Source organism: Tenacibaculum larymnensis (assembly GCF_028829235.1).
Lineage (GTDB): Bacteria > Bacteroidota > Bacteroidia > Flavobacteriales > Flavobacteriaceae > Polaribacter > Polaribacter larymnensis.
Genome location: NZ_JAIWJY010000016.1, coordinates 1 through 53451, shown reverse-complemented (window position 1 = coordinate 53451; position 53451 = coordinate 1). Strand labels below are relative to the sequence as shown.

Annotated in this window: 53 protein-coding genes and 1 tRNA gene; 24 read left to right on the top strand and 30 right to left on the bottom strand. The window is 31.1% G+C overall.

All coding sequences use genetic code 11. From position 1 onward, the window contains the following. Positions 1 to 46 precede the first annotated feature (46 nt). From LCI24_RS16600 to LCI24_RS16585, 4 genes are all read right to left on the bottom strand, one after another. Positions 47 to 4399, bottom strand: a complete 4353-nt coding sequence (locus tag LCI24_RS16600; protein ID WP_274641380.1) for a hypothetical protein — start codon at positions 4397 to 4399, stop codon at positions 47 to 49. A 693-nt stretch (positions 4400 to 5092) separates the two neighbouring features. After that, on the bottom strand, positions 5093 to 5680 hold the full coding sequence (locus tag LCI24_RS16595; RefSeq protein WP_120187476.1) for a 2OG-Fe(II) oxygenase: 588 nt from the start codon (positions 5678 to 5680) through the stop codon (positions 5093 to 5095). Positions 5681 to 6043: 363 nt separating this feature from the next. Continuing rightward, positions 6044 to 7564 carry a TlpA family protein disulfide reductase gene (locus LCI24_RS16590; RefSeq protein ID WP_274641379.1) on the bottom strand — a complete coding sequence of 507 codons (1521 nt, stop codon included), beginning with the start codon at positions 7562 to 7564 and terminating at the stop codon, positions 6044 to 6046. Between the two features lie 77 nt (positions 7565 to 7641). Continuing rightward, positions 7642 to 7869, bottom strand: coding sequence for a hypothetical protein (locus tag LCI24_RS16585; protein WP_047790487.1), 228 nt, complete (start codon positions 7867 to 7869; stop codon positions 7642 to 7644). Between the two features lie 641 nt (positions 7870 to 8510). Here LCI24_RS16585 and nadC point away from each other — a divergent pair. From nadC to folE, 6 genes are all read left to right on the top strand, one after another. Continuing rightward, on the top strand, positions 8511 to 9371 hold the full coding sequence (gene nadC / locus LCI24_RS16580) for a carboxylating nicotinate-nucleotide diphosphorylase (protein ID WP_274641378.1): 861 nt from the start codon (positions 8511 to 8513) through the stop codon (positions 9369 to 9371). Between the two features lie 16 nt (positions 9372 to 9387). After that, a complete protein-coding gene (locus LCI24_RS16575; protein WP_274641377.1) occupies positions 9388 to 11490 on the top strand; it encodes a M3 family metallopeptidase in 2103 nt (700 codons plus the stop codon). Beyond that, a complete protein-coding gene (locus LCI24_RS16570) occupies positions 11491 to 12060 on the top strand; it encodes a pentapeptide repeat-containing protein (protein ID WP_274641376.1) in 570 nt (189 codons plus the stop codon). It begins immediately after the preceding gene. A gap of 116 nt (positions 12061 to 12176) precedes the next feature. Continuing rightward, positions 12177 to 13112 carry a YihY/virulence factor BrkB family protein gene (locus LCI24_RS16565; protein WP_274641375.1) on the top strand — a complete coding sequence of 312 codons (936 nt, stop codon included), beginning with the start codon at positions 12177 to 12179 and terminating at the stop codon, positions 13110 to 13112. 179 nt (positions 13113 to 13291) lie between these two features. Beyond that, complete coding sequence (hisS, locus tag LCI24_RS16560) at positions 13292 to 14656, top strand: histidine--tRNA ligase (protein ID WP_121145747.1); 1365 nt, start codon at positions 13292 to 13294, stop codon at positions 14654 to 14656. A 71-nt stretch (positions 14657 to 14727) separates the two neighbouring features. Beyond that, positions 14728 to 15396: a GTP cyclohydrolase I FolE gene (folE, locus tag LCI24_RS16555; protein ID WP_394342531.1), complete on the top strand. Its 669-nt coding sequence runs from the start codon at positions 14728 to 14730 to the stop codon at positions 15394 to 15396. 268 nt (positions 15397 to 15664) lie between these two features. On the opposite strand, the gene LCI24_RS16550 is transcribed toward folE, so the two are convergent. Genes LCI24_RS16550 through mtaB form a run of 4 tightly spaced genes read right to left on the bottom strand, consistent with a single transcriptional unit; the run spans position 15665 to position 19385 of the window. Further along, positions 15665 to 16567, bottom strand: a complete 903-nt coding sequence (locus LCI24_RS16550; protein WP_274641374.1) for a lytic transglycosylase domain-containing protein — start codon at positions 16565 to 16567, stop codon at positions 15665 to 15667. 35 nt (positions 16568 to 16602) lie between these two features. Then, the gene (locus LCI24_RS16545; RefSeq protein ID WP_274641373.1) at positions 16603 to 17268 is read right to left on the bottom strand and encodes a lipase family protein; all 666 of its coding nucleotides are present in this window, start codon (positions 17266 to 17268) and stop codon (positions 16603 to 16605) included. After that, positions 17268 to 18014 carry a DUF6438 domain-containing protein gene (locus tag LCI24_RS16540; RefSeq protein ID WP_274641372.1) on the bottom strand — a complete coding sequence of 249 codons (747 nt, stop codon included), beginning with the start codon at positions 18012 to 18014 and terminating at the stop codon, positions 17268 to 17270. Before LCI24_RS16540 ends, LCI24_RS16545 begins: the two co-directional genes overlap by 1 nt. 36 nt (positions 18015 to 18050) lie before the next feature. Next, a complete protein-coding gene (gene mtaB, locus LCI24_RS16535; protein ID WP_274641371.1) occupies positions 18051 to 19385 on the bottom strand; it encodes a tRNA (N(6)-L-threonylcarbamoyladenosine(37)-C(2))-methylthiotransferase MtaB in 1335 nt (444 codons plus the stop codon). Positions 19386 to 19512: 127 nt separating this feature from the next. On the opposite strand from mtaB, the gene LCI24_RS16530 reads away from it, so the two are divergent. Genes LCI24_RS16530 through LCI24_RS16520 form a run of 3 tightly spaced genes read left to right on the top strand, consistent with a single transcriptional unit; the run spans position 19513 to position 21999 of the window. After that, positions 19513 to 20013, top strand: a complete 501-nt coding sequence (locus LCI24_RS16530; protein WP_274641370.1) for a GNAT family N-acetyltransferase — start codon at positions 19513 to 19515, stop codon at positions 20011 to 20013. Continuing rightward, positions 20010 to 20327, top strand: a complete 318-nt coding sequence (locus LCI24_RS16525; RefSeq protein ID WP_274641369.1) for an antibiotic biosynthesis monooxygenase family protein — start codon at positions 20010 to 20012, stop codon at positions 20325 to 20327. The genes LCI24_RS16530 and LCI24_RS16525 overlap by 4 nt, the downstream gene beginning before the upstream one ends. Further along, positions 20311 to 21999, top strand: coding sequence for an ABC transporter substrate-binding protein (locus LCI24_RS16520; RefSeq protein WP_274641368.1), 1689 nt, complete (start codon positions 20311 to 20313; stop codon positions 21997 to 21999). Before LCI24_RS16525 ends, LCI24_RS16520 begins: the two co-directional genes overlap by 17 nt. Here the strand turns inward: LCI24_RS16520 and LCI24_RS16515 are convergent. The 5 genes from LCI24_RS16515 to LCI24_RS16495 all read right to left on the bottom strand — a co-directional run bounded on the left by LCI24_RS16515 (position 21996) and on the right by LCI24_RS16495 (position 24706). Continuing rightward, positions 21996 to 22730, bottom strand: a complete 735-nt coding sequence (locus tag LCI24_RS16515) for a YggS family pyridoxal phosphate-dependent enzyme (RefSeq protein ID WP_274641367.1) — start codon at positions 22728 to 22730, stop codon at positions 21996 to 21998. The genes LCI24_RS16520 and LCI24_RS16515 overlap by 4 nt on opposite strands. Next, positions 22723 to 23448, bottom strand: coding sequence for an AAA family ATPase (locus LCI24_RS16510; RefSeq protein WP_274641366.1), 726 nt, complete (start codon positions 23446 to 23448; stop codon positions 22723 to 22725). Before LCI24_RS16510 ends, LCI24_RS16515 begins: the two co-directional genes overlap by 8 nt. A 91-nt stretch (positions 23449 to 23539) precedes the next feature. Beyond that, positions 23540 to 24142 (bottom strand): MarR family winged helix-turn-helix transcriptional regulator, encoded by a 603-nt coding sequence (locus LCI24_RS16505; protein WP_274641365.1) that lies wholly within the window; start codon positions 24140 to 24142, stop codon positions 23540 to 23542. 53 nt (positions 24143 to 24195) lie between these two features. Further along, positions 24196 to 24405, bottom strand: a complete 210-nt coding sequence (locus tag LCI24_RS16500) for a DUF2024 family protein (protein ID WP_274641364.1) — start codon at positions 24403 to 24405, stop codon at positions 24196 to 24198. Between the two features lie 67 nt (positions 24406 to 24472). Then, a complete protein-coding gene (locus LCI24_RS16495) occupies positions 24473 to 24706 on the bottom strand; it encodes a thioredoxin domain-containing protein (RefSeq protein WP_274641363.1) in 234 nt (77 codons plus the stop codon). Between the two features lie 307 nt (positions 24707 to 25013). Between LCI24_RS16495 and LCI24_RS16490 the strand changes: the two genes are divergently transcribed. The 5 genes from LCI24_RS16490 (at position 25014) to LCI24_RS16470 (ending at position 29068) form a co-directional block, all read left to right on the top strand. Next, positions 25014 to 26804 carry an ATP-binding protein gene (locus tag LCI24_RS16490; RefSeq protein ID WP_274641362.1) on the top strand — a complete coding sequence of 597 codons (1791 nt, stop codon included), beginning with the start codon at positions 25014 to 25016 and terminating at the stop codon, positions 26802 to 26804. 3 nt (positions 26805 to 26807) lie between these two features. Next, the gene (locus LCI24_RS16485; RefSeq protein ID WP_274641361.1) at positions 26808 to 27452 is read left to right on the top strand and encodes a response regulator; all 645 of its coding nucleotides are present in this window, start codon (positions 26808 to 26810) and stop codon (positions 27450 to 27452) included. A gap of 109 nt (positions 27453 to 27561) precedes the next feature. Then, positions 27562 to 27903 (top strand): zinc ribbon domain-containing protein, encoded by a 342-nt coding sequence (locus tag LCI24_RS16480; RefSeq protein ID WP_274641360.1) that lies wholly within the window; start codon positions 27562 to 27564, stop codon positions 27901 to 27903. A 36-nt stretch (positions 27904 to 27939) separates the two neighbouring features. Further along, a complete protein-coding gene (locus LCI24_RS16475; protein ID WP_125068289.1) occupies positions 27940 to 28359 on the top strand; it encodes a hypothetical protein in 420 nt (139 codons plus the stop codon). 166 nt (positions 28360 to 28525) lie between these two features. After that, on the top strand, positions 28526 to 29068 hold the full coding sequence (locus LCI24_RS16470) for a hypothetical protein (RefSeq protein WP_274641359.1): 543 nt from the start codon (positions 28526 to 28528) through the stop codon (positions 29066 to 29068). Here the strand turns inward: LCI24_RS16470 and LCI24_RS16465 are convergent. The 10 genes from LCI24_RS16465 to LCI24_RS16420 form a co-directional block, all read right to left on the bottom strand. Then, positions 29065 to 30063: an SAM-dependent methyltransferase gene (locus LCI24_RS16465; protein ID WP_274641358.1), complete on the bottom strand. Its 999-nt coding sequence runs from the start codon at positions 30061 to 30063 to the stop codon at positions 29065 to 29067. The genes LCI24_RS16470 and LCI24_RS16465 overlap by 4 nt on opposite strands. 6 nt (positions 30064 to 30069) lie before the next feature. Next, a complete protein-coding gene (locus LCI24_RS16460) occupies positions 30070 to 30795 on the bottom strand; it encodes an aspartyl/asparaginyl beta-hydroxylase domain-containing protein (RefSeq protein WP_274641357.1) in 726 nt (241 codons plus the stop codon). Between the two features lie 155 nt (positions 30796 to 30950). Beyond that, positions 30951 to 32093, bottom strand: coding sequence for a geranylgeranyl reductase family protein (locus LCI24_RS16455; protein WP_274641356.1), 1143 nt, complete (start codon positions 32091 to 32093; stop codon positions 30951 to 30953). Between the two features lie 55 nt (positions 32094 to 32148). Next, positions 32149 to 33162, bottom strand: coding sequence for an endonuclease/exonuclease/phosphatase family protein (locus LCI24_RS16450; protein WP_274641355.1), 1014 nt, complete (start codon positions 33160 to 33162; stop codon positions 32149 to 32151). Further along, positions 33163 to 34023 carry a rhomboid family intramembrane serine protease gene (locus LCI24_RS16445; protein WP_274641354.1) on the bottom strand — a complete coding sequence of 287 codons (861 nt, stop codon included), beginning with the start codon at positions 34021 to 34023 and terminating at the stop codon, positions 33163 to 33165. It abuts the gene before it with no gap. A gap of 41 nt (positions 34024 to 34064) precedes the next feature. Continuing rightward, positions 34065 to 34790: a rhomboid family intramembrane serine protease gene (locus LCI24_RS16440; RefSeq protein ID WP_124591219.1), complete on the bottom strand. Its 726-nt coding sequence runs from the start codon at positions 34788 to 34790 to the stop codon at positions 34065 to 34067. 8 nt (positions 34791 to 34798) lie between these two features. Continuing rightward, the gene (mutL, locus tag LCI24_RS16435) at positions 34799 to 36652 is read right to left on the bottom strand and encodes a DNA mismatch repair endonuclease MutL (protein ID WP_274641353.1); all 1854 of its coding nucleotides are present in this window, start codon (positions 36650 to 36652) and stop codon (positions 34799 to 34801) included. 4 nt (positions 36653 to 36656) lie between these two features. Continuing rightward, positions 36657 to 36935 carry a riboflavin synthase subunit beta gene (locus LCI24_RS16430; RefSeq protein ID WP_274641352.1) on the bottom strand — a complete coding sequence of 93 codons (279 nt, stop codon included), beginning with the start codon at positions 36933 to 36935 and terminating at the stop codon, positions 36657 to 36659. A gap of 177 nt (positions 36936 to 37112) precedes the next feature. Then, the gene (gene ribH / locus LCI24_RS16425) at positions 37113 to 37619 is read right to left on the bottom strand and encodes a 6,7-dimethyl-8-ribityllumazine synthase (protein WP_274641351.1); all 507 of its coding nucleotides are present in this window, start codon (positions 37617 to 37619) and stop codon (positions 37113 to 37115) included. Next, a complete protein-coding gene (locus LCI24_RS16420) occupies positions 37619 to 38401 on the bottom strand; it encodes a tetratricopeptide repeat protein (RefSeq protein ID WP_274641350.1) in 783 nt (260 codons plus the stop codon). Before LCI24_RS16420 ends, ribH begins: the two co-directional genes overlap by 1 nt. A 113-nt stretch (positions 38402 to 38514) precedes the next feature. Between LCI24_RS16420 and recF the strand changes: the two genes are divergently transcribed. Then, positions 38515 to 39594 (top strand): DNA replication/repair protein RecF, encoded by a 1080-nt coding sequence (gene recF, locus LCI24_RS16415; protein ID WP_274641349.1) that lies wholly within the window; start codon positions 38515 to 38517, stop codon positions 39592 to 39594. Positions 39595 to 39628: 34 nt separating this feature from the next. Next, positions 39629 to 39928, top strand: coding sequence for a DciA family protein (locus LCI24_RS16410; protein ID WP_099215390.1), 300 nt, complete (start codon positions 39629 to 39631; stop codon positions 39926 to 39928). Between the two features lie 47 nt (positions 39929 to 39975). On the opposite strand, the gene LCI24_RS16405 is transcribed toward LCI24_RS16410, so the two are convergent. The 4 genes from LCI24_RS16405 to LCI24_RS16390 form a co-directional block, all read right to left on the bottom strand. Continuing rightward, positions 39976 to 40395 (bottom strand): hypothetical protein, encoded by a 420-nt coding sequence (locus LCI24_RS16405; RefSeq protein ID WP_274641348.1) that lies wholly within the window; start codon positions 40393 to 40395, stop codon positions 39976 to 39978. Between the two features lie 168 nt (positions 40396 to 40563). Next, entirely contained in the window at positions 40564 to 40971 is a 408-nt protein-coding gene (locus tag LCI24_RS16400; protein ID WP_274641347.1) for a hypothetical protein, read from the bottom strand. Between the two features lie 260 nt (positions 40972 to 41231). After that, positions 41232 to 41651: a nucleoside-diphosphate kinase gene (locus LCI24_RS16395; RefSeq protein WP_028892988.1), complete on the bottom strand. Its 420-nt coding sequence runs from the start codon at positions 41649 to 41651 to the stop codon at positions 41232 to 41234. A 109-nt stretch (positions 41652 to 41760) separates the two neighbouring features. Then, positions 41761 to 42768, bottom strand: a complete 1008-nt coding sequence (locus tag LCI24_RS16390; RefSeq protein WP_274641346.1) for an alkaline phosphatase D family protein — start codon at positions 42766 to 42768, stop codon at positions 41761 to 41763. Positions 42769 to 42849: 81 nt separating this feature from the next. Here LCI24_RS16390 and LCI24_RS16385 point away from each other — a divergent pair, with 81 nt between their 5' ends. From LCI24_RS16385 to LCI24_RS16365, 5 genes are all read left to right on the top strand, one after another. Further along, positions 42850 to 43878, top strand: coding sequence for a DHH family phosphoesterase (locus LCI24_RS16385; RefSeq protein ID WP_274641345.1), 1029 nt, complete (start codon positions 42850 to 42852; stop codon positions 43876 to 43878). After that, entirely contained in the window at positions 43868 to 44407 is a 540-nt protein-coding gene (gene gldI / locus LCI24_RS16380; protein WP_274641344.1) for a gliding motility-associated peptidyl-prolyl isomerase GldI, read from the top strand. Before LCI24_RS16385 ends, gldI begins: the two co-directional genes overlap by 11 nt. Further along, complete coding sequence (locus LCI24_RS16375; protein WP_274641343.1) at positions 44404 to 45129, top strand: BamJ family beta-barrel-assembly machinery protein; 726 nt, start codon at positions 44404 to 44406, stop codon at positions 45127 to 45129. The genes gldI and LCI24_RS16375 overlap by 4 nt, the downstream gene beginning before the upstream one ends. 87 nt (positions 45130 to 45216) lie before the next feature. Continuing rightward, positions 45217 to 46266 (top strand): peptidylprolyl isomerase, encoded by a 1050-nt coding sequence (locus LCI24_RS16370; protein WP_274641342.1) that lies wholly within the window; start codon positions 45217 to 45219, stop codon positions 46264 to 46266. Positions 46267 to 46268: 2 nt separating this feature from the next. Beyond that, complete coding sequence (locus LCI24_RS16365; protein WP_274641341.1) at positions 46269 to 46841, top strand: phosphatase PAP2 family protein; 573 nt, start codon at positions 46269 to 46271, stop codon at positions 46839 to 46841. A gap of 115 nt (positions 46842 to 46956) precedes the next feature. Here the strand turns inward: LCI24_RS16365 and LCI24_RS16360 are convergent. Then, a tRNA-Ser gene (locus tag LCI24_RS16360) sits at positions 46957 to 47041 on the bottom strand. A 294-nt stretch (positions 47042 to 47335) separates the two neighbouring features. Between LCI24_RS16360 and aroC the strand changes: the two genes are divergently transcribed. Next, positions 47336 to 48397: a chorismate synthase gene (gene aroC, locus LCI24_RS16355; protein WP_274641340.1), complete on the top strand. Its 1062-nt coding sequence runs from the start codon at positions 47336 to 47338 to the stop codon at positions 48395 to 48397. A gap of 63 nt (positions 48398 to 48460) precedes the next feature. Here the strand turns inward: aroC and LCI24_RS16350 are convergent, their stop codons facing one another. Beyond that, positions 48461 to 49042 (bottom strand): M57 family metalloprotease, encoded by a 582-nt coding sequence (locus LCI24_RS16350; protein WP_274641381.1) that lies wholly within the window; start codon positions 49040 to 49042, stop codon positions 48461 to 48463. 9 nt (positions 49043 to 49051) lie between these two features. Then, positions 49052 to 49300, bottom strand: coding sequence for a hypothetical protein (locus LCI24_RS16345; protein ID WP_274641339.1), 249 nt, complete (start codon positions 49298 to 49300; stop codon positions 49052 to 49054). A gap of 147 nt (positions 49301 to 49447) precedes the next feature. Here LCI24_RS16345 and LCI24_RS16340 point away from each other — a divergent pair, with 147 nt between their 5' ends. Then, a complete protein-coding gene (locus LCI24_RS16340) occupies positions 49448 to 52192 on the top strand; it encodes a S8 family peptidase (RefSeq protein ID WP_274641338.1) in 2745 nt (914 codons plus the stop codon). Between the two features lie 176 nt (positions 52193 to 52368). After that, a complete protein-coding gene (locus LCI24_RS16335) occupies positions 52369 to 53433 on the top strand; it encodes a PA0069 family radical SAM protein (protein WP_274641337.1) in 1065 nt (354 codons plus the stop codon). Positions 53434 to 53451 lie beyond the last annotated feature (18 nt).

The window sequence follows — 53451 nt, the reverse complement described above, 5'->3', positions numbered from 1 at the left end:
GTATGCTCGTGCTTTTTTTAAATCAGAGTTTAGTAAGTAGCCTTTACTATTCATTTTCATATTTTTTAATTTTTTGAAATACTTGACGATCTTTGAAAGGATGAGTTTTAAAAAACTTTTCCCTTCTTTCATTAGTCTTAAATCTTACGTCTCTTTCTCCCCAAACTATCCAAACAAATTTCATTTTTTTTTCTTTTAAAAATCTATTCAGTAAGTCCTTTCTAATATATACCAATTGTTGACTGTTATTATAATTATCGTAATAGTTTACGTTAAATGAAGCTTTTTCACCATTAGACTCATATAAGTCAAAAGTCTGGGGTTGGTCTAGAAGTTCTAGATGATTAACTATTTCTTTAGCTATCACAGTAGAATGTCCAGCATCATTAAGATGACTATGATGGCCTTCCCAGTTATATTCCATTACAGGTAATAATACCTCAAATTCTTTTTTTTCAGATATTTCCTTCTCAATTTCATCAGGAAATTCTTTTTTTAAACTTATTCCATTATTATAATTATCCCAAAGAATCGTTGGAAAGTATCCTGGTTCACCTTTTTTAATTTTAACTTTCTTTTTAGCCGTTATGAATTCTAAACTTGTAAAGTTCTCATAAGTTGAATCTGAGCAATAGAATAATTCACCTGAATAAGTGTAATAATTTGTATGTTTCTCTGGAAACCATCTTCCTCCCATATTTTGTTTCTCTAATAATTTAAAGACCTCGTCATAATCGTCTTCTTTTATTAGTACACTTCTCATGAATGTAAAACGGTGTCTCTCAGCAGTAACATCATCTTGACTAATATAACCATCTAAACAAATCCAGTCTCCATTATTGTTTGGTAAGTTTTTAATAGATAGATAATCTTCAATAAAAGGCATTCCTCCCTTTTCATACCAATCAATAAGAGGCTTGTTTCTATCGCCTAATAAATCTTCTTTGATAAACAATTTACTTATGGGTTTAGATGGAAAACTAGGATCAATATCAGCATCAGAAATTCTAAATCTTTCCCATTCATTATCTAATAAATCTAAGTCGTCTCTTAGACCAGCATTTTCGAAATAGGCAATCCATGAATACTTTTTTCCGTAACGTTCAATCTTCGCTCTTTCTGTTCTACCTCTGTTATAATAATTTGCATTACTTAGACTCTTTTCAGCTTTTTTGAAATATTCAGAATCCCAACCTAAATCATGAATTCTCCAATAGATTTGTTTTCGAACTTTAATTTTTTCTGGTGGATTAGAATATGAACCTCCATCTTTGACTATTCTTCCTATAGTGTAATTACTGAAATCCATTTGTATGGGGTCAGAATAGTCATGATCCTTCGCATCATAATTAATTTCTCCCAATTTTCTAATACCACCATACTCATAAGGAGGTCTTATGTTTTTAATTTCAGAGCTTGTTAATATTGAAGGATGGTGAATAAGACCGATTTCCAATATTCTCCTGGCATAATCTCTTGCTAAAATATGTGTGGTAGAAAAAGTTGAATCCTCTTTAAACATATTATTATAGATGTTTTTACATATTTCAGGGAGTAATGTTGTTCTAAATTTATCTGAAATAATTGAGTTATGTTCAGCCATTGCAACTCCATACAGAGCAGCTAATGTTCTCTCCCATACATATGGGTCATTAATTTTTAATGAGTCAAATACCATTGAAGAAAACTCTTTAGGAAATTTTCTACCATAGTAGTAAAGTGCTCTAGTTGTATCGTCCCGTAATGCTCTGTTGGTACTAGTTAAAAACCATAAAAAAAAACTCGCAATAATATGTTGTTTCTTAATTACTGATGTTGATTCTTCCTTAGTATTCTTACATTGAACTAGAAACTCGGCGATATAACTTTCAAGGTCATAGGATTTCTTTCTAATATATTCCGTCCAATTAACATCTCTTTGATTCATTGGCATTAGCAATAAAAGTTTAGATAAGAATAATGCATTTAGAGGGTGTTGTAAATCACTTAATGTTTTAAAAGAAAGGTCAAAGAAATGCTTCATGTTTTGACTAGAACTAAAAAATAACTTAGTTATAAGTTTTTTGTCTTCATCCTTTACATATTCAGCAGGCAAGCTAAACAGAGAAGTTATTGATTTACTAAATACTGATTTTGAAAATGATATTCGTCTTGAAAATTTATTTGTAAAATATTTTGGCAAATATTTAAATGCTTTACTCTTTGTGAAATTTAGTTTTTTGTCGCTCTCTATTATACTATGAAATGAAGTGCTTTTTAACTGTGGTAACAACAAACATAGAGCTGAAATTACATCTTCAAACAAAGGGTGTTGGCCATTTTCATTAATTATTTTATTGATGAATTCTGAACTAACAAAATACTTCAGATTTTGTTTATTGTTGATTAGGTTTTCGCTAATCATGTATCCAGCAAGTATATCGTATGTAAAACTAACATATTCCTGTTTTACTCTCATGTCACGAGTCACCACCAAACCTTCATTTATTAAAATCTCTGCTCTTGATTTATCCTTTTCATATTGCTCGGTTCCATCAAATAGATTATAAAATTCTTTTATAGGGATTTCTCTCAAATCGTTCTCCCATAAATAGGTTGAAAGCTTAGCCAAACTTTCAGAAATAAATAATTCGTTCTTTTTAAGAATAGGATTATTTAAGGTAACCCTTTTATTTACCTGATTTAGGTACTCATTAAATATGTCATAAGTGGATTCTTCTTCAATATTAACATGGATTTCTTTACTTGTTCTCCAGTTTGGATTTTTTATTTCACAAAATATTTTAAGAAATATTGGATCTCTGAATTTTTCTATAGGTGCGAAGAATGATTCAGCATTTAGCTTGTACTTTTTGAAATATTTATTGACAGCTTCTAGAATAGTTTCATGGTCTTCAAATCCATCTAAAAAATGAAATCTATTATGCTGAGTATTATTCCAAATCCTTTCAATGTAAGAAGTACGACAAGTTGTTACTAAGATGATATTTTTAGTCTTGGATATTTTAGAAGCTAAAGCTTCGATATGATTTTTCCATATTGGTGAAAAGAAGCGATTAAATATTGTTTCATTTAATCCATCAATAACAATTGGTATTTTACTTTTTACGATTGAAGCATATATATCAAGTGCTTGAATAAATTGATCAAAGGAGAACTGCTGATTAATATCAAGAATTCGTTTTATTGCTTCTAATAAATTGGTTTCACTTGTGAATTTATCTCCTGTAATGAATATAACAGGCATTTCTTCTTTAACTTTTTTAAATGCTATATCACATGAAATATGAGTTTTTCCTTTTGCGGCATCAGCGATAAAATGAAGTTCATTTTGCTTTTCATGAAAGTAGTTTCTGAAAAATCGATTATAAATTTCAGTAAATTCAGATATTAGATCATAGATATTTGAAGCATCTTTGTATGCTCTACTTTTTTCTTCAAAAACAGTGAAATCAATTTTTAAAAAGAAGCTTATAAAATTAGTTTCTAATTCTTGCAAAATGGATTTAGGTAATAAGTCTTCAGAAAAGTTAATAAAACACTTTTTAATTAGTTCAATTTTGTCAAGTGTAAACGATAGATGGTTTTTAAATTCATCACAATACACTACAAAATTTGCTCTTTGGACTTCTTCTTTTTTACTTACCATTGTTTCACCTCTGAAACTTTTAATTGCAGACAATATCTGGTTTGATTTTTTAAGTAAGTCTTTTTCCAAAGTAACTAAATGTTCATTATAGTGTGAACTAAATAGTATGAAATCTATTTTTGACTGAGTGTATTTATCAATACTATGTAAGTAAAAATCATATTTATCTTTAACTTTCTCAAAGTTTTCTGTAAACTTTTCTTTAAACCATTCTTGACTGAATTCTAGGTCACCAAAGAAGAAACTTCTTGTGCCAATGTTTTTTGGACTATTTAATAAATTTAATATTTGGGATTCACCCCAATGAATGAGAGTTACTTGTTTGCCTGTCGGAATTTTACTAGGTAATGAATTATCAAACCAATCTTGTTCACCTTTTTGCTGTTTTCCTGTTTTGTTAATACTATTTGCAGTAAAGTCAGTTTTAAGACAAAGTGTCCATTTTGTTAGATTGGAATGATTTCTACAAGCGGTTTCTAAAGAATCTTCAATTTGTTTTTTTCTATTGCTTAAATTGAGTCGGCCAGAATTTCCGAAGAATTTACATTGCCAACCCCATACTTCTCCATTGTCATGTTTCAGGTAAAATTCAACTCCACCATCACCTCCACTACCATCAATTGGTGTAAAACTACCAAGATGTCCATATTCTTTAATTGCCAATTGATAACATAGTTGTTCAAAACATTTTGTTACTTTTCCATCATATGGTTTCAGTTTTGAAAAATCTATTTGTCCAATTCCTGTCATTTATTAAGTTCTCATTATATCAGAAAAAATCCAATTGTGTTATTTGCTTGCTTGCTCTATTTTCGCATGGCATACAACCATTTTGGTAGGTTTATGATTGTATTTTATGTTTGTTTATATTCCTACGAACTTAATAATAATAATTTAATTTTCTTACGGAATCCCATAAGTCCAACTATTTAAGTAATAAAAGTAGTTTTAGGTGTCATTAACGATTTCAGATGTAGTAGTCAAGGTCGCTAATATCACGGCATGCTCCGTTGATACCACGGCACGGGTCGCTGATATCACGGCATGCTCCGAAGACACCACGGCACGGGTCGCTAATATCACGGCATGCTCCGAAGACACTACGGCACGGGTCGCTGATATCACGGCATGCTCCGCAGACACTACGGCACGGGTCGCTGATATCACGGCGTGCTCCGTTGACACTGCGGCACGGGTCGCTGATATCACGGCGTGCTCCGTTGACACTGCGGCACGGGTCGCTGATATCACGGCATGCTCCGCAGACACCACGGCATGCTCCGCAGACACCACGGCATGCTCCGTTAACACTACGGCACAGACCTTTTTATCAAAGGCAACTGCCGTAACATCATAAGAACTTTACATAGAAATAAACCGCTAACTCCCAAGAACTAACAACTAAGCACTAATAACTAAAAACTAAAAACTAGCGATTAACCACTACCTATACGGAGGTCCCGCAACCCAACCAACAATAGACTTACGAACCCCTTTGGTAATAGGAGTAACACGATGCATCATAAAAGAAGGAAAAACAATGATGGTACCTTTCTCTCTAGGAGCACTTACAATTTTCTGATTAAACATAAACTGTAAATCACCACCTTCATACTCATCGGGGTCAGATAACTGCATGGAAATACTCAACTTTCTATCAGAAATTTCACCAGCACCAAAATCCAAATGCCAATCAAAAAAATCGCCCTCAGTATAGCTAGCCAATTGCAAATTGTTATGAAACCCCAATAAATCAAACCAATATCGTTCGTTGTTACACTTAATAGCCAAACCAGCCAATCGGTTGTAAATCCATTCGTTTTCAGGAGTATTATCAATAAACATCACATCACTTTTTCGAAGCTCATCATCATAAGTGTCTGCTCCGCTCAGCGTAGCTTTAATTTTTTCATTATCATCCCATAAATTAAGAATTCGTTCCGTTTCATGCGGAAGAAATAACCCATTATAATGCACAAATTCAGCAAAATTATGTTTCAAAGGAAGACCAAAAGGATAGTTTATTGCCATAGTATTTAAGTAGTTAAAAGCGAAGAAAAAGTAAGTTTCTCTTTATAAAAATTAGATTTTTAACAGCAAAGTAAAAAAAAACAACCAATAACCATAAAAAGCATACCGTAAAAGCAAGTATTTTAACCAAGAGTGTTAAACCTGTTGATGCCTTTAGAGACAAAAATATAGGAAACTGTCAGTTCGAGTGATTTTGAGGTACGAAAATTGTACATCGACTTCGCTCAGTAGAACTATCGAGAACTAATTTAAAAGCTATAGTTCTTTTCCTCAAGAATAATGCATGCAAGGTTTTGATATTTAGTTATTAAAAAAACCGAACTAAAATGTTCGGTTTTTACTTTTATATGTTTAGGTTTAATATTACTTACTTAAGTATTTATTCAAAAAAATAGTTAATTCATCACCTTTAGGACCAGGAGCATTTTCATGAAGGATTTTTCCTTGTTTATCAAGAAGTATATATCTTGGAATATTAATCAATTTAATTGATTTTAAAAACTCTGCACTCTCTTGATTTAGTACCATATAACTATGCTGATAACTTTCCATATTTTCAGTTTTTACAGCGCTCAACCAGCTGTCTTTATTTTTGTCAATAGAAAGGTAAAGGAAAGTGATTTTTTCTTTTGAAAATTTATTTATCACCTTTTGATAGTCCGGCATAGATTCTCTACATGGGAAACACCAACTAGCCCAAAAATCGATAAATATGTAATTACCATTGTTGTTTTTTATTAAATCATTCAAAGAGCTTATTTCTTGATTATGATTTATAAGCTTTACATCATTCTTAATATTGTCAAAAATATCAATATCAAGTAAATACTTGTCTTCCAGAATAGTATTTAATCTGTCATCTTGGTATTGGTTTTTAAATTCATTAAATTTTGATCTAGTAACATTAAAAGATTCTCCAAAATTAATCATAGCTTCAATACTTAAAAACCGAGCATACTTTGTAAGTGAGTCATTAAAATATAAAGGAGCATTATCAAAAGCCTCTACATAGTTAATGTATTGTCTTGAGCGAGTATAGGTAGGTTTAGATTTAATTACATTCTTTCTTAAGAAAGAAAGCATTAATGTTTTGGAATAGGGGTTTAAAAGAAGGCTGTCGTTTATAAAAATGGTTGAATTGAGTTTGTCTTTAGCAGCTTTTGATTTGAAATAACGATAGAATAATTTTAATTTATTGTTATATTCTATTAAAGACTTATATCTTAAATGCTCTTTTAAATCATTAGGTAGCTCTTCTTTTTTAAAAAAATCAATTTTGTATACGTAAAGTTTGTTCAATAGTTTAAAAAGAATTTTTTCTTCTTCATGTTTAGAAGGGTACACATCTCTGTTTACTTTTACAGGATAGCTAACAAATTTTTGATAATCATTATTACCTATCATCGGCTTTTTATTGTGGTTTATAGAATAAAAGATATCAGTTAAGGAGTCTATTTGTTTTTTGAAGCTTTGATAGGTTTTGTCTTTTCTCAGCTTTTGAGTTACTTCTCTAAATTGCTTGTTATTTTGGTTGTAGGAGTTAAGAGTGTATTCTATTCTGTCTTCATAAGCTTTAATCTTTATGCTATCACCTTTACCTAAAAAAAGAGTATCTGGAACAATTTTTTTATGACTTAAATAAATAAATTCACCGCTATCTAATTTTATATTAATAGTGTCTATCTTCTTTTTTGATGTATAGAGACTTTTATCAATGTTTTGATAACTAGCTTCTTTTCTTAAAGCAATTTGATTATCAGAATAGTTTTCTATACAAACTATTAATTCATTTTTAAGCTTAGGAACTTCATTGTCTTTTTTACTGGTACAAGAAAAGAGCAAAAGTGTAAACAGTATAAGTGAAATAGATTTTCTCAACGTCATTTTTAATTTTATTTATTAAAGGAATAAAGGAAAGGTTTTTAAACCTTTCCTTTAAGTTAGTTTAAACTGTGTTCTTTTTAACAAGAGGCACAACAATATCCAGAAGCATAGCTACCATCGTTATACTCTTGCTGAAGTTGATAAGCAGATTGGGCTTCTTCTACCGAATAAACTTTTGCAGACCAATGCCTAAAAGAACCATCTTCATTTCTTACTGCAATTCTACAAGTTGATCCAGCAATACTGTGAAGTTCTTTCCTGTTAAGGATTGTAACTCCATTTAGATTAACAATTTTGTTTAACATAATAAAATTTTATAAATTATTTTTTTGGTGAACTATTAAAGACACTCACCATTTGTGTCTATCCTTCGCGAATGATTTTATATTTAAAAGTTTAAAATCAGTAATGTTTTTTAAGAGTAGGGTTTACAAGGAGCAATTTTTTCTTTTTTTTCAAAGATACCTTTTAATAATAACTTTTTTGCTGAAAAAACCGTAAAAAAAGTAAGGTTTTTCCTTGTGTTTTTTGTTTTTAGTAGTTGATTGTTAGTGTTTTAGTGTTTTGTTAGGAGAAGAAATTCAATTTACAGACGTTACTGTATGTTTTAAAATTATAAAAAAATAAAAATAATATCGAGAACTAATCTAAACACTATAACTCTTTTTCTTAGGAATTTTTCAGTGAAAACTGAAAAATTCCTAAGAAAAAGTGTCTTTTCTTTTGATTCTTTTCTTTGGACAAGCAAAGAAAACGAATAAACCATGGTAAGAGAAAATAAACCAAACACATACCATACACACAAAGTAGTAGAAAATGAAAAAAAACCTGTAACAGGTTTAGAATTTTGTTAGTAAAGAAACCGTAAAAATTATCAAACAATAAACTAATAACTCAAAACGGAGAACTAAAAATAATTGTATTTTTACCTCAACAATTCAATACTATGATTTCACAAGAACAATTTAATAAAGAGTTAGATTTAATTATAGCAAATGCTATTAGAGAAGATATAGGAGATGGAGACCATACATCATTATCATGCATTCCTGCCGATGCAACAGGAAAAGCAAAATTATTAGTAAAAGACGAAGGAATAATAGCTGGAGTAGAGTTTGCTAAAATGGTGTTTAACTATGTAGATGCCGATTTAAAAGTTGAAACGTTGATTAATGATGGTTCACCCGTAAAGTACGGAGATATTGTTTTTTATGTATCAGGAAAATCACAGTCTATTTTAATGGCAGAGCGTTTGGTGCTAAACGCAATGCAACGTATGAGTGCTATTGCAACCAAAACTAAGTTTTTTGCTAATTTGTTAGAAGGAACCAAAACCAAGGTGTTAGATACTCGTAAAACCACACCAGGAATTCGTGCTTTAGAAAAATGGGCGGTAAAAATAGGAGGCGGTGAAAACCACCGATTTGCTTTATATGATATGATAATGATTAAAGACAATCACATTGATTTTGCTGGCGGAATTACACAAGCTATTACCAAAACCAAAAAGTACCTAGCAGAAAAAGGATTGGATATTAAAATAATTGTGGAAGCACGTAGCCTAGAAGAAATTGAAGAGATTTTACAAAACGAAGGTGTGTACAGAATTTTGATAGACAACTTTAACTATGAAGATACCCGTAAGGCGGTAGCTATGATAGGAGAGCAATGTTTAACAGAATCTTCTGGAGGAATCAACGAAAAAACCATTAGAGAATATGCAGAATGTGGGGTTGATTTTATTTCGTCTGGAGCCTTAACACATTCAGTATACAATATGGATTTAAGCTTAAAAGCGGTCGATTAATATAACCTAATACATCATGAAAAAACAACTATTACTCATAGCAACGCTAGTAGTAGCTATGTCGTGTAAAACAGAGCAAACTAAAAAAGAAACCACTTCAAACATGGTAGAAAATCCATTATTAGTAAAAAGTTCTTTAGACTTTGGAGCACCAGATTTTACTAAAATAAAGAACGAACACTTTATGCCTGCAATTTTAAAAGGTATGGAAGTTCAAAATGAAGAAATAGCTAAAATTATAGCAAATACAGAAGCGCCAACATTTGAAAATACCATTGTTGCACTTGAAGAAAGTAGCAAAACGTTAGATAATGCTACGGCTGTTTTTTATGCTTTAGCAGGAGCACATACAAACGATACAATTAAAGACAATCAAAAAGAATTAGCACCTAAGTTTTCTAAACACAACGATGAAATTTTATTAAACACTAAGTTGTTTGAAAAAATAAAAGCGGTACACGATAATTTAGAGAATCTAGAATTGGATGCTGAATCTAAACACTTGGTTAAAGAACAGTATAAAAAGTTTGTAAAAGCAGGAGCTAACTTATCTGAAGAAAAGAAAAACGAGTTAAAAGAAATCAATGCAGAATTAGCAAGTTTATCTAACGACTTCGGAAAAAAGTTACTAGACGCGAGTAAAAAAGGAGGTTTAACGGTTACCGATAAAGAACAGTTAAAAGGACTTTCAGAAGAAACAATTAAAGGTTTAGAGAAAGATGGTAAATACGAAATCCAACTGATTAATACCACACAACAACCTTTATTACAAACTTTAGAAAATAGAGAAGTTCGTAAAGAATTGTTTGAAAAATCAATTCACAGAACTGATGCAGGTGAGTATAACACAAGCGATTTAGTAAAGAAAATGGCTTCGTTACGTGCTAAAAAAGCACAAATCTTAGGTTTTGACAACTTTGCAAGCTGGAGTTTACAAGGAACAATGGCATCTACACCAGATAAAGTATTTGAAATGTTCAACGGATTAATTCCGGGGTCGTTATCAAAAGTAGCTGCTGAAACGAAAGAAATTCAAGCAGAAATCAACAAAGAAGGAAACGATTTTACCTTAGCACCATACGATTGGAATCATTTTGCAGAAAAAGTACGTAAGTCTAAATACAACTTAAATGAAGACGAGGTAAAACCATACTTTGAGTTAACCAACGTATTAGAAAAAGGTGTGTTTTATGCGGCTACAAAATTATACGGAATCACCTTTAAAAAACGTACCGACATTCCTACCTATCATCCAGATGTGGTAGTGTATGAAATCTTTGAAGAAGACGGAAGCAAGTTAGGATTATTCTACGGAGACTTCTTTGCAAGAGATAGTAAGCGCGGTGGTGCGTGGATGGGAGCTTTTGTAAAGCAATCGAAATTAAGAGGACAAAAACCAGTAATTTACAATGTTTGTAACTACCCTAAACCAGCAGAAGGAGAACCAGCATTAATCAGTTTTGATAATGTAGAAACTACGTTCCATGAGTTCGGACATGCATTACACGGTTTATTCGGAAATCAAAAATATGCATCAATTTCAGGAACAAGTACGGCAAGAGACTTTGTAGAATTTCCATCGCAGTTCAATGAAAACTGGGCAACTCATCCAGAGGTATTAAATAACTATGCTTTACATTATAAAACAGGAGAAGTGATACCAGATGCGTTATTACAAAAAATTAAGAATGCAGGAACGTTCAATCAAGGATATTCAATTATTGAAAACTTAGCATCTTCTAATTTAGATATGCAATGGCACACCATATCAGCAGATACAAACATTGAAGATGTAGCTAAATTTGAAGAAGAAGCATTAGCTAAAATGAAATTGAAGATTGATGAGGTGCCACCAAGATACCGTTCAACATATTTCGCACACATTTTTAGCGGAGGATATGGTGCAGGATACTACTCGTATTTATGGACAGAAATGTTAAGTCACGATGCCTACGATTGGTTTAAAAACAACGGATTGTTAACCAGAGAAAACGGTCAGAAGTTTAGAGAACAAATCTTATCGAAAGGAAACACGATGGATTATGCAGAAATGTATAAAGTTTTTGCAGGAAGAGATCCACAAGCTGAACCAATGTTAAAAGCGAGAGGATTACAATAAATGAATGATTTCTTTGACAACGAAACGTTCACAAAAGTTGATTTTACACTAACAAAAATCAACAAAGGAGAATATGACAGCTGTACGTTCGAGAATTGCAATTTCGAGAACGTACATGCTTCAAATATTGAATTTTTAGAGTGTGAGTTTATCAACTGTAACTTTAGTAATACAGTGGTAAACCACACTTTTTTTAAAGATTGCACTTTTGAAAATTGTAAAATGGTTGGGGTAAAGTTTAATGAATGCAACAACTTTTTGCTAGAAATGAGCTTTCATAACTGCCAGCTAAACTTATCTTCTTTTTACCAATTAAAAATTCCCACTACAAAATTTATAAGTTGTAATTTGCAAGAAGTAGATTTTGTTGAAGCTGACTTAAGTAGAGGTCTCTTTAAAGATTGTGATTTAAAAGGAGCAATTTTTGATCGGACGAATTTAGAAAAAGCAGATTTTACAACTGCCACTAATTTTACAATCGATCCTGAAAACAATAGGGTTAAAAAAGCAAAGTTTTCTAATGAAAATATTGCAGGACTATTGTATAAATATGATATTGTGGTGGAGTAATGTGGTTGGGGTTATTGGAGTAACAAAGTGACAAAGAAGCTGAGAAGTGAAGTTAAAAAGTTGCTAAATTAAATGCTAGAAGCCAAGAGCAAAAAGCTAACTACGAACAAAAGAAAATGACTAAACAGATAGAAGAAAACCTTGAGAAAATTCCAGTAATTAACTGGCTCGTGGCCTTTGGAAAGAAAATTAAAATTCCAGGGTTAGAAGGAATGTCTTTGTACGATGTACTTGAAATGTATGTTATTGGTATTGTAAAAGGAGCATTAACTACAAGGGCAGGAGGTATTGCTTTTAGTTTCTTTATGGCTATTTTTCCTTTTTTACTATTCATTTTAACATTGATTCCTTACATCCCGATTGATGGATTTCAAGACGGGTTACTTTCATTAATGCAAGAAGCATTACCACCAAAAACTTTTGAAGCGGTAGATTTTGTTATAAAAGATATTATTAACAATCAATACGGTGGATTATTGTCATTCGGTTTCTTAGCCTCTATTTTTTTAATGACCAATGGTGTAAATGCAATATTTGGTGGGTTTGAATATTCTTATCATGTAACCGAAGTAAGAAATGTTTTAAGAGCCTATTTTATTTCGTTAGCAGTATCATTGCTAATGTCATTTTTCTTAATCGTAACGGTAACACTCATTATCTTTTATCAAATAGCCTTAACAAGAATTCACAAAATTGGATGGTTAAACACAGGAGATTTAGACTTGTTTTACTACGGAAGAGGTTTCTTGTTTTTAGTAATGATTTTTACCATTGTATCTTTACTCTTTAGGTACGGAACCAAACAAGGTAAAGATGTGAAATTCTTTTCTCCAGGTGCTATTTTAACTACAGTAGTATCTATGTTTACCTTTTACTTATTTGGAATTTATGTAGTTAAGTTTGCTCAATACAATCAGCTATACGGCTCAATTGGTACCTTGTTAATTTTAATGTTGTTTGTGTGGTTAAATGCTATTATTTTACTCTTAGGTTTTGAGTTAAACGCTACAATTTATCGTTTAAAACGTAAAAATAAAGCGAGAGCTAAATAACATTATTCTTCATATTTTTTTCGGATATTTGCAGGCTAAAACGCAAAACAAATTACGAATTATCAATTAACTCCTAATTGAAAAAATCATAATTATACGTTAATGCTTAGTACAACTTAGGGCTAACAGCAAACAACTAAAAACTAACAGCTAAGGACTAACGACTAAAAACTAATAAAATGAAACCAGGAATCCCAAAAGGAACAAGAGATTTTTCATCAACAGAAGTAGCAAAAAGAAACTATATTTTCAATACAATTAAACATTCGTTTGAAAATTTCGGATTTCAACCTATTGAAACACCAAGTTTTGAAAACTCTTCTACATTGATGGGAAAATATGGTGAAGAAGGGGATAGATTGATTTTTAAAATCTTGAATTCTGGTGATTATTTAAAGAAAGTAGATGAAAACTTATTGGCAGATAAAGACAGTCAAAAAGTTACTTCAAAAATTTCTGAAAAAGCATTGCGTTACGATTTAACAGTTCCGTTTGCACGTTACGTAGTACAACACCAAAACGAAATTACATTTCCATTTAAACGTTACCAAATTCAACCAGTTTGGAGAGCAGATAGACCACAAAAAGGACGTTTCCGCGAGTTTTATCAATGTGATGCCGATGTGGTAGGAAGTACTTCATTATGGCAAGAAGTTGAGTTTGTACAATTATATGATACTGTTTTTAGTAAGTTAGGATTAAAAGGTACGACTATCAAAATCAACAACCGAAAAATCTTATCAGGAATTGCTGAGGTAATTGGTGCATCAGACAAACTGATTGATTTTACAGTGGCTTTAGATAAGTTAGATAAAATAGGAAAAGACGGTGTAGTTAAGGAGATGTTGGAGAAAGGAATTTCTGCTGAAGCGATAGAAAAAGTTGATCCGTTATTTAATTTTTCTGGAAGTAATCAAGATAAGTTAGCTTCTTTAGAGGCTATGTTACAAGGTTCGGAAGAAGGATTACAGGGTGTAGCTGATTTGAGAACCGTAGTTAATAACGTAGAAAGTTTAGGACTAGATTCAGCAAGCTTAGAATTAGATGTAACCTTAGCTAGAGGATTGAACTATTACACAGGGGCTATTTATGAAGTAGCAGCTCCAGAAGGTGTAAAAATGGGTTCTATTGGTGGTGGAGGTCGTTATGACGACTTGACAGGTATTTTTGGTTTAAAAGATGTTTCTGGAGTAGGAATTTCTTTTGGATTGGATAGAATTTACTTGGTAATGGAAGAATTAGGATTGTTTGAAGCAGTAGAATTACCAAAGCCTAAAGTATTGTTTTTAAATTTTGAAGAAAGCGAGAGTTTAGATAAAGTAAAAGCCATAAAAACATTAAGACAAAACAACATAAAGTCAGAAATGTATCCAGATGTGGCAAGCAGTAACAACCAGCAAAAAAAGCAGTGGAAATATGCTACAAATAGAGAAATTGAGTTTGTAGTGACAACTGTTGAAAATGGTACGCTTGTTGTTAAAAATATGTCGACGGGAGAGCAAACTACTTGTTCTTTAGACGAATTGATAAATAAAGTGCAGTAAATTACCAACAATGTTGTAAATTTGCGCCCTACTAATTTTAGATAGAAATGTTTGAAGTGAACAACAACAAAATGAATGACGATAGCATAGATGAAATAGGAGAGAACCACATTGGTACGTCGGCTAAAACGCCTTTACGTGCGGATGCTTTCGATATTTCTGACAAGGAAAAAATTGAAAAAATTCAAGAGAACGTTAAAGAAATTCTTGAAACGTTAGGAATGGATTTAACTGACGATAGCATGCAAGGTACTCCTAAAAGGGTAGCAAAAGCTTTCGTAAATGAGTTGTTTATGGGGTTAAACCCACAAAATAAACCAGAAGCGTCAACATTTGACAATACATATAAGTATGGTGAAATGTTAGTTGAAAAAAACATTATTGTATATTCAACATGTGAGCATCACTTATTACCAATTATTGGTAGAGCTCACGTTGCGTATATTTCTAATGGTAAAGTAATAGGTTTGTCTAAGATGAATCGTATTGTTGAGTATTATGCTAAACGCCCACAAGTACAAGAGCGTTTAACGATGCAGGTAGTACAAGCAATGCAAGAAGCTTTAGGAACTCAAGATGTTGCATGTGTTATAGATGCAAAACACTTATGTGTTAACTCAAGAGGTATTAAAGATATTGAAAGTAGTACAGTTACTGCTGAGTTTGGTGGAGCATTTAAAAATAAAGAAACCAAGCGTGAATTCTTAGATTACATAAAATTAAATACTGATTTTCAATAGAAAATAAAGTTTAAATAAATAAAAAAGCTCATTCGAAAGAATGAGCTTTTTTATTATGATTCGGTTTTATTTTGTTTCAATTTTTTAACGCCATCAACTATAAACCAAGAAGCAAACAAAACTCTAACGAGTAAGAAAACATATTGATTTTCGGTTGTGAAGTTGAATAGGAGTCGATACACTTCTCTTTTTTGAGAAAAGGCAGAAAACGTATTAATTAAAATAAATATACCTATAAATAGATATATATAAGGAAGTGCTTTTTTCACTATTTAACTGGAATTTTAATTTCGTATAGTTTTCTACTACGGTTGTTTAATTTGTTTTCTCGTAACCAAGAGTTATGTAGTTTAAGCTCTTTGTAGGTAATTCCGAATTTTTTAGCAAATAAGGCGATATTACTAATAGCAGTATCTACTTTAACAGTATAGGTTTCAGGAAGGGTATATAAATCTTCTTTATCGAAAACAAAACCATACTCTTTTGGATTAGATATAATTTCTTTTAAAGCTAAAATTCTAAAAACGTAGCGCTCGGTTTCATCAGGTAACAATGCATCGTAATAGCTAGTTACACCTTGAGCATCTAATCTTTTAGAAACACCATAGTTTCCTGCATTATAAGCCGCAGCTGCAAGCGTCCAAGAACCAAAACGTTCTTTCGATTTTTTTAAATACTCAGCAGCTACTTTAGTAGATTTTTCTATATGATAACGTTCATCAACATTACTATTAATTTCTAAACCATATTCTCTACCTGTTTGCTTCATAAAGTGCCACATACCAGCAGCTCCTACATGTGATGTTTCATCAATAAAACCACTTTCAGCTAAGGCTAAGAATTTGAAATCGTCAGGTAAACCATATTTTTCTAATAAAGGCTCTAAAATAGGAAAGTATTTATTTGCACGTTTTATAAGTAACAATCCATTAGACTGCCAATAGGTGTTTACTAATAACTCGCGATCCATTCGTTCTCTAATGTCAGGTTTTTCAATAGGAACTCGCTCTCCTGCTAAATTTAGATCGTTAGGTAATTTTAGAGCTTTAACCTCGTAACTTTCCGCTACATTTTTAATGGTTGGTTCGTTTGATTTGCTTATAGTATTGGTAAATAAAATTCCAACAAATACTATAGTTAAGATAGATAAGAAGCGGATTGATTTGTTCATTTCTCTTTTAGTTTTTGTCAAGTTGTGTAATGATGTTAATCCATCAAAAAACATTCCTTTTTTAGTATTTCAGAAATTGTTTTTGCTTTGTTTAAAATCATTACATGTGTTCCATTTTCAATTTCAATTGAATTTTTAATATATTTTATAGGAAAAACTTCATCTTTTTTTCCGTGAATATGAATTATACCGGGAATAGATTCTTTTTGTTTCCAGTGTAATACGTTATATATAGCCCATTGCAAATATTCTTTGTTTCTAACTGATAGGTATATTTTATATAACTCAGCACGTTTTTTTAAATAATCATTAAAAAAGTAACGTTCATAACTTTCAATATTTGAAATAACTTTTGAAGGGAAAAGTTTATAGGCTTTTGTTACTTGTACTAGTTTAAAACGCTTAGGAAACTCTTTATTGCTTTTAACACTTGATATTATGATTATTTTTTTGCAATCAATAATTTTACTCATTTCCTGTACCATAATACCTCCAAAAGAAACTCCAATTAATACAGGGTTTTTGTGTTGAATTTTAGCACACATTCGCTGAGCATATTCTTCAATGCTTTCGTTAATAGAGGTTGGTAGCATCCAATCTAAAAAGTGCAGTTCAAAATGTTCTTCAGGTAAAGAAATACGCTCAAATATTTTGGTGTTGGCAGCTAAACCAGGGACAAAATACAGGTGAGTTTTAGGCATTATTCAATAAACTTTTTGTCTAATAAAATACCGTCAATATATTCGTGTACGTCAATAAGCTCATCAGGAATATCTTTCCATAAACGAATTAAGATTTGTTTTCCATCATGAACTATATAAGTACTAGATAAATCTGGAATTTTAGGATTATTATAAGCGTCCTTAAAGCTTTTAAAATCTTTTTTAGTAAGCTTTTCGTTTAACTCTTGTAGTTGTTTTTCTGAAAGAGTGAATTTTTGAATACCCTCTACAAGTACATATTCTACCCCATTATAAACTACATTCCCTTTTTTATCAATAGAAACTGTATATACAGGGCAATCACCAAAGCATTTCGTTTTGATAATTCTTAAAAGGTTATTTTTTTCTTCGGAAATGATGTTAGTTAATTTTTCTTCTGAGTTGGCATCAACTAATCTAAACTCTCCGCTTTCCTGTAGTTTACCAATCCAAAAATCACGCTTGCCTTCAGGAACTTCAACAATGCCTATTTTTGAAGCATCAGTTTCATAAGCCATTTTACTCCAAGTTAAGCCGCTATTTTTTATTAGTGATTTTACATCATCAATACTTTTAGCGTTTTTAAGAACAATAATTAACTCATTTTGAGAAGCTATAGGTTTTGTAACTTCTTCTTCAATAATTGTTTCTTTTTCTATTGGCTCTGTTAATTTGGTTTCAGAACTTTTTTTAGGAATACCACAAGAGATTCCTAAGGCTAAAAAAGAGTATAATAGGTACTTCATAAATGAGTTTTTTGATTGTGTGAACTAGTTGACAAGTTAAGCAATAACTCCAGTATCCACAAAATCAAAACGAACTAAACCATCTTCATCAATTTTTGTTAACGTAACTGTGTGTAATGTATTTACCAATTCAGGATTCCAAGGAGCCTTAACTTTTACATAGTTTTCTGTAAAACCGTGGATATATCCTTCTTTATTTTCACTTTCAAATAAAACTGTTAAGGTGTTACCTAACTGACTTTCATAAAAAGCTCTACGTTTTTTAACAGATAACCCGCGTAGCATTTTACTACGTTTTGCACGTGTTTTCTTAGGTACCACACCGTCCATTTCAACAGCTTCTGTGTTTGGTCTTTCAGAATAAGTGAAAACGTGTAAGTATGAAATGTCTAATTCACTTAAATAGTTGTAGGTTTCTAAAAATAATTCATCTGTTTCACCAGGAAAACCAACAATAACATCTACACCAATACAAGCGTTAGGCATTACTTCTTTAATCTTAGCAACTCTATCAGTATATACTTTACGTAAATAACGACGCTTCATTTTCTTTAACAGTTCATCACTACCAGATTGTAGTGGAATATGAAAATGCGGAACAAATGTGTTTGAGTTTGAAACAAAATCAATCGTTTCATCTTTTAATAAATTAGGCTCAATTGAAGAGATTCGTAAACGATTAATTCCCTCAACTTTATCAAGTGCTTGTACCAATTCTAAAAAAGTATGTTCGTGTTTTTTATTACCGAATTCACCTTTTCCGTAGTCGCCAATGTTTACTCCTGTTAAAACAATTTCTTTAATTCCTTTTTCAGAAATTTCTTTAGCATTTTTTAATACGTTTTCTAACGTATCACTTCGTGAAATTCCACGTGCTAACGGGATGGTACAATAAGTACACTTATAATCACATCCATCTTGTACTTTTAAGAAAGCACGAGTACGATCTCCAATAGAATAAGAACCTACATAAAAATCAGCATCTTCAATCTCACAAGAATGTACTTCACCAATATCATTTTTGGTTAAGTCGTTAATATAGCTAGTTACATTAAACTTTTCAGTAGCACCTAATACTAAGTCTACACCATCAACAGCAGCTAATTCTTCAGGTTTTAATTGCGCATAACATCCTACACCAATAACAAAAGCCTCTTCATTTTTCTTTAAGGCAGACTTTACAATACTTTTAAAACGTTTATCAGCATTGTCTGTTACCGAGCAGGTGTTAATTACATATATATCTGCTTTTTCTTCAAACTCAACACGCTCAAACCCTTCATTAACAAAGTTTCTGGCAATGGTTGAGGTTTCCGAAAAATTTAATTTACAACCTAATGTGTAAAAAGCTACTTTCTTATCTACATTCATCTTTTCTCTGTCCTAAATAAAAAACAAAAGCCTTGTACAAGTCTTTAATTTTTTAGAAGTTCGTATAGTTTATTTAATCTACTACTGCTTAAAGCAGTTTTGGGTTTGCAAAAGTACGATAATATTCATGATTTTTGAAACGAAAAGATTACTTATTCGAAAGCTTCAAGTTGTTGATATAGAACCTTTTTATGAGTTAGAAAGTAACCCTAAAGTATTGCAATATGCAACAGGGGAACCTAAAAATTTAGAAGAAAGTAAAGAGGATTTAAAACAGCTTATAGCACGATACACTAATAAGGAAAATGATTTTTGGATATATGCCATAGAGCGTAAGTTAGACAATGAATTTGTAGGTACGGTTGCTTTGGTAAAAGATGAAGAAGGAAATGATGAAATAGGCTATCGATTTATAGAACGATACTGGGGTAATGGCTTTGCAACAGAGCTTTGTGAAGGATTAATACAGTACTGTAAATCGGTAGGAATGAAAAAACTTATTGGGTGTGTGGTGGATGAAAATGTAGCTTCCGCTAAAATATTAGAACGATTTAACTTTGTTGCAATAGAGAAATTTATAAGTGATGATATTGGCTTACCAGAAACAAAATATGAACTAATTTTATGATAGTAGATAATTTAAAACCTCCATATTACGCAGTAATTTTTAGCACAACTCTTTCAGATGATACAGAAGGATATTATGAAATGGCTGAAAAAATGGACAATTTAGCCAAAGAGCAGGAAGGATATTTAGGAGTAGAATCAGCGAGAAGTGATGTAGGGATTACGGTTTCTTATTGGGAAAGTTTGGATGCTATTTTAAAATGGAAAAACAACATAGAACATACTGAAGCTAGAAACATAGGAAGAGAGAGATGGTATAAAAAATATCAACTTCGAATAAGCAAAGTAGAACGAGAGTATGGGTTTGAAAAATAGAGAAGAGAAAATAGAGGAAAGAAAAGAGAGAAGAGAGAAGAGAGGCTCTAGAAAGCGTCAGTTTGAATGTAGTCGAGAGCTTTTACCTTTTGTTCTTTACTTTTTATTTTTTATTACTTCTTGCGGAAAAAAAACATCAACTTTTAACGATTCACAAGTTTTTCGCTATAACGAGCATTCAAATATTACCTCATTAGATCCTGCTTTTGCAAAAGATCAACGAAATATTTGGGCTGTAAATCAGCTGTACAATGGTTTAGTAGAGCTGGATGATAGTTTACAAGTGCAACCTTCGATAGCTAAGAATTGGACAATTTCTGAGGATGGAAAAACTTACCAGTTTCATTTAAGAAATGATGTATTATTTCACAAACACGAACTGTTTGGAAAAGACTCTACAAGAAATGTAATAGCCAAAGATTTTGAATATTCTTTTAATCGATTACTTGATAAGAATGTGGCGTCTCCAGGAGGTTGGGTGTTACAAAATGTTGCGAACTTTAAAGCGAAGAGTGATTCTGTTTTTACAATCAATTTAAAGCAACCTTTTCCACCTTTTTTAGGATTATTAGCCATGAAGTATTGCTCTGTAGTACCAAAAGAAGCAGTTGATTATTTTGGAAATGAGTTTAGAGCAAACCCCATAGGAACTGGTCCTTTTCATTTTAAACTTTGGGTAGAAAACACCAAGTTGGTATTGAGAAAAAACCCATTATTTTTTGAAAAGGATGAGAATGGAAATCAACTTCCATATTTAGAAGCAGTAGCTGTAACTTTTTTACCAGATAAGCAAAGTGAGTTTTTACAGTTTATTCAAGGAAATATCGATTTTATGAAAAGTTTAGATGCTTCGTATAAAGATGATATTCTAAATACTGATGGAACCTTAAAAGAGAAGTATGTTTCTAAAATCAATATGAAAACAGGGGCGTATTTAAACACAGAATATTTAGGAATTTATTTAGATGGAGAAGAAGAGCACCCAACAAAATCGAAATTGATACGACAAGCTATAAATTTTGGGTTTGATAGGGAGAAGATGATTAAGTTTTTGAGAAACGGAATCGGTAGCCCTGCTACAAGTGGGTTCATTCCGAAAGGATTGCCTTCATTCAATAATCAACAAGGATATTCATACAAGCCTGAAGAAGCAAAGAAGTTAGTAGCACAATACAAAGAAGAGACAGGAGATGAGAATCCGCAAATAGCAATTACAACGAACAGTAACTATTTAGATTTGTGTGAGTTTATTCAACGTGAATTACAAAAAATAGGAATAGTAACTAAAGTAGATGTAATTCCACCTTCAACATTACGCCAAGGAAAAGCTAATGGTAAGTTGCCTATTTTTAGAGCAAGTTGGATAGCTGATTATCCTGATGCAGAAAATTATGTGTCGTTATTTTATAGCAAAAATTTTACACCTAACGGCCCTAATTATACACACTTTAAAAATGAATTTTTTGATAGGTTGTATGAGCAATCCATCAAAGAAATAAATGTAAAAAAGCGTTATAAGTTATACCAAAAAATGGATAGTATTATTATTGCTGAGGCTCCAATTGTACCATTATATTATGATGAGGTAATCCGCTTTACACAAAAGAATGTTTCAGGTTTAGGAATTAACCCTATTGATTTATTGAATTTAAAAAGAGTACAGAAAAATTAAGTACTACTTTTCGCTTCGTTCCAATAATAGCTATCAGGGTAGATACGTTCTCCAAAAATAGCTGTTCCAACTCGTACAATAGTAGCGCCTTCTTCAATAGCGATTTCTAAATCACCACTCATTCCCATAGAAAGATCTTCCATAGCTACATTAGGAATTTGTAATGCTTTGATTTCTTCTTGAAGCTGTTTTAAAAGGCGAAAACATTTTCGAACTTCATTAGATTCTGAGCTTAGTAAACCAATAGTCATTAACCCTTTTATATGAATGTTTTTAAACTTAGATATTTCTTTTACAAGCTCAATAGTTTCCTCTGGATTGGCTCCGAATTTACTTTCTTCAAAAGAGGTGTTTACTTGTATGTATACATCAATTTCTTTTTCTTCAAAAATCAACCGTTGATGTAATTTTTCAGCAACTGATAAACGATCGATAGACTCAATACAAGTAGCCCATTTTATAACTTCTTTAATCTTGTTACTTTGTAAATGACCAATAAAATGTACTTCAGGTTGTAAGTGCTTTATTGCATTACACTTTTGCTTTAATTCTTGTACTTTATTTTCACCCACAAGAGTTTCACCTTGTTCTAAAGCAAAATTTATTTTATCAGTATTTACTGTTTTTGTGGCTAGTAACAATCGAACATCTTCTGGTAATCTGTTAGCTTTCTTACAAGCAAATTGTATTCTTTGATGAATAATGCTAAGGTTGTTTTGAATATTATCCATTTACGAATTGATTGTTTAGTTCTTCTTTTTCAATAATTTTATTTTTTACAGCTCGAAGAGTAATGTCTTTTGCTTCCGCATACGATATATCGTACACACGATTTACTTTTCTAAACTCTTCTGGGAATTGTTGCAGTAACGTTTCGTAATAGCTGTCTAAGTCTGATTCACTAGGCGCTTCGAATTTAAGTTTTAACTGAAAACGTCTTAAAAGTGCAGTATCTATAACACTAGAGTGATTGGTAGCAGCAATTAATAAAACATCGTTAGGTAATTGATCTATTAATTGAATTACAGTATTTACCAATCGTTTCATCTCGCTAGAGTCTTTGCTGTCGTAATCACGAGCTTTACCGATGTAATCAAATTCATCTAAAAATAACACAGCACTTTCTCTTGTAGCTTTTTTAAAAACTTCGGAAATATTTTTAGCTGTTTCTCCTAGTTTTGAAGAAACAATGCTACCCAAATTAAGTATGATAATTTTTTTATCAAGCTTTTTGGCAATAGCTCTAGCGGTGGTAGTTTTACCACAACCAGTATGTCCGAATAATAAGATTTTATTATCAACGGGGAGTTTGTATTGATTCAAAACAGCTACGTGTTTAAATTCTTTTAGTAGTTGCTGTAGCGTATTTTTGTTTTCATTACTAAGATGAACTTTATCTAGTTCTATAGTTGTTTCTTTCGTTTGAAGAATCAAGTTATGTATAGCCATTTTGTTATTTTTTGTCAAAAATAAAAGGTTATAGGTAATAAAGTAAACCTTTTAACATACAGTTAAGAAGTAGGATTGATGCTTTAAAACACTAACCTTTAAACTCATGTTCTGGACAATCAATTCTTAACTCTTTCGAAGATAATTTAGATTGTAAAAGTTTACAAAAATGCTCATTGTTTTCATTTTGATAATAAGAACAAGTAAAGCACATTCTCTGAATAGTTATAACTCCTGCCTGATTTAGTTGGTATATTACTTTTAAGAGTCCTGTTAGTATATCTTTCTTTTGATCTTCAGGTAATGAACTTAAAGGTTTCTCTATATTAAGTGTAAAATTAGCTGATTTCTCTGCTATTTGTTTTCCTTGATTGGTTAAACCAATAATATAACTTCTAGTATCGCTAGGGTTATTAAACTTTTGAACCAGTTCTTTTTTTAATAAAACTCTAATACTGTCACTAATGGTAGCTTTAGTCATATTAAATTCTTCAGCTAAATAACTTACTTTGCACTTTTCTTCAGAGTGAAATAGTAAAAAAATTAGAATTTGAATTTGGATAGGACTTAAAGAGTTCTCTTTACTTTCGCTCCAAAGAAGTACTCTGAAAGCTTCAGAAATTCGCTCCAAAGCCACCACTATTTTACTTTCAATTTTAGTGTTTTGCTGATTTAAGTCAAAAGGAGATTTCATTAATTACAGTTTTCCATTTCGTATATAAAATACCCTTTTTTATGTATAGCATCTTACCATTCAGGTTTGAGTATTTCAATATGGCAAAATACGCATTCTTTTGAAGATATTTCTAGGTTTTCTAGACCTTTAGTTCTTAAATATTCTTTTCCATAATTAAAAATTATGTTAGTGTCTTTATTGTTAGAAGGTGCAATAATGTCAAAATGCATTATTGTATTATCTTTCTTAGTTACATAAGTATCCCAAACAGCTACTTCCATTTTATATAATTTAAAACATTAAAAAGCTCTACAAAATTAGGAATCCTAACTTTGTAGAGCAAAAAAATTATCCTTTTACTTCTTCCATTGATGCTCCAAAATTAATATGGAGTACATTACCAGTAGGAGTAACCAAAGCAGGGACAGATTTTACACCAGCATTTTCTGCTTCTAAAATTCGATTTTTGTCATTACCGAAGTGAACTACTTCAACATTGTCTAAACCAATTAGATTTATAATGTCTTGTTCTGCACTAACACAAACAGGGCAACCTGCGTGATAAAAAATAGATTTACTCATAATTATATTGATTTTAAATTTCATTACAAATATAGTTAGGTTTCCTAACTAATAAAAGTTATCAGGAATAAATTTTTAAAAATAAATACTGATAAAAGAGTTTTATTTCTTTAGAAAGGAGTAGAAAGAATAAAATCATTAATAGTTAATTAAGAAATAAAAATGTTATGTAATTTTAGCGGTTCTAATTGTTTAGAGAAAAGATTTAATAATTGAGATGAGAATAGGTTACTTAAAAAGAGGTATGAGATTGTTATTTGTAAAACAAGTTACAATCGCAGTCCTTTTGTTTTTTACTTTTAAAGCAATGTCACAGTCGGAAGGAGTGCAAGGGTTTAAAGCTTTTGGAGTAAACCCTACAATACCTAATGATTCTCTTTTTTTTAAAATTAATACTGCAGAAAATTTTAAAGCTAAATATGATGCTACATTTGATCTTATAGAATTTCATAGAGAAAAAGGAAACTTAGACTCTATAATATACTATGGGAATAAACTGTATACAGAAACCACTAAGAATAAATTAATAGACAAAGAAAATCATTTATCAAAGGTTTCAAGTATAGTTGCTGAAGGAAAGTTAGAAAAAGGACTTTTTGACGAGGCTTTGAAGTGGTTTTTTAAAGGAATAGAACATTCAAATAGTGAGTCGAATGATGAGTTGTTTGTCAAAAATAGAATAGGACTAGGAATAGTAAAATATGTTAGAGGAAAAGAAGAGGAAGGAAAAGCAATTTTAGAAGAATGTATTGAAAATGCTCCAAACGAAAAGCTAAAGCACGATGCTATTTTTGAACTAGGTTTTATTTATTACACAAGAAAAGAGTTTGAAAAAGCAAAGGAAAACTATGAGAAAGCAAGATTGTTTTATGTAGCAGAAGACTTTGTAAAAGAAGCATTGAAAACTGACTTATGGCTTGGTAGAATATTACAAAAAGAAGGTAAAATAGATGAGGCATTAGATCTTTGTTATAATGTTTTTAATGAATCGTTATCCAGAGGCTTCTATACCTTATATGCTAAAGCAGGGAATGTAGTAGGTAATTTTTATTTAAAAGAGAAAGACTATGAAAATGCCAAAACTATATTATCTACAGTATATATAAACTCTATTCAGTGGAGGAATTTAGAAATAGAAAGAAGAGCTATTTTAGGTCTTCAAAATGCTTATGCAGAAACAGGAGATTATAAAAATGCGCATGCTTTAATGACACAATTAAATCGTGTAAACAATGAAATTTTAGTAAGTCAAAATAAACAGCAAGTCAATGAGCTAGAAGTACAGTATAAAACACTGGAGCAAAAACAAGAAATAGAACGACAAAAAACAATGAAAGCTTATATTTTAATAGTCTTTCTTATTGTATTAATACCTGTACTTGCTCTATTATATGTTTACTATCAAAAGCTTCAAACACAAAGTAAACTTAATAAGACTTTAGAAGAAGTAAATCAACAAAAAATAACCACGTTACTTAAAGACCAAGAGTTAAAGTTGGTAAAAGCTTCACTCGAAGGACAGAATAATGAAAGAAAGCGTATTGCAAGAGAGTTACATGATAGTATTGGCGGCAACTTAGCAACTATAAAATTGCAATTATCTAATAAGAGTAAATTAGAAGAAGAAAGTCTCATTAAACAAGTAGATGAAACGTATAATCAGGTAAGAGAGTTGTCTCATAACTTAATGCCTAAAAAGTTTAAAGATTCTGCTTTTACAACAATTATAACAGAGTATATAAACAATGTTAAAGCACTATCTAAAGAACAAATAACGCTACAAATTCATCCGGCAGATGAGGTGGATCAAATAGATGAGAACCTGAAAGTAGAACTCTATAAAATAATTCAAGAGTTATTGACTAATGCATTAAAACATGCCAAGGCAACACAAATAGACATTCAACTTTCCGTATTCAATAATACAATACAACTACTTTTTGAAGATGATGGTGTTGGGTTTGATCAAGAAAAAGTAAGGTACGGACTTGGTTTTCAAAATTTAAAAGATAGATTAAAAACAATTAAGGGAAATATTTTAATTAACTCTTTTCCAACTAGAGGAACAGTGATAGATATTGATGTACCTTTAAATTAATACATGATGACTTATAATATTATTTTAGTTGATGACCATAAAATGTTTTTAGACGGATTGTTGAACATTTTTAATAATGAAGATGTTTACAATATCTTACTTACAGCAAATAGTGGTGAAAATGTAATAAAGTACATAAAAACAAATCCAGATCAACATATAGATATTGTTATTAGTGATATTTCTATGCCAGATATAGATGGTATTACATTGAACGATTATATAAAAAAAGAACGTTCAGACATCAAAACATTAATTGTTAGTATGCATACAGATACAGGGATGATAGATGCATTGATAAAGAATAATGTTGACGGATACCTGTCTAAAAATGCAACACAATCTGAATTATTACAAGCTGTGCAAACTATTCTTAATGGTGAAAAATACTTTTCACAATCTGTACGGGAAGCATACATGGAAAATGTTTTTAATAAAAGAAAAGAAACTTCTGTAATGTTAACGGCAAGAGAAAAAGACGTACTTAAATTAATTGCTGAAGAATATACTACACAAGAAATAGCAGATAAACTCTTTTTAAGTAAGCATACCATTGAAAGTTACAGGAAGAATTTAATATCAAAACTCAACGTAAAAAACCTAGCTGGATTAACAAAATACGCAATAAAACTAGGGCTTGTAGAGTAATAATTTAGCGTACCCCCTGAAAACAGGGTAATAACTTTCACTAGTTTCAGTCTATTTAAACAATAGATACTCTCGCATCTTTGTACCGTAATTAATAAGTAATAAAGTTATGGTAATTTTTGGATGGCGAGAAGCCAAAATAAGCATACAACCAGTAAACAATCATAGTTGCAATTATTGTAATACGCCAGAGCGATTGTTTATACAAGTAAATAGATTGTATGCACATATATTTTGGATTCCTGTTTTTCCATTATTCAAAAAAACATACAGTATTTGTGGGCATTGTAAATTAGAAATGAGCAAAAGTCAAATGCCACCAGATTTACAACGAAAAGCAAAAGAGCATAAGCAAACAAGTAAAACTCCTTGGTGGATGTTTTCAGGACTTATCATCGCAACTTTTTTAATGCTGTTTATGTTTTCTTCAGCACTTTTAATTCATAAATAATAAAATCAATATAAACCATTTAAATTTTAATTAAACATGATTTACGGAATCTCATTAGTATTTTTAAGTATTGTGGCAGTGCCATCTTTAATTTTATCAAAAAAACCAAACGCCAAAGAATTATTAGAAAAAATAGAGCCTTACCAAGGATGGATTGGTCTTATCTTCTGTATTTGGGGAATTTGGGGAATCATTTCAGCTGTTTTAAATATAGGTTGGTTAACTACGGCACCAATATGGTGGGGAACTTTCTTAGCAGGTAGTATTGTTGAAGCAGGGTTAGGTTTTATGTTAGGATACGGAATGATAAACAAGTTATTATTATCAAAAAATCCTGAAGCTAGAGAAAAAGCAGAAATATTGAGAGGGAAGATTGCACCGAAACAAGGAAAGTTAGGATTATTAGGAATAGCTGTAGGAGTGTGGATGATTGTTGCTTCATTCATCTTTATATAAGCTAACTAAATAAAGAAAGAGAAAAAAAATATAACATTGTAAACTAAGGCTTAAATAAGGTAGGGGTGTGGGGTTTCTATCAAAAAATCAAAAAAAAGCCTTGTTTGCAATGTTTTTTACATAAACGTTAAGAATTTATTTTATAACCTGATAAAAGATATTAGAAATGAAAAGGGTAAATAATATTTTAGGGGTAATTGTAGTATTTATAATGTTTGCAAGTTGTCAGAAAGAAACTCCGCAAAAAGTTGTTGAAAAAACAGTACTTAAAGCCAATCTATTGATGGCTAACTATGGTATAGGGTATTTTGAGCAACTTAAAGAATTACAAAAAAATGAATATCTAAAGTACTATGATAATGACGGAGAAGAATATGCTGCAACATATTCTCAATACCTTCATAGAGTCACCATACCAAATCTTGAAAGAAGTTTAAAAGATATTCAGAAATTAGAAGTAAATGAAGATTCAAAAGAGTTAATAAATGCTTCTGTTGAATTATTTGAGTTTTGTATCGACTTTTATAAAAAGGACTATGCAGAAATAGCATATATGTATGATGAGGGAAAAACTCAACAAGAAATTAATCAGTTAATCAAAGAGTTTAAAGCAAAAAGCCTAGAAGAGTTTAAAGCAAAAAACTTAGAACTAGACGAGGCAGCAAAGAAATATGCTGAGAAAAAAGGAGTAAACTTGAAGTTTGTTTAAACAATTTTTAAATCAAGCTTAGGTTCAGCACCAATTACATATTTAGATTTAATAGTTAAGGATTCTTTTTTGTTGTTGGAAACATCCTTAATGTATTTAGGAACAGTTAAGCCGCTTTCATTTATAATAAGTTTCTCATTTTTATAAATTGTAATTTCTGTCATCACCACAATTTCACTAGCTGTAGAAAGTTCTTCTTCTTTTAAAATCGTATGCTTTTTAGTAAAACTTAATTTGTTTGAAGTTTTTTCAAACAACCAATCACTCGAGTTCATGGCTTCTTTACTAACTTCAAAAACCTTGTCATGTTCGCGATAATATTTTTGTTGAATGTCGGTTTTAATATTTTCAGAAGAGCCTGTACCAATAGTTAACGTAATTTTCTCAGGAATAAAAACAGTATCTGAATTAGATTGTTTCATTAAGTTATAAAAAACAGAAACTTGTTGCTCACTATCCAATGCACGTTGCATAGTTTCACTTACAATAATATCAGGAGAAAAGTTTTTTGGGAATTGATATTTTGTAGCGTCTTGATTTATAAAGTTGATATTATTGGTTTCTAAACCTAACTTTTTAATTGTACTTTTTAAAGCCTCAAAACTTAGAAGATTTACCTCTAAAAGTGTGTATGTTATATTCAAATCAGTATACTTCAATATAAAAGGAAGTATGAGCGAAGCAAAAGGACCAGTACCAGCATAAAGAATATGTAGTGAGTCTTTTTGATGGATTTTCTCTTGAATAGCAACCTCAATCCCTCTAATAAACTTATAGGTTCTTACCAAATCATCAAGACAATTAGCTGCCCATAAAGTGCCTATTGCTACACCATTTTCAAGTTGAACATTATTTCGATGCTCTTCATTATTTATAGTTTCATTTGAAATTCTAAAAAGTAATTGTTTATACTCTTTTAAAGCTGAAGAATAATCAGGTTTTTCTTCAAAGAATTGAGAAGTAATATGCAGTAACTCTTTTTTTAAATTCATCATAAGTTATTATTTAGATGTAAGTTTTAATAACTTTTGTTCCATTTCATGAATAAGTTTTTCTGAAGCAGGCTCATTGTTACGCTTTAGTTCGTTTAAGATAAGACGTATTGTTTCTGGTGAGTCAATTTCTTCTTGTATAGTTTGAAAGCTATCTTTTGGAGCAAGTGAAAAGAACAAAGAATCTGACCACTCGTTTCTCTCTGCGTCAATAACTAAGTGTATGCGATCCTTATTTCCTTTGTTGGCAACAGAATGTACATAATTTACATTCGTATACCAACATTCTCCAGGCAACATATTCAATGGTTTATCATTTAAAATAAATTCAACCTTGTTATTTGTAATAATCGGAATATGTAAGCGAAAATTGCCATCTTCATAACCAAGTTTGTAATCACGATGAGGTTTTATTTCTGCACCAACATTCAAACGAAGCAAGCGAGCAGATAAAATAGGGCATTGAAAAGAGTTAATGACCTCTCTAAAATAATTACAATCACTCATTATGGGAGTTTTCTGAATAGTACCATTATCATTTTGAAAAGCAAAAATGTTAGAAGTATCACCATTGCTAGTATATAAAGGAATTGCTTTCCACTCACCTTCATATCCTGATGTGTTAAAATGAGGAATCCAATGTTGATTTACAACTAAAGAATAATCATGTAAAAGCTTATCTGTATCAAACAGAAAAGGAAGCTTTAAAGATGTGGTAGTTTTAATTTCTTTCACTAGAATGTAAAATTTAGAGATGGAATAGTTTTACAGCAAGTTAAAAGAAAAAAAGCAGACAAAATATCTTTTGAGAATAAGTGCTAACTTTTTAAGTATAAATGAAAGAATATTAAAAATAAAAAAAGCAACCTTTTTGGGGCTGCTCTTTATTTTTAAGAAACTAAATCTTTAATTCGATTCGTAATTGTTTTTTTAATGTCTTTAGGATAACTTCTATCCCCGTGAAAAACATCGGCCATAGCTTCGCTAAACTGTTGACCGTATTTTTTCAATACAATATTTCGAATATTTTTTTGTTCGTAAAACCACTTAGAAAGCCATAAACCAGTTTTTATTTCAGGAAGTAAGCTTTCCGATATTTTTTCTAGGTATAATTTTTCAGCTAATTCAGGTTCTTTTTCACTCTCAATTATAGCTTCAGCAGCCAATTTACCACTGTAAATAGCGTTAGAAATTCCTTCTGCAGTTATGGGGTCAGCAAAGCCAGCAGCATCACCAATTAAAAACACATTGTTTTTAACAAATCCGTCTGTACGAGGAGAAACAGGAATTTGAAATCCATGCTGAGATTCGCTAACAATATTTGTAATATTTAAAGTTTTTAAATATTGTTGATAGTGTTCTTTCAAGTTAATTTTAGTTCTTCTAGCGGAAGCAACTCCAATAGATAAATGCTTCTTTTTAGGAAAATTCCAGGCATAACCATAAGGAATAGCATCAATATCAAAACGAACTTCTTTAGATAAACGTTCAAAGTCTTCATCAGAAACTTCTACTTCATATTCTAAAGCAGGAATTAATTTACGAGTATCTTCTTTCCATCCAGCCATTTTTGCGGTTGGACTCAAAGCTCCGTCTGCAGCAATAACAAAATTAGCAGTAAAATTTCCCTGAGAAGTTTCTAGAGTAATAATATCATCAGAAAAAGATAATCCTTTTAATTTATGATTTTCTAATAACGTAGCTCCAAATTCTTTTGCCTTTTGGGTAATTAGATTGTCAAAAGAATCACGCATAATCATAGAAATAGTTGGTTTTTCTCTATGCGTTTTAAAATGAAGTTTTTCTCCTAGATAAATATCAACAGTATGGAACTCTTTTTCAACTACCTCCTTAATATCAAAAGGTAAGTTTTTACGCCCTCTAAAAACAAAACCACCTCCGCATGTTTTATAGCGAGGTAAAGTTTCTTTTTCAATAATAACAGTTGAAATACCTTTTTGTGCTAAATAAAAAGCTGTTGAAGCTCCTGATGGTCCGCTGCCAATAACAGCAACATCGTAATGTTGTTTCATAGGTTAGTTTTTAAATCGGTTAAAAATACACTTTTATACCGAAATAAAAATAAAATTACCAATGTAAGCGAGCCATAACAGGGTAGTGATCAGAAAGTTTTATGTCTCCGTAAGTTTTAAACTGGTTAATGATAGCTTTTTTATCTGTTAAAACAAAGTCGATACGCATAGGGTAGATGTATCGGAAAGATTTACCTAGGCCAATTCCACATTCAATAAAAGCATCTTTTTTATCAGTAGCCAATTGTTTATACGCCCAAGAATAAGCTGTGTTATTAAAGTCGCCACAAACAATTTTTTTGCCTTTCCAAGAATACTCATGTTGTTGGATTAATTCAACCTGACTTACTTGTTTAACAAAACCATTTTCTAAACGCTTAAATAAACGCTCTGAACTTTTTTCTCCAAAATTTTCTTTTTTCGGGTTCAGTTTTAACGATTCCAAATGTACATTGTATACACGAATAGTGTCATTTTTAACAAGAATATCAGCAAAAATGGTATTGTTAGCACTTTGTTTAAAATCAAGAGAACCAGAATTTATAATTGGGTGCTTAGAGTAAATAGCTAGCCCAAATTTATTCGTTTTCGTTTTCGTTTTTATGTATTTGTAAGGAAGTTTAATGTCTAACATTTTTGAGTTATAAAACTCCTGTATGGCAATAACATCTGGATTTTCATTGTTGATGAATTCGTAAATTTTCTGCTCAGTAGTTATATCTTCTTCATGTTTATAATGATTAAATAAATGAACATTATAACTTATTATTTTTAAATCATCATTTAAGATTACTTCCTTGTTTGAAAATTTAACTAAGGGAGTAGAGATAAACCATCCTATAGCTAAAACGAGTAATGATAAAAATGCATTTTTATGCATTTTAATAAGCCAATACACAAAGAAACCAATGTTTACGATAACTAAAAACGGGACAAACAAGCCAAAAACAGAAAGGAAAGGAATTGTTTGCGGAGATACGTACGGAAGTGCGTACGATAGCAATAAAACAGCTGCAAAAACTGAATTGATAAAGAATAAAAATTTATTAGCTATCGAAAACTTTCTCATTTAATTTTTTCCTTGTTTAAATAAAAACTCTTTTTCACTTTTACTTAAAGTATCGTATCCAGATTTACTAATTTTATCTAAAATAGCATCTACTTCTTCTTGATTTCTTGTTTTATCAACGTTTGATTTTTGGGTTTTATTACCAGACTTATAAACTGTTTTTAGCTTTTTATCTCTTTTAGAAAAAAGTTTGTTTATTGATTTAAAAATATCCAATTCCTTGTTACTAGCGCTACGAACATAGAAAAAACCAAATAAAGCACCACCAAGGTGTGCTAAATGCCCACCAGTATTATTTCCTGGAATTTGTATTATGTCTATTAAAATCAAAAAAACTGCTATATACCATAATTTAACATAGCCAATTAAAGGAATTTTAAATGAATAATTAGGGATGTAAGTCGCTATTCCAACCAATATAGCAGATGTTCCAGCAGAAGCTCCTAATAAAACATTAATGTGAGGACTGTTTACTAACGCAGGAAAATAATTATAGCTTAAAATAAAAACAAGTCCACCAAAAAATGTACCTAATAAGTAAAAAGTTAAAAGTTGTTTTTTGGTAAAATAATCTATAAAAAGATTACCCACAAAGAATAAAATTATAAGATTAAACAAGATATGGATGAAACGTGTGTGTAAAAAACCATATGTAATAATAGTCCATGGTTTTAGTATAAAATCATCAAAATTGGCAGGTAAAGCTAACCATTCTACTAAAAAGTTAGTTTTAGATTGAAAAAGAAACCCAAAAGTATTGGTAACAAAAACAAGTAAGAAAACAGCTAAGTTTACATAAATTAACTGTTCAACAATTCCTGCATGTTTAAATCTATATTTTAAGTTATCGAGTATATTCATGTTTTATGACTTCTTGAATAAAGACAAGTTAAGTTACTAAATTAACGAAATTTAAATTGATTTTTTTTCCAATACCAAGCAATAATAAAACCAATTATAGCACCACCAATATGTGCAAAATGTGCAATGTTACCAATTGAATAACTAGTCATACCAAAGAATAAATCACTTAAAATAATTAAAGGAATAAAGTATTTGGCAGCAATAGGAACAGGGAAGAAAATCAATGCTAGTTTAGCATCAGGATAAGTTAATCCAAAGGCAACTAAAATTCCATAAATAGCACCAGAAGCACCAACGGCAGGAGTGTGGTATAAACTATAAAACTCACTCATAGTTTTATTAGATAAAGTAATTAAACTATCGTTATACTGTCCTGAACTTAAAATATTTTGAATTTCAGCAGGAGAAACTCCCATGCCAATTAGTTGTTCATAAATTCCATTAAATTGATAATAATTTGCGAAAGTGTAAATTAAACCCGCACCAATCCCCGCAGAAAAATAAAAGAATAAAAATTTATTTCGTCCCCACATTTGCTCAAGTGGAGTACCAAAAGCCCACAAACCATACATATTAAAAAGTAAATGAGCAGGCCCACCATGCATAAACATGTGTGTAATATATTGCCAAACCCCAAAATGTTCATTTTTAGGATAATGCAAAGCAAATAGATTAGTTAAATCCATGTTTAATAGCTGCGGAGCAAAATACATAATCACGTTAATGATTATTAAATGCTTTATGGCTTGTGTTAATCTTGGCATATTACTTTTTATTTATTAAAAATGGCATCTATTTCATTTAAAGCTAATGTTTTAAACGTAGGTTTGCCAAATGGTGAAATATTAGGTTCTTTACAAGAGAACAAGTTGTTTACTAAGTTTTCTTGCTCTTTTGGATTTAAAGAAGTTCCTGTTTTTATAGCGAGTGATTTTGCAAATGATTTAGCCATTACATCAAAGTGACTAAAGCTAGTGTCAGGTACTTCAAGTTTAATATCATCTAATAACTGCTCTAAAATAAGTGTGATTTGACTTTCACTTATTGAGGTTGGAATTCCTGCAATTACTACACTTTCTTTGGTGAACTCATCAAACATAAAGCCAGCACTCTCTAAATCAGACTTTATGCTATATATCATTTCTATATCAGACGAAGAAAAAGAAATATTTACAGGAAACAGCAGTTGTTGACTGCTTGCTTCTTTAACAGTAATGTTTTCTAAAAATTCTTCATACAATACACGTTGATGTGCTAAAGATTGGTGAATTAATACGACTCCTGATTTTATAGAACTCAACAAGTATTTTTTTTGAATTTGGAAGGTTTTTCCAGTTTCAGTTTCTTGTTCAGACTCAAAAAGTTGCTCTTGTTGAGCAGGTTCAATAGTATCAGTATTTGTATATAAAGCTTCCCAACTTCCAGTATCTTTTTTAAAGTTAGATTGATAACTGTGTGTTGTGCTACTTTTTGGTGAATTACTTGTATTAGAAGGCTCTTTATAACTAGTTTCAGTTTTAAAAGGGTTAAATGTAGGATCTACAGTTATTGGAGGAACTGAAGAGTTACTTTTTTTACTATAATCGTAAGGAGTATCTAAAGTAGAGTCTCTATCAAAATCCAAAACAGGAGCTACATTATATTGTCCTAAACTATGTTTAACTGTAGCACGTAAAATAGCATATAACGCTTTTTCGTTATCAAACTTAATTTCTGTTTTTGTTGGGTGAATGTTAATATCAATCGTGTTAGCAGGTACTTCTAAATATAAAAAGTATGAAGGGTGTGAACCACTCTCTAACAAACCTTCAAAAGCATTTACTACAGCATGATTTAAGTATGAGCTTTTTATAAAACGGTCATTCACAAAAAAGAATTGTTCACCACGTTTTTTCTTAGCAAACTCTGGTTTTGCCACAAAACCATTAACAGTAATAATATCGGTTTGCTCATTAATAGGAACTAACTTTTCATTCATTTTAGTTCCAAAAATAGCGACGATACGTTTACGTAAATTACTTTTCTTTAAATGATAAACTTCGTTATTATTATGATGTAATAAAAAAGAAATGTTTGGGTGTGCTAGAGCCACACGTTGAAATTCATCAACAATATGGCGAGTTTCAACAGTGTCGGATTTTAAAAAGTTACGACGAGCAGGAATGTTAAAAAATAAGTTTTTAACAGCAATACTGGTGCCCTTAGCAGTTGAAACTACTTCTTGAGAAGTTATTTCACTACCTTCAATTTTTATTTGCGTGCCTAACTCATCATCTTCTTGCTTAGTTTTTAGTTCAACATGTGCAATGGCAGCAATAGAAGCTAAAGCTTCACCACGAAATCCTTTGGTGTTTAGGTTGAATAAATCTTGTGCATCTTTAATTTTTGAAGTAGCGTGACGTTCAAAACTTAAACGAGCATCGGTAGCACTCATTCCTTTACCGTCGTCAATTACTTGAATCAAAGTTTTTCCAGCATCTTTTAACAATAGGGTAATAGAAGTAGCACCAGCATCAATAGAGTTTTCAATCAACTCTTTTACTACAGAAGCAGGGCGTTGAACGACTTCTCCAGCAGCAATTTGATTAGCAACATGATCAGGTAGTAACTGTATAATATCTGACATTTAGTTATTTTTTAGGGAAAAAGATTGAAAGGTCAAAATCGATAATAAATAAAAATATTAGTGTTAAAACCAAGGCTATAACTACTATAGTTTTATTCAGTTTGTAACCAGAATCTTTAAACTCGTCAAAAGCAGCATTAAATTTTCCCTTTAAACTTTTTCTCTTTCCAACAGTAGTTCTGTACTCATCAAACTTATGTTTTACTTGATAAGGATTACCATCCCCTTTATAATAACGAGGTTTGTAATCGAACTTTTTATTTTCTCTTTTGATAAATCCCATAAAATTGTTGCTTCTTTAATAGCTTAAGTGGAACAAAAATCACACCAAATAAGACGAGTTCCAAAGTTACTGAATTATAGAGAGGTGGTCAAAAAAAGTGTATAAATTAAAGTTAAAAAGCGTCTAGATTGTGCAACCTAGACGCTTTTTAATAATGTTTATCTAAAACAGAATTAATTAAAAACCTAATGAATTTGATGGACGTTCTTGATTTTTAATTGCTGCCATTTTAACTGCTGCTACAGCACATTCAATTCCTTTGTTCCCTAGTTTGCCACCTGAACGATCAATAGATTGTTGTTTAGTATTGTCGGTCAATACACAAAAGATTACAGGAACATCGTATTTAATGTTTAAGTCTACAATTCCTTGTGTTACACCTTCACATACAAAATCGAAGTGTTTGGTTTCACCTTGAATCACATTCCCAATGGCTATGATAGCGTCAAGTTTTTGTGTTTCGATCATTTTTTTGCATCCATATACTAATTCGAAACTACCAGGAACATCCCATGAGACGATGTTTTCTTCAGTAGCTCCACAATCTAGTAAAGTTTCAATAGCACCTTTGTGAAGGTTTTTAGTGATTTCAGGATTCCATTCTGAAACAACAATCCCAAATCGAAAAGACTTCGCATTTGGGATTGTTGCTTTATCGTAATAAGATAAATTTGTTGTTGCCATTATTGAGCGTATTTTGCACTGTTGATATATTTTTCAATATCTCTTCCTTGATCAGAATCAGCGTATTTTTCTTTAATGGTTGTATAAAATTTTTCAGCTTTACCGTACTCTTTTAAATCCATTGCAATTTGAGCTGCTTTGAATAAAAATAAAGGAGTAGTAAATTGATTGTCTTTTTTATTTGCTGCTTTTTGATAGTAGTCTAAAGCATCTTTTGGCTGGTTAATATCAGCAAAAGCATCACCAATAGCACCTAAAGCAGTAGGGCCTAATAATTCATCGTCAGAACTAAAATCACTTAAATACTCGATAGCTTCTTCGTATTTTTTCATTTTTAAGTAAGAAATACCTGCATAGTAGTTAGCTAAGTTTCCTGCTTTTGTTCCTCCAAATTGTTCAGCAATGTCAATAAAACCATATTTTCCATCACCACCTTCTAAGCCTAAAGTATATAATGAGTCAGCAATAGCACCTGCAGAAGTGTTTGCTTTTTCAAAGAAAGTACGAGGGTATGCTAATTCGTTTGAAGCTTCTTGTTGTGTTGGCTCAGCAATAAATTTGTTATAAGCTAAGTACACTAAAATTAAAGCTGCAACAGCTACCAATCCGTAAAATAATGGCTTGCTATTTTTTTCAATCCATTCTTCTGATTTATTCGCAGTATCGTCTAAAGTGTTAAATACTTCAGCAGTAGTACTTTGAGATTCATCAAATGTTTCTTCTACTTCTTGTGTAACCTTTTCTTTCTTAGGTTTATAACCTCTTTTCTTGTATGTAGCCATAATTGCTTAAAAAATTAGTGGCGACAAAAATAGTTTTTTTAATTGGATTTTAAAAGTCGTTTTTTCGTAAATTTTCGATAATTTGCGCTTTCTTTTAGTAATAAGGCTTATTCATGTATTTGCAAAAACTATCTTTGGTAAATTTTAAGAATATTGAATCGCAAACTTTTGATTTTCAAAAGAAAATTAACTGTTTTGTAGGGAATAATGGTATTGGGAAAACCAATGTGTTAGACGCAATTTATTACTTGTCATTTGCTAAAAGCTACTTTAATTCGATTGATGGACAGAATATTCGACACGGTCAGGATTTTTTTATGGTTGAAGGAGATTATTTGTTAAATAATCGACAAGAAAAAATTATTTGCTCTTTAAAAAGAGGTCAAAAAAAAGTATTGAAGCGTAACGGAAAAGCCTACGAAAAATTTTCTGAACATATAGGGCAGTTACCGTTGGTGATTATTTCTCCTGCGGATAGGGATTTAATTGTTGAAGGAAGCGAAACTCGTCGTAAATTTATTGACGGAGTAATTTCTCAACAGGACAAAAAATACTTACAAACATTAATTTCGTACACTAAAACGGTGAGTCAGCGAAACGCATTGTTAAAATATTTTGCTGCTAATAGAACATTTGATGCTCTGAATTTAAAAGTATATGATGAGCAATTAATTGAATACGGAACGATTATTTATAATAAAAGAAAGGCTTTTTTAGAAGAGTTTGTACCTATTTTTAATGCTAAGCATAAAATTATTTCTGGGGCAAACGAAGAGGTGAATTTGCGTTATAAAAGTCAGTTGCACGATATGTCTTTAGAAGTTTTGTTGCAGCAAAATCTAGAAAAAGATAAAATGTTACAGTATACATCGGTAGGAATTCATAGAGATGATTTAAACTTTGAAATTCAAGAACATCCTATTAAAAAGTTTGGATCTCAAGGGCAGCAAAAATCGTATTTAATAGCGTTAAAGTTAGCGCAGTTTGAGTTTATAAAAAAACAATCAAACGTAACTCCAATTTTGTTATTGGATGATATTTTTGATAAGTTAGATGAAAACCGAGTTGCTCAAATTGTTGATTTGGTAAATAGTGATGAGTTTGGGCAGATTTTTATTACAGATACACATGCAGATAGAACAGAAGAAGTGATAAAAAAGAGTAACCAAGAATATCAGATTTTTAAGTTATAATGTTGCTATATAAGTAAGACAAAAAATAAAACTAATGGCTAAAAGAGAAAATGATAGTTTTTCATTAAAAGACTTGATGGGAAGTTTTATCCAAGAGAACAATAAACTAAAAAAAGGTTTTCAAAAAATTCATATTGACGAAGCTTGGGAAAAACTTATGGGGGCTGGAGTTGCTTCTTATACAAGCGAAGTAAAATTACAAAACGGAACCTTAATTGTTCGTTTATCTTCTTCGGTACTACGAGAAGAGTTAAGCTACGGAAAAGATAAAATAATACGCATGATTAACGAAGAAATAGGAGAGGAACTCGTTAAAAAACTAATGTTGGTTTAGTAATTCTAATTTTTATACATTTATTTACTGTTAGTTGAATTGTAGGTTTATTTAACCTTTTGAAAGATAACACCATCTTTATCGTTAAATTCAGTTGGACGACTTCCTTTAAAACCGAATTGAAGTTTAATAGTGTTTTTCTTAATTTTTTTAGCGATACAGAATAACCTACTTATTTCGCCGCTTTTTTTTGTTTTAACAATAAAATCAACTTCTATTGGTTCTTTAGAGTAATCAACTTCATATGACATGGTTGCTTTTTCTCCATTTATAGTAAACTTTTTTCCTCCTAAAGTTTTTTCTTGGGTTTTAAAGTAAGCATATCCATTTTTTTTAAAAATTATGTAACCGATTTCTTTTTTGTATTTCCCTTTCCATTTTCCTACAATACTAAAATCACTTTCAGGGTGTTTAGTAAATGATGTTAATGTTAAGGTAAGAATTAATAAGGTTATTATTTTTTTCATAGCTTAAAGTTTTTTGAGTTATATGTCTGTCTAAATAATTTGAAGTTAGATAAATAGGGCTCTAAGTTAATCAAAATTAAACTTTGTCCAACAATAATTTTAGTTGTAAAAAAACTCGCTACAATTAAGTAACGAGTTTTTTATTGTTATTTCTTTATTGAGTTAAAGCTAAACAATAACAATTGATGATTTTTCATTAGGATCATACTTGATGTTTATTGTTTCTCCAACTTTAGGTATAGATAGTTTAGATACGTGCGTTGTGGTGCTAATATCAAACTTTTCACCAGATACTGGTTCAACATGAAGGCTTAATAGAATAATAGGGTCAAAATTAACTAATGAGCCTGTGTCTTGTACTAGAGAAACTTTAGCTTTAGCAGGAGTTCCTTCTGTAATCAATCTTTGTTGTTTATCAACTAAATCGATTTGAGCTTCAGAAGCTTCAAGTATGTCGTTTGTTTCATCAACAAAACTTTTACCTAAGAATAATCTTGTTAGCCAGCCAACGATACCTCCTGATACTACTTTTTTTGTTTGTTGAATTACTTGTTTTGGATCTTGATCTTTTGCCATTTTTTTGATTTTAAGTTGTAGAATTATTTTCTGCTTTTTTTAAAGCGGAAGGCAAAACTAGGTAATATAAAAGCTTTTTAAAAGGAAGTTGCTGGATAAAAGAAAGATTAAAAGTTAAGTGTTTGTTTTATAGTTTTTTAATGGAGGTGATGATTTTTTTTATTAGAATAAAAACTAAGTGTTATATAGAGTATTAAACAAAAAAACTCGTTACGATTATGTAACGAGTTTAATATATAAAGTTTATTTCTTACTAAGAATTAAAACATTTCTCTACCAGAAAAGTGGAAGGCACCTTCGATAGCTGCGTTTTCATCAGAATCAGAACCGTGCACTGCGTTTTCTCCAATAGAAGTAGCGTATAACTGACGGATAGTTCCTTCAGCAGCTTCAGCTGGGTTTGTAGCACCGATTAAAGTTCTAAAATCTTCTACAGCATTGTCTTTTTCTAAGATAGCAGCGATGATTGGTCCGCGAGTCATAAACTCAACTAATTCACCAAAGAAAGGACGCTCACTGTGTACTCCGTAAAAAGTCTCAGCATCACGCTTAGTCATTTGTGTTTTTTTCATAGCTACGATTCTGAAACCTGCAGCATTAATTTTTTCTAAAATTGCACCAGTATGTCCGTTTTCTACAGCATCTGGTTTAATCATTGTAAAAGTTCTATTTGTTGCCATTATTAAATGTAATAAATATCAGTAAATGATAAATTCCTTAATTGTTGTTGCTTATGCAAATTTGCGCATAAATCGGCGCAAAAATACACTTTTTAATGTTATTAACAAGTTAAGGGTATATTTGATTGATTTCTTGTAAGATAACTCCGTTTTTACCACGCATTTGAAAACTAACTTTTTTAGTTTTTAAGTTTAAAATCAACATGCCATAGCTTAAAGAGTTAACGACACTACCAACTCTAAAGTCGTTTTTTTCTGAGGTAAATGAAGAATAGGAGTGTGTTAATCCGCTTGAAGTAAAATCAATAATTGGATATTTTACTCCGTTAATGTTAGTCTTAGAAAACTCAGAAATATGTCTGTCACCAGAAAGAAGAATGACATTGGTATTTGTTGATTTTTGAATTAAATTGAATAATTTATCTACTTCATGAGGAAAGTTTGCCCATTTTTCAAAACCATGTTCTTTAGGTAATATTTGAATACTGCTAACTATCACAGTAAAGTTTGCTGTAGAGTTTGTTAACTCATTAGTGAGCCATTCCCATTGAGTTTTTCCTAAAACTGTACCTTCATTGTATTTATTTGGTTGAAAACGTTGTCCGTTTGTTCCTTTAGAGAGTGAAGTTCTAAAATAACGAGTATCTAAAACAATAATTTTAACACTACCTTTTTCTGTTTTAAAAGTTTTAGAGTGATAAACGCCTTTTTGTTTTCTTCTTGGTGAGTTTTTGGGTATGTTTAAAAAGTCTAAAAATAATTGTTGACTTTCATCTTTCATTACAAATTCTACTCCTGCATCATTTTTACCATAATCATGATCATCCCATGTAGCAAGAATAGGAATCTTAGTGGTTAGTTTTTTATAACTTTTTACATTTTTTTGAGTTTTATACATGCGTTTCATTTTACGCATATTATTGGTGTCTGCATAAATGTTGTCTCCACCCCATATCCATACATCTGGTTCAAGAGATAAAATGTCTTCCCAAAAAGGGTTGTTAAGTCTCTGATTATTACAAGAACCAAAAGTAATTGTAAATGTTTCTTGGCTAAAAGAGGTTAGAGAAAAGGCTACTAATAATACAAATGAAGTAGTAAATTTCATAATGGTCATGGTAATTTTATTTTTGAACGAAGAAACAAAAAGAAATACATAAAAAGGTTAATATAGCATTAATTTGTATATTCGCCTTTTATGATTTTGAAACACTTTACAGAACTGCAAGAATTCTTGTCAGAACCTAGAAATGTTGTGATAATTGGGCATAGAAATCCCGATGGAGATGCAATAGGTTCAACGTTAGGATTAAAACATTATTTAGATAAAAAAGGGCATACTACTCAGGTATTAATGCCAAACGAGTACCCTGATTTTTTACATTGGGTTCCTGGGTCAAAAACCGTAAAACGTTTTGATCGTCAAAACAAACAATCAGTCAAAGCCTTATCGAAGTCTGATATTATTTTTTTACTAGACTTTAATGCATTGCATAGAGTTGGAAATGACATGCAAAACACATTAGAGCAATATGAAAATGATTTTGCTTTAATAGATCATCATCAACAGCCAGATGATTTTATGTATATGTATTCTGATACATCTATGTCTTCAACATGTCAAATGGTATACAATTTTATTGAAATGATGGAAGATGTTGATTTGATAGATAAGAATATAGCTACTTGTTTGTATACGGGTATTATGACAGATACAGGTTCATTCCGTTTTAGATCAACAACAAGTACGACTCATAGAATTATAGCAGACTTGATAGACAAAGGAGCTGAAAATGATAGAATTCATAGTAATATTCATGATGCAAATTCTTACAACAGGTTATTGTTACTAGGACAAGCTTTGAGTAATATGAAAGTTTTACCAGAGTATAAAACAGCCTTCATAACCTTAACGGAAGAAGAGAAAAAACGATTTCATTACGAAAAAGGAGATACAGAAGGGGTTGTGAATTATGCATTATCTTTGAAAGGGATTGTATTTGCAGCTATTTTTATAGAAGATGAAGAACAGGGGATTGTAAAAATATCTTTCCGTTCTAAAGGAAGTTTTTCTGTAAACCAGTTTGCTCGTAACTATTTTAATGGAGGAGGGCATGATAATGCTGCAGGAGGCAGAAGTGATGATAATATGGAAAATACGATAGAGAGATTTAAGTCGTTATTACCTACATACCAACAAGAGTTAGAAAATTCGTATGAAGCGTAAAATAACATTTTTTGTTTTTATAGCATTAGTTGTAGTGTCTTGTAAAGAACCTCAGGCAAGAAGACCAAAGCAGCATGGTACAACAAATTTTTATAAAGAAGTTCTTAAAGAGAATAAGAAGTTAAATGCTTTAGAAAAACAGCGTTTAGAAGAATGGGTTGCTAAAGATACTGTTAAAGAATATAAAAGTTCACCTAATGGTTTTTGGTATACATATGTAACTAAAGACACATTGAATTTAAGTTCTCCACAAGTTGAAGATTTGGTAATGTTGTCATATAATATAAAGGATCTTAATGGAGATGTTCTTTATGAAACGAAGGAGAGAAGTTATAAAGTAGATAAAGAAGATTTTATTCCTGCATTACAAGATGGAATAAAGTTGATGAAAAAAGGAGAAACCATTACATTTGTCATTCCATCATATAGGGCCTTTGGAGTAACAGGAGATGGAAATAAAATAGCTGTAAATCAGCCAATACAAAGTACAGTAACATTAATCGATATAAAATCAAAAAAAGAAGAATGAAATTAACCAACATTTTAGCAGCTACAGTTGTAGGTTTATCAATTGTTTCATGCAGTAACGGTCAGTTTAAACAAAAAAGTTCATTAGCAACAGAAGTAGACTCTGTAAGTTATGCTTTAGGTTTAGATATGGCTAATAAAATTAAAACAAACTTTGATGAAATGGATCAAGATTTGTTTGTACAAGGTTTTAAAAATGGAATGGATTCTACAAACTTATTAGTAGAGTCAAAAGACATAAATAATATCTTAAGAGCATTTTTCCAGAAGAAGCAACAAGAAAAAATGAAACAAATGCAAGAAGAGCAAGCTAAAAAAGCAGAAGCTGAATTTGGAGACAATAAAAAAGCAGGAGAAGACTTTTTAGCAGAAAATAAAACAAAAGATGGAGTAAAAGCTACTGAAAGTGGTTTACAATATGTTGTTTTAAAAGAAGGTGAAGGAGATGCTCCTACGGCTAGTTCTAGAGTTAAAGTTCATTACCATGGAACTTTAATTGATGGAACTGTTTTTGATAGTTCTGTGGAAAAAGGAGAGCCTGCTGAATTTGGAGTAAGTCAAGTAATTAAAGGATGGACAGAAGGTTTACAGTTAATGAAGCCAGGAGCAAAATATAAATTCTTTATTCCACAAGAATTAGCTTATGGTCCACAACAAAGAGGTCAGCATATTAAGCCTTTTTCTGCTCTAGTTTTTGAGGTAGAATTATTAGAAGTAAAATAAATAAAACTTAAATAGTTGATAATTAATTAGGTTAGCACTTGCTGTTAACCTAATTAATTGTTTATAGGAGAAAATAAATTAAAATAAATGAAATTATTTAAAATAGTACTTGTTACGCTACTAGTATTTGTATCGTGCAAATCAGCTAAATACCCTAGTTTAGAGAACGGGCTGTATGCAGATATCCAAACTAATAGAGGTGATATTTTGGTGAAGTTTTTTTACGATAAAGTACCAATGACAGTGGCTAACTTTGTGGCATTAAGTGAGGGGAGTCATCCTAAAATGATTGATTCTTTAAAAGGTACACCGTTTTATGATGGAACTAAGTTTCATAGGGTAATTAAAGATTTTATGATACAAGGGGGAGATATAACAGGAACTGGTTCAGGAGATGCTGGTTATACATTTGCAGATGAATTTCCAATGGATGATGAAGGTAACCTATTGTATAAACATGATGGACCAGGAGTACTGTCGATGGCGAATTACTCGAGACCAGTTACAAATTCAAGTCAGTTTTTTATAACACATAAAGCAACACCTTGGTTAGATGGTGGGCACTCTGTTTTTGGACGTGTTTTACAAGGTCAAGCTATAGTGGATACTATTCAAAAAAATGATTATATAAAGCATATAGAAATTTTAAGGATAGGCGAGGATGCCTCTAAATTTGATGCGCCAGTAGTTTTTGAACAAGAACTAGCAAATGTTGAAAAGAAAGAAGAGGAAAGAAAGAAGAAATTAGAAGAGTTAAAACAAAGATACCAAGAAGAGCAAGGGATTAATGATGCTGTTACAACCGATTCAGGATTGAAAATTTTATCCTTACAAAAAGGAAATGGGAAAAAGGTAAATCCAGCATTGCCTACTACAGCACATTATACGTTGTATTTGGCAGATGGAAGAAAAATTGATTCTAGTTTAGATAAAGGAGAAGCTTTTGTTTTTACTGTTGATGATGAAAACTTTCCGTTAATAGCAGGGTGGAAAGAAGGTGTGAAGACAATGAGAGAAGGAGATAAAGTGCGATTGTTTATACCTTCTTATTTAGGGTATGGTGATCGTAGAGTAGGTCCAATACCTCCAAAGTCGGATTTAATTTTTGAAATAGAAGTTTTAAAAGTAGGAAAGTAGTTTTGATAGAAAATATTATACAAAAAGATAAAGAGCTTTTAATTTATCTTAACAATTTAGGAAGCGAACAGTGGGATAGTTTTTGGTTAACAATAACAAATCAATTTACTTGGACACCACTATTTGCTTTTGTGCTGTTTTTAGTGTTTAAACAGTTTGGATGGAAAAAAGGATTGTTTACAGTATTGTTTGTAACAATTATTATTGCTTTTTCTGACCAATTCACAAATTTAATTAAAAACACTACAGAAAGAATTAGACCTTGTAATACAGAAGGTTTAAAAGAGTATTTAAGGAATTTTACATACAAGCCTAGAGGATACAGCTTTTGGTCTGGTCATGCTTCATTATCTACTACAATAACTACTTTTATGATTTTGTTATTGAGAAAACATTTTAAGTTGATTTATTTAATGATTTTATTTCCTTTAATTTTTGGATATAGTAGAATATATTTAGGAGTGCATTTTCCTGTTGATGTTACAACAGGGTATGTTTCAGGGATGATTTTAGGAACATTATTTTATTTTGCATACTTAGCCTTAGAAAAGAAGCTAGGGGTAAGAAAGTGGTAGTTTAATATGTATAAGGAAGCATGTTGCCTCTAATAACTAAAAAAAGCTTACAGTTTTGTAAGCTTTTTTTCTTTAATCCCCTAAAAAAAAATCCGAAGCTTTCGCTTCGGACTTGCGGAGAAAGAGGGATTCGAACCCCCGGTCCTGTTACAGACAACGGTTTTCAAGACCGCCGCATTCGACCACTCTGCCATTTCTCCTGAGTGCCTCATCAGATATATTCCCTGATTGCGGGTGCAAATATATGACCTTTTTTCAATTCTAAAAAAGTTTTTTGCTACTTTTTTTAATAAAATTTAAGCATTAAAAAAGTTGTGAAACGTAACGCTTTTGCTATCAATAAGTTTGGTGTAAAATGCAAGAATAAAAAAATAAAGATAAAAGTGAGCAGACTTGAATAAAGGATATAATAACAAGTTAAGCTGCAATTATAAGAATGAAAATTATCGTTTTTAGTAAATAAATTCTACCTTCGTTCTATTAAATAATAAGATATGTTTAATTCATTCGGAAATACTTTAAAGCTAACTACGTTTGGTGAATCTCATGGAATTGCAATTGGGGGTGTAATAGATGGATTCCCTGCAGGAATGAAAGTTGATTTTGATGCTGTTCAGCAAGAATTAGATCGTCGTAAACCAGGGCAATCTAAAATTGTAACACAACGTAAAGAGCCAGATACGGTTGAGTTTATGTCAGGTATTTTTGAAGGGGTGACTACAGGAGCCTCAATAGGATTTATAATAAAGAATACAAATCAAAAAAGTAAAGACTACAACCATAATACAGATGTATACCGTCCTTCACATGCTGATTATACGTATGACAAAAAATACGGAATAAGAGATCATAGAGGCGGAGGAAGAACATCTGCAAGAGAAACAGCTAATTGGGTTGTGGCAGGAGCTTTAGCTAAGCAATTAATCCATCATATTAATATCAATGCATTTACATCATCAGTAGGTGATGCTTTCATGGTGAAACCATATCAAGATTTAGACTTTTCTAAAATAGAAAGCAACATTGTTCGTTGTCCTGATGAAGCATCAGCAGAAAAGATGATTGATAAGATTCATGAAATACGTAAAGCTGGAGATACTATTGGAGGAACAATAACCTGCGTAGCTCAGAATGTACCTGTAGGGTTAGGAGAACCTATTTTTCATAAGTTACATGCTGAACTAGGAAAAGCAATGCTTTCTATTAATGCAGTAAAAGGTTTTGAGTATGGAAGTGGTTTTTGTGGAGCAAAAATGCAAGGTTCTGAACACAATGATATTTTCAATCCAGACGGAACAACCCAATCTAATTTATCAGGAGGTATTCAAGGAGGAATCTCTAACGGAATGGATATTTACTTTAGAGTAGCTTTTAAACCCGTAGCAACGATAATGCAAAACCAAGCTACGACAAACTCGAAAGGTGAAGCTACAGAAATACATGGAAAAGGACGACATGATCCTTGTGTAGTACCAAGAGCTGTACCTATTGTAGAAGCGTTAACAGCTTTAGTGCTCGCAGATTTTTGGTTAATGAATAAAACTAGAAAAGTTTAAAAAAATAAAAAGCCCAGATATAATATGTCTGGGCTTTCAAGTATCTTAAAAATACGACTCTTTCTAGTAAAGAGTTAACATTGCATTTTTATCGTTATTGTTAAATGTAGTAGCAGGTCCACAAGATTGCATAATAGAAGTATTATCAGATCCAGTTGGAGTACCAGCAATATGAATAGCTCCTACACCAGCGCTTCCTTCATTAACATTTTGTCCACAGCTTTCACGTGTTTGATAATCAGTATGACGGAAACCAATACAGTGTCCAATTTCATGAGCCATAGTACCAGCAAGCTCGCTAGAAGTAGGCGCAATAGATAATTCAAACCATCTACTGTTAATACCAAAACCTTTAGCAGGGTCTCCTCTTCTAGTTGGGAAACCAGCAGCTCTACCTAAAGTGATAAACCCACCACTTTCTAATTCGTAAAACTCATTAACTTCAATATCAGCCTTAGATTTACCTTTACCACCATAAGAAACTCTTTGGTAAGTTAATTGAGAACCTAAGTTGTTTAACATAACAATAGTTTTATCTAAAGCATCTGAACCTAAAGTTCCTAAATCAGGAGAAACACTTACAGTAATAACTCTTGGTAAACCTGTTACTAAATTAGTAGTTCTGTAATGTTCAGTGTTTGGAATGTTTGAACCTTAACCTAACTCATCAATTTGAGCAAAAGTAAAGAACATGTCTTCTACAGCCACACCTTTTTCTCCCATAAAGGTAGTTACTTTAGCTGAAGAGGTTTCGAAATAAGCAGCTTGTAGTTTTGAAACTATTTCGGGCGTAATTTCGCTAGTTTCGTTGTTTGGAATAGTCTCTTCTGAAGAGTTACATGCAGTAAACAAAATAACTGCAAAAGCCAAAAGGCTTAATAGTTGTGAATTTAAATTTTTCATTTTTTTGAAAGGATTTTTATTAAAAAATTTCAACGAATGTATGTTTTTATCATGAAATATGCAAAAAAAGTGTTTTATTTGCGTTAATAATATATTTTTATGAGGCTGTTTTTTCTTTTTGTTTTCGGAATATTTTTAACATTTAAAATGTACTCGCAAGTTGATTTTCCTGATTATGTGAAAAAAATAGAACCACAAAAAAATCAGGAAAAAGAGTTGAAAAAAAAATATTATTTAATTCATAAAAAAGATCTGATTTTCAATGAGAAAGAAGTTAATGTAGTACGAAAATTAGACGAAAACTTTTTTATAATAACAAAAAAAGAAAAGCCTTTTTCAATTAAAGGAAATTTATTCGATATAAATAATAGATGGAAACAATCATACAGAGTTTCACAATTGTCTAAGAAAAAGAATAAACAGGTGAAGGTTGTTGTCAAAACAATTAATTCAAAACTATTTTTAGAAGAAGTAGAAGAAAAAAATATAAATATTGAAGTACAGCATACGTATAAAAATATTCTAGCTCTTAGAGTATCTTCAGCTGATATAAGTAAATTAACCCGCCTGTATTATGTTGTTTATGTAGATGTTCAAAAAACTCCTAGTCCAGAAAAAACACCGATAGAAAAAATAGATTTAAGCGTAAATAATATAAATAAACTTCAAAATGATTTTAAAACAATTAATGGTGAGGGATTAACTGTTTCTGTAAAAGAATTGTTGTTTGATGTTAACGATATAGACTTAAGAAATAGAATAAAATTGTACGGAAATGAAGCAGAAGATGTTTCTAGTCATGCAACTTTAATGGCTACTACAATAGGAGGAGCTGGGAATAGTACACATAACTCCAAAGGAGTTGCTTATCATAGTAATTTATCATCTTCAGACTTTAGTACGCTATTACCTGATAATGACACTTACTATGTTGACAATAATATATTTGTTCAAAACCATTCTTATGGAACAGAAATAGAAAATTTTTATGGAGCTGAAGCGAATGCATATGATCAAAGCACAATTGACGTACCTGAATTACTTCATGTATTTTCTTCAGGTAATACAGGAGAAGTAGCATCTAATGAAGGAACTTACCAAGGAATAGAAGGATATGCTAATATGACAGGAAACTATAAAATGGCAAAAAATGTTTTAGTTATTGGAGGGGTTAATAAAGAGCTAGTAGTAAACACAAGAAGTTCAAAAGGACCTACTTATGATGGTAGAGTAAAACCTGAATTAGTGGCTCATGGACCCGACGGAACATCAGATGCAGCTGCAATAGTTTCTGGAGTAGCAACGCTACTACAACATAAATATAAAGAGAAAACAAACAAATTTCCTTCTTCGGCATTGTTAAAATCTGTATTAATTGCGGGAGCTGATGATGTGGGGTCAAAAGGAATAGACTTTAAAAGTGGTTATGGTAATGTGAACAGTTATCAAAGTGTGGAGATTTTAGAAAATGGAACATATATTAATGATGAAATTTCAAGTAATGAAGTTAAAGAATATTCAATTCCTATAAATACTGAGTTAAAAGAAATAAGAATAGCATTAGTTTGGAACGATGTTCCTGCTAATGTTAATGACAATAAAGCGTTGGTAAACGATCTAGATTTAGAAGTGAATAGTGGTGTAAATTCATGGTTACCCTGGGTTTTAGACGCTTCACCATCCAAAAGTTCGCTAGAAAAAGAAGCTGTATATGGAGAAGACCACTTAAATAATGTAGAATTAATAACGATTGACAATCCAGAAACAGGTACATATACTATAAAAGTAAAGGCAAATTCGTTAGCAACATCAACGCAGTCATTTTCGATCGCTTATTTTTATCAATCTAAAAATATTTTCACATGGAATTATCCTAATAAAGATGATAAGTTACCAACTGTAACAGATAAATATGTACGATGGACAAATAACTTGGATTTTCCAGTAAGTAAGATTGAATACTCTTTTAATAAAGGAGCTTGGGTGGAAATATCAAACGCTACAAATGTTGCAAAACCTTACTTACTTTGGAGTACTCCAGAAGTTAACGGAGTCGTTCAATTAAGAGCTTTGGTAAATGGAACATATTATAATTCAGAAGAATTTATAATTTCAGATGTTATTACGCCAATTGTCGATTTTAATTGTGATAAAAATATTCAATTTAGCTGGGAGTCAGTTCCGAATGCAACAGCATATAATGTGCAACTGCTGGATGATACTTATATGTATACAAACTCAATAGTAAACGAAACGAATGTTGTAATTCCAAAAAGTACATTTAAAACATCTTATATATCAGTAACACCAGTTTTTAATGAAGAGGTAGGAGTTAAAGGACGATCAATAAACTACAATTCACAAGGAGTAAACTGTTATTACAAGAATTTTTTAGCCTTTATAAAAAATGAAAATGTAGTAGATGTTCGATTAAGCTTGAGTACTTTGACGAATGTAGCTTCAGTTGTTTTTGAAAAAACACTCAATGGAGAAACTGAAATTATTAAAACTTTTACAGCTCTCAATGTTCAAGAACTCCAAACGGATGATATCAGTGTTAAAGGAGGAAAAAACGAATATAGAGCTAAAATTATTCTTGATGATGGAACAGAAATTTATACAGATAGTATAAAAATAGATTTTCCTTTTGATAACACCTTAAAAATATATCCAAACCCTGTGAAGGCATCAGAAGGAATGTTTGTGTATTCAAGAGGAAACAACTTAGATATAGAGATTGTAGATGTTACAGGAAGAATAATTTATACAAACAAAATTCAAAAAATCAGGCAAACCATTCCTATACCAAATTTTAAAACAGGTTTATTGTTTGTGCGTATACTAAAAGATGGACAACAGGTAGCAGTAAAGAAAATACTAGTAAAACCTTAATAGCTATAAATAATATAGAAGAACACTAAAACTTTTGTGTTACTTTTTGTAATTTTACAAAGTCACTTCGGATGATTTCGGAACCCTATCGAAATTGTATCGAGAAGCTTATATGAACCTGTTCTCGATAAAGTCATTCTAAAGACAATTTTATAACGTTTTATTTAGATATGATTATGGACTACATTAAAGGACGTGGTGCACAACACAACACACACAATAAATTTACACAACATCAACACGAAGTGTTGGATGATTTCTTAAACTATTGCGAAGCTGAAAACGAATCAGCAGACAATAATAAAACAACATATTTAGAAATTTATCCTAAAACAATTCTTAATAAAGTGACAAGTCCAGATATTGGGTTTTCATATTCAATGAATCCATATCAAGGTTGTGAACACGGTTGTATCTATTGTTATGCGCGAAACACACATGAATATTGGGGGTATTCAGCAGGGTTAGATTTTGAACGTAAAATATTGTACAAAGCAAATGCACCAGAACTATTAGAGAAAAAACTACGAAGTCGTAACTGGCAACCACAAAATATTATGTTTTCTGGAAATACAGACTGTTATCAACCGATAGAAAAGAAACTTCAAATCACCCGAAAAATGCTACAAGTACTATTAAACTTAAAGCATCCGGTAAGTATTATAACAAAAAATGCATTAATACTTCGTGATTTAGATATTTTAAAAGAAATGGCATCTCTTCATTTATTAAGGGTAAGTATATCTATCACATCACTATTAGAAGAAACAAGAAGAATAGTAGAGCCAAGAACAGCGACCATCAAAAAAAGATTAGAAACAGTCAAAACCCTATCAGAAAATAACATACCAGTAAATGTAATGATGGCACCAATCATCCCTTCAATTAATAGTCACGAAATACTACCATTAGTAAAAAAGGTAAGTGAGCTAGGGGCAACATCAGTTGCATATACAATAGTACGTTTAAATGGAGCGATAGGAGAAATTTTTACCAATTGGGTAAGAAAAACATATCCTGATAGATCGGACAAAATTTTACATCAAATAGAAGATTGTCATGGCGGTTCATTAAATGATTCTCGTTACGCAAGTAGAATGAGAGGAGAAGGTAAAATAGCAGAACAAATAAACATGCAGTTTAATTTGGCAAAAAAACTGTATTTAAAAGATAAAAAACTTCCTCCGTTAGATTTTACCAAGTTTGATAAATATCAAACCAATCAAACATCACTGTTTTAAATAAGATATTGTAAAACG

Bases quoted from the DNA above. Each gene is read 5' to 3' on its own strand.
- LCI24_RS16595 (WP_120187476.1), bottom strand. From the start codon at position 5,680: ATGGCAATAAACTATCCTTTTGGTCTTCCTTTGAAACATAATTTTGCT.
- LCI24_RS16545 (WP_274641373.1), bottom strand. From the start codon at position 17,268: ATGCCTAAAACTCACCTGTATTTTGTCCCTGGTTTAGCTGCCAACACC.
- LCI24_RS16400 (WP_274641347.1), bottom strand. From the start codon at position 40,971: ATGGCAAAAGATCAAGATCCAAAACAAGTAATTCAACAAACAAAAAAA.
- LCI24_RS16475 (WP_125068289.1), top strand. From the start codon at position 27,940: ATGATTTACGGAATCTCATTAGTATTTTTAAGTATTGTGGCAGTGCCA.
- LCI24_RS16465 (WP_274641358.1), bottom strand. From the start codon at position 30,063: ATGATGAATTTAAAAAAAGAGTTACTGCATATTACTTCTCAATTCTTT.
- folE (WP_394342531.1), top strand. From the start codon at position 14,728: ATGAATGACGATAGCATAGATGAAATAGGAGAGAACCACATTGGTACG.
- LCI24_RS16600 (WP_274641380.1), bottom strand. From the start codon at position 4,399: ATGACAGGAATTGGACAAATAGATTTTTCAAAACTGAAACCATATGAT.
- mtaB (WP_274641371.1), bottom strand. From the start codon at position 19,385: ATGAATGTAGATAAGAAAGTAGCTTTTTACACATTAGGTTGTAAATTA.
- LCI24_RS16490 (WP_274641362.1), top strand. From the start codon at position 25,014: ATGTCACAGTCGGAAGGAGTGCAAGGGTTTAAAGCTTTTGGAGTAAAC.
- LCI24_RS16515 (WP_274641367.1), bottom strand. From the start codon at position 22,730: ATGGATAATATTCAAAACAACCTTAGCATTATTCATCAAAGAATACAA.
- LCI24_RS16480 (WP_274641360.1), top strand. From the start codon at position 27,562: ATGGTAATTTTTGGATGGCGAGAAGCCAAAATAAGCATACAACCAGTA.
- LCI24_RS16575 (WP_274641377.1), top strand. From the start codon at position 9,388: ATGAAAAAACAACTATTACTCATAGCAACGCTAGTAGTAGCTATGTCG.
- LCI24_RS16395 (WP_028892988.1), bottom strand. From the start codon at position 41,651: ATGGCAACAAATAGAACTTTTACAATGATTAAACCAGATGCTGTAGAA.
- LCI24_RS16440 (WP_124591219.1), bottom strand. From the start codon at position 34,790: ATGCCAAGATTAACACAAGCCATAAAGCATTTAATAATCATTAACGTG.
- LCI24_RS16525 (WP_274641369.1), top strand. From the start codon at position 20,010: ATGATAGTAGATAATTTAAAACCTCCATATTACGCAGTAATTTTTAGC.
- LCI24_RS16540 (WP_274641372.1), bottom strand. From the start codon at position 18,014: ATGAAGTACCTATTATACTCTTTTTTAGCCTTAGGAATCTCTTGTGGT.
- LCI24_RS16345 (WP_274641339.1), bottom strand. From the start codon at position 49,300: ATGAAAAATTTAAATTCACAACTATTAAGCCTTTTGGCTTTTGCAGTT.
- LCI24_RS16485 (WP_274641361.1), top strand. From the start codon at position 26,808: ATGATGACTTATAATATTATTTTAGTTGATGACCATAAAATGTTTTTA.
- LCI24_RS16405 (WP_274641348.1), bottom strand. From the start codon at position 40,395: ATGAAAAAAATAATAACCTTATTAATTCTTACCTTAACATTAACATCA.
- LCI24_RS16420 (WP_274641350.1), bottom strand. From the start codon at position 38,401: ATGGCTACATACAAGAAAAGAGGTTATAAACCTAAGAAAGAAAAGGTT.
- LCI24_RS16335 (WP_274641337.1), top strand. From the start codon at position 52,369: ATGGACTACATTAAAGGACGTGGTGCACAACACAACACACACAATAAA.
- LCI24_RS16590 (WP_274641379.1), bottom strand. From the start codon at position 7,564: ATGACGTTGAGAAAATCTATTTCACTTATACTGTTTACACTTTTGCTC.
- LCI24_RS16585 (WP_047790487.1), bottom strand. From the start codon at position 7,869: ATGTTAAACAAAATTGTTAATCTAAATGGAGTTACAATCCTTAACAGG.
- LCI24_RS16505 (WP_274641365.1), bottom strand. From the start codon at position 24,142: ATGAAATCTCCTTTTGACTTAAATCAGCAAAACACTAAAATTGAAAGT.
- LCI24_RS16385 (WP_274641345.1), top strand. From the start codon at position 42,850: ATGATTTTGAAACACTTTACAGAACTGCAAGAATTCTTGTCAGAACCT.
- LCI24_RS16445 (WP_274641354.1), bottom strand. From the start codon at position 34,023: ATGAATATACTCGATAACTTAAAATATAGATTTAAACATGCAGGAATT.
- LCI24_RS16390 (WP_274641346.1), bottom strand. From the start codon at position 42,768: ATGACCATTATGAAATTTACTACTTCATTTGTATTATTAGTAGCCTTT.
- aroC (WP_274641340.1), top strand. From the start codon at position 47,336: ATGTTTAATTCATTCGGAAATACTTTAAAGCTAACTACGTTTGGTGAA.
- LCI24_RS16410 (WP_099215390.1), top strand. From the start codon at position 39,629: ATGGCTAAAAGAGAAAATGATAGTTTTTCATTAAAAGACTTGATGGGA.
- LCI24_RS16470 (WP_274641359.1), top strand. From the start codon at position 28,526: ATGAAAAGGGTAAATAATATTTTAGGGGTAATTGTAGTATTTATAATG.
- LCI24_RS16570 (WP_274641376.1), top strand. From the start codon at position 11,491: ATGAATGATTTCTTTGACAACGAAACGTTCACAAAAGTTGATTTTACA.
- LCI24_RS16340 (WP_274641338.1), top strand. From the start codon at position 49,448: ATGTACTCGCAAGTTGATTTTCCTGATTATGTGAAAAAAATAGAACCA.
- nadC (WP_274641378.1), top strand. From the start codon at position 8,511: ATGATTTCACAAGAACAATTTAATAAAGAGTTAGATTTAATTATAGCA.
- gldI (WP_274641344.1), top strand. From the start codon at position 43,868: ATGAAGCGTAAAATAACATTTTTTGTTTTTATAGCATTAGTTGTAGTG.
- LCI24_RS16500 (WP_274641364.1), bottom strand. From the start codon at position 24,405: ATGGAAGTAGCTGTTTGGGATACTTATGTAACTAAGAAAGATAATACA.
- LCI24_RS16455 (WP_274641356.1), bottom strand. From the start codon at position 32,093: ATGAAACAACATTACGATGTTGCTGTTATTGGCAGCGGACCATCAGGA.
- hisS (WP_121145747.1), top strand. From the start codon at position 13,292: ATGAAACCAGGAATCCCAAAAGGAACAAGAGATTTTTCATCAACAGAA.
- LCI24_RS16550 (WP_274641374.1), bottom strand. From the start codon at position 16,567: ATGAACAAATCAATCCGCTTCTTATCTATCTTAACTATAGTATTTGTT.
- LCI24_RS16565 (WP_274641375.1), top strand. From the start codon at position 12,177: ATGACTAAACAGATAGAAGAAAACCTTGAGAAAATTCCAGTAATTAAC.
- LCI24_RS16375 (WP_274641343.1), top strand. From the start codon at position 44,404: ATGAAATTAACCAACATTTTAGCAGCTACAGTTGTAGGTTTATCAATT.
- LCI24_RS16495 (WP_274641363.1), bottom strand. From the start codon at position 24,706: ATGAGTAAATCTATTTTTTATCACGCAGGTTGCCCTGTTTGTGTTAGT.
- LCI24_RS16450 (WP_274641355.1), bottom strand. From the start codon at position 33,162: ATGAGAAAGTTTTCGATAGCTAATAAATTTTTATTCTTTATCAATTCA.
- LCI24_RS16370 (WP_274641342.1), top strand. From the start codon at position 45,217: ATGAAATTATTTAAAATAGTACTTGTTACGCTACTAGTATTTGTATCG.
- ribH (WP_274641351.1), bottom strand. From the start codon at position 37,619: ATGGCAACAACAAATTTATCTTATTACGATAAAGCAACAATCCCAAAT.
- LCI24_RS16520 (WP_274641368.1), top strand. From the start codon at position 20,311: ATGGGTTTGAAAAATAGAGAAGAGAAAATAGAGGAAAGAAAAGAGAGA.
- LCI24_RS16510 (WP_274641366.1), bottom strand. From the start codon at position 23,448: ATGGCTATACATAACTTGATTCTTCAAACGAAAGAAACAACTATAGAA.
- recF (WP_274641349.1), top strand. From the start codon at position 38,515: ATGTATTTGCAAAAACTATCTTTGGTAAATTTTAAGAATATTGAATCG.
- mutL (WP_274641353.1), bottom strand. From the start codon at position 36,652: ATGTCAGATATTATACAGTTACTACCTGATCATGTTGCTAATCAAATT.
- LCI24_RS16430 (WP_274641352.1), bottom strand. From the start codon at position 36,935: ATGGGATTTATCAAAAGAGAAAATAAAAAGTTCGATTACAAACCTCGT.
- LCI24_RS16530 (WP_274641370.1), top strand. From the start codon at position 19,513: ATGATTTTTGAAACGAAAAGATTACTTATTCGAAAGCTTCAAGTTGTT.